Raw genomic sequence first — 51727 nt, 5'->3', positions numbered from 1 at the left:
TTTTGATGGTAATTTGCCTGCATATATCAATATCACCAACGGTAAAACAGCTGATAATAAGGGAGCTTACGAAATTCCCCTTTTAAAGGGCAGTGTGATTGTTGCAGACCGATTTTATAATGACTTTTCCCTTTTGAATATTTGGGACAGCAACGAGGTGTTTTTTGTAATTAGACATAAAGAGAATTTACAATTTACTACAGTGAAAGAAAATGAATTACCTGAAAATCGTCACGAGCACATCATGAAAGACGAATTGATTGAATTGAAAAATGAGCCTTCAAAAAATAAATATCCAAAGAAATTAAGACGGGTAGCGGTGTGGGATGAAGAAAATGGACAAGTTATTGAACTTATTACAAACCAGTTTTATTGGTCTCCCAACACTATTGGGGAATTATATAAAAGCAGATGGCAGGTAGAAATCTTTTTCAGAGATATAAAGCAGCTACTTCATATAAAATCGTTTATAGGAACATCCGAAAATGCTGTTATGATTCAAATTTGGACGGCTTTAATTACCATTCTCATTCTAAAAGCATTAAAAGCACAATCAAAATTTGATTGGTATTTATCCAATTTAGTAGCTTTCATACGATTGAATCTTTTCGTTAAAATTGACTTGCAAAAATGGTTAGATAAGCCATTTGAAGAACACATAGAGCCTCCTCCAGAAAACATACAGGGGGTTCTGTTTTAAAAAATGACCATTTCTAAGGTGTAAACTCAATGAAATGGGCGGATTTTATATGATGTAATTTTATTTAGGACAGGATTGATTCAAAACCAACTATTTTTTAAATCAAATAATAGTTGGTTTTGAATCATTGCTGCGGATAAAATTATTAAAAATTACTCTTTATTTAATCGAATCATTACTATCATTTTAATTCTAAAAAAGGGCGTGTTGATGAAAGTGAAAAATCTCCTGAATCTATTTTAAAAAATTTCTCAAATCCTCATATGTTTTAATTTTAACACTCACTTTTTCTTTACCTAAAACATTTTCTATCTGGATTGGTATGGGTAATTTAATGTTTAATATAGGTTCAACAGTATCCAAAAACTTAATTGGATGTGCAGTTTCTAAGAAAACACCTATTGCATTTGGATAATTTTCTAATTCTTTTTTTAAACCAAGATAGCCCACAGCTCCATGAGGTTCTGCAATATAACCGTTGGTGTCATGAATGGTTTTCATGGCTGTTAAAGTTTCAGCATCAGAGAATGTAAACGAAGAAAAGTCTTTTTTAAATTCCTCCAAATCATTTTGGTACATTTCCTGAATTCGAATAAAATTACTTGGATTCCCGACATCCATTGCATTCGAAATTGTAGCTTTGGAAGGTTTTGGATCGTAAATTCCATTTTCTAAAAATCTCGGAACTGTATCGTTTACATTCGTTGAAGCTACAAAATGTTCAATGGGTAATCCCATTTTTTTAGCAATAATCCCTGCGCAAATATTCCCAAAATTCCCACTTGGACAAGAGAAGACAAGTGGTTTGTTCTGTTTTTTTAATTCCTTGTACGCAAAGAAGAAATAAAACATTTGCGGCAACCAGCGCGCAATATTGATGGAATTTGCTGATGTTAAGTTTTTATGTTGTAGACTTTCGTCCAAAAACGCTTTTTTTACCATATCCTGACAATCATCAAAAACGCCATCCACTTCTAGCGCTTTTATATTTTGTCCCAAAGTTGTCAATTGTCTTTCTTGAATATCACTTACTTTACCCGATGGATATAGTATAATGACTTCAACGCCTTTTACCCCAAGGAAACCACTGGCTACAGCACCGCCTGTATCGCCAGAGGTGGCAACTAAAACCGTATTTTTACTATCGGACTTATCTTTATTGAAATACCCCAAACAACGAGACATGAATCGCGCGCCTACGTCTTTGAAAGCCATTGTTGGGCCATGAAACAATTCAAGAGAGTAAATGTTTTTTTCAACTTCAACAATAGGAAAATCAAAGCATAATGTTTCGGTGATGATTTGTTTTAAAGTAGTTTTTGGAATTTCATCACCTACAAATTGTTGAATCGCTTCAAAAGCTATTTCTTCGTTGCTTAAATTTTCGATGGTTTCAAAAAAAGTAGTTGTTAACGGGTTAATGGTTTCTGGAAAATACAATCCTTTATCAGATGCTAATCCTTGTATTACAGCTTCTTTGAAAGAAACTTTGGGTGCGTTATGGTTTAAACTGTAGTATTTCATTTTTATTTGCTTTACGCAGTATGCTTTATGCATTAAGCTTTTTGCCTAATGCCTAATGCTTAATGCTTATAAAATTATTTTCATTCCCTCATCATTTACTTTTGAAACATGAATTTCATATGGTAAATTCATTTCGTTGTATACGGCGCTCATGGCTTTTGCGATTTTATCAGCGGTTTCCTTTCCTTTGCTTAAAGCAAAAATAGAAGGACCAGAACCTGATATTCCTGAACCTAATGCGCCATGCTCGTAGGCTGTTTTTTTGATTAAATCAAAGCCGGGAATCAACACACTGCGCAAGGGTTCAATGATTTCGTCATGCAAGGACCTACCTATTAAATCATAATCTTGTGTGTATAAACCAGCAATCAACCCGCCTACATTTCCCCATTGAATGATGGCACTTTTTAAGGAAACGGTTTGTTTTAATACGGAACGAGCATCTGATGTTTTCAACTCAATTTGAGGATGGACCACGGTGGCGAACAATTCAGATGGACTTTCTATTTTTATAATATCCAGCGGATTTGAACTTCTTACCAATGTAAAACCTCCTAAAAGGGCAGGAGCAACGTTATCTGCATGTGCATTTCCACTGGCTAATTTTTCGCCTTGCATCGCAAATAAAACCAATTCTTTTCGAGTAAATGGACGTCCCAATAATTCATTAATTCCAAAAACAGCACCCGCTGCACTCGCGGCACTGCTCCCAATTCCGCTTCCAGCTTTGATGTTTTTGTAAATTTCGATTTCAAAACCAAATTCGGTTTCAACCGCTTCCAGCATTGCCAAAGCGGATACTCCGGCAACATTTTTTTCTGTTTCCAATGGTAAATTAGCACCTACAATCTTAGTAATGCGAATCCCTTTGATATTTGATTTTCTGATAACCATTTCGTCACCAGCTGTATCAAGACACAATCCTAACACATCAAAACCACAGGATAGATTAGCAATTGTAGCTGGGCAAAATATTTTTATTTCATTCATATTATTTTTGTTTCAGGTTTCAGGTTCTAAGTTTAAAGTTCGCTCGAAACTTGAAACTTTAAACCTGAAACTAAATTTTTAAATATTTCCAATTCTAATTACATCTGCAAAAATCCCCGAAGCGGTAACAGCAGCTCCCGCGCCAGCGCCTTTGATTAATAAGGGTTGGTCTACGTAACGGTCTGTAAAGAACAATACAATATTGTCTTTTCCTTCCAAGTTGTAAAAAGGATGGTCTTTAGGGATGAATCGCAATCCTACATTTGCTTTTCCGTCTTCAAATTGCGCTACATATTTTAATCGTGATTCTTTGCTTAACGCTTCTTTGTAAATGGATTCAAAATGTGCCGCATGTGTTTGTAAGGATTTGAAAAAAGCTTCATTATTAGTTGTCTCCAAACATTCAGCAGGCATGAACGATTCGTTTACAATTTCGTCAATTTCCATTTTATAACCGCTTTCACGAATTAAGATTAATATTTTTCTAGCTACGTCAATTCCGCTCAAATCTATCTTAGGATCTGGCTCTGTAAATCCTTGGACGCCAGCTTCTTTAACTACATCATAAAAAGTGTTATTTTCATCGAAATTATTAAAAATAAAGTTCAAACTTCCTGATAAAACGGCTTGAATTTTATTTACTTTATCGCCAGATGCAACTAGATTTTTTACCGTATCTATAATTGGTAATCCAGCGCCAACATTGGTTTCAAAAAGAAAAGGCGCATTGTATTGCCTTGATAATTTTTTTAATTTTTTGTAGTTTTCGTATTCTGATGCGCAAGCAATTTTGTTGCAGGTTACAACAGCAATATTGTTTTTTAAATAGTGTTCGTAGGTTTTAGAAACACTTTCATTTGCTGTGATATCTACAAAAATACTGTTGCGTAAATTGCGTTCTTTAACTTGTATAAAAAACTCCTCTTGGTTTGCCGGCTCGCCTGTTTCTAGAGCAAATTGCCAATCTTTTAACGAGATTCCATCTTCATCAAAATACATTTTTCGGGAATTAGACAGGGCTATAACACGCAGGTTTATTTTTAATTTTTCTTTAAGGAATTTCTTTTGTTGGTGAATTTGTTCTATGAATTTTTCTCCTACATTGCCCACGCCCATTACGAACAAGTTCAGCTGCTTGGTGTTTTCTTCAAAAAAGTTTTCGTGTAAAACATTTAATGCTTTTTTTACATCTCTTTCGTTAATTACAGCCGAAATATTTCTTTCTGAAGCACCTTGGGCAATTGCGCGAATATTGACATTATTTTTACCCAAAGTACTGAACATTCTACCGCTCAAACCTTGATGATTCTTCATGTTCTCGCCTACTAAAGCTATGATGCATAGGTTTTTTTCAACAATACATGGATTAATTTTATTTTGCAGAATTTCAACTTCAAAGGCAGCATTGATAGCTTCTTTGGCCACCACAGCATCTGAGTTTGAAATTCCGATACAAATAGAATGTTCAGATGAAGCTTGAGTAATAAAAATTACGTTTATTTTGTGATGCGATAATACTTCAAAAAGCCTTTTGGAAGAACCAGAAACACCAATCATTCCGGAACCTTCAACTGTAATCAAAGTAATGGCATCAATATGTGTGATTCCTTTTACGGGAGTAGATGACGCTACAATTTGATTCGAAATATACGTTCCTTCGGCTTCTGGTTCAAAAGTATTTTTGATTAAAATAGGAATGTTCTTTTTTAAAACAGGCTGTATTGTTGGCGGATATAAAACTTTAGCTCCAAAATGAGATAATTCCATCGCTTCTTGATAGGAAATGTACGCTATGGGTTTGGCTTGTTTTACAATTCTGGGATTGGCAGTAAACATTCCGTTAACATCAGTCCAAATTTCTAACTCACTGGCATCAATTGCCCCTGCCAGAATAGCGGCAGTGTAATCCGATCCTCCGCGTCCTAAAGTGGTATTGATTCCGTCTAATGAAGCGGCTATAAAACCAGGCATGACTATTACTTGTTTTTCATTAGATTTAAAAAAATCTCTAATTAATGTATTTGATACTTCAAAATTAACGGTTGCTTTACCAAAATCGGTATTGGTTTTTATCAATTCTCGGCTGTCTTTATACCCGCTATTTGGGCTAAGTTGCTGCATTCCTTCGGATATGATAAAAGAGGAAAGCAACTCGCCAAAACTTAGGATAGTATCTGAAGTACGAGCAGATAATTCACCTAAAAGGTAGCATCCATCAAGTAAAGTTTCAAGATGATTAATGATTCTCTTAGTTTGGCTAAGCAAACCGCTTTGTTCTTGTATAGGTATTAGTTCTTTTAAAACTTCAAGATGTTTTTTTTCAATTTCGGCAAGAATAATTTTGTAATTTTCATCTCCTAAAGCTGCTTTTTGGGAAGCAAGTTGTAGCATATCAGTAACTTTTGTAAAAGCGGATACTACTACAATTATTTGTTGGTCTTGGGATTGGTTCATGACAATTGACATTACCAATTTTATATTTTGTGCATTGGCCACAGAAGTGCCTCCAAATTTGAGTACTTTCATTTTTTTGTAGTTTAGTTTTTTTTATTAACGAAGGACCATAGTCGCTAGGTGAATTTATTGTGAATAGAGCATTATTTGAGTTTTACCCAAGTTAAATTAACTTTAAATAAAGTATACGTATAGGATTATATGAAATTGTGCTACCCCTAAGGGGTTGTTGTAGTTGTAAAAGCACCAAAAGTTCCTTCCCATAATAGGGTAGTAGAGGTAGTATTATATGTTGCTTTAATGTGTTTCATTGGTTTACCAAAAATACATTATTTACTTTATAACCAACTTGTTTGAGTCATTTTTATGAAATTTAGATTATCTAAAGTATAAATTAGGGATTGTTAAATTTCAAGTGTAATTAAGTTAGCAAAATCATATAATTCTTAATTTTTACGTTTTTTTAGGGTTAAATCCTATGATAATAGTTTAATATTTGATAATAGTTGTGTGTTAAACAATATAAAAAAAATCAATATCAAAGTTGTAAAATTTAAAAATGAAATTTTAAATCGTTCTAACAAGATTACTCAATTATTTGAAATATCAATAAGTTTAAAAATTAATTTTTGTTTAAGCTGGACATTTAAATAATTATGAATTTATGTTGTGTACTAATTAAGAATTGATCAAATTTACTTTTTAAATATGAGACAAATGAATAATACGCATTATATTAGCAATGAGTTGCTTACGATTGAATCTTTGGCTAAAATTATAAAAGAAAATAAATTTCTAGCTTTATCAGATGAGGCTAAAATTAATATACAGAACTGTAGAGCATATTTAGACAAAAAAATGGAGTCACAAATAGAGCCAATTTATGGTATAAACACCGGATTTGGTTCATTGTGCAATGTGAAAATTTCAAATGAAAACTTGTCTAAACTTCAAGAAAACTTGGTGCAATCACATGCATGTGGAACTGGAGATGAAGTTCCTAAAGAGATTGTTAAGTTGATGCTCTTGTTAAAAATACAATCATTAAGTTATGGTAACTCCGGAATTCAACTGGAAACAGTGGAGAGGTTAGTGTCATTTTATAATAATAATATTTTACCCGTAGTTTATACACAAGGGTCTCTTGGTGCAAGTGGTGATTTAGCACCATTGGCGCATTTATCTTTACCAATCATTGGTCAAGGTGAGGTTTATTACAAAGATCAAAAAGTTCAAGCAGAGTCGGTTTTAAAAGAATTTAACTGGGCTCCAATTGTATTAAAATCAAAAGAAGGATTAGCATTGTTGAATGGTACTCAATTTATGAGTGCTTATGGGGTTTATATATTGCTAAAATCCAGTACATTATCCTACTTTGCAGATTTTATTAGTGCTGTTTCTTTGGAAGGTTTTGATGGAAGAATAGAGCCTTTTAATGAGCTGATTCATTTTATTAGGCCTCACAAAGGACAAATTTTGACAGCAAAAAACATGATTCATTTTCTGTCAGGCAGTGAAATTATAAAACAACCCAAAAACCATGTACAAGATCCGTACTCGTTTAGATGTATTCCTCAAGTTCATGGAGCTTCAAAAGATGTTTTTGAGTATGTAAAAAAAATATTCACCACTGAGATTAATTCGGTTACCGATAATCCCAATATCTTTATTGATGAGGATCAAATCGTTTCTGGGGGGAATTTTCATGGTCAACCCCTAGCTATGGCTCTTGATTTTATAGCAATTGCCCTGTCAGAGTTAGGAAGTATTTCTGAGCGTAGAACCTATCAATTAATATCAGGAAATAGAGGATTACCTGCTTTTTTAGTTGATAATCCGGGACTTAACTCAGGATTGATGATTCCGCAATATGCAGCTGCAAGTATTGCCAGTCAAAATAAGCAATTGGCCACGCCTGCCAGTATTGATAATATTGTTTCGAGTAATGGTCAAGAAGATCACGTGAGTATGGGTGCTAATGCAGCTACAAAAGCCCTTCGTGTTGTTGATAATTTAGAACGTATTTTGGCTATTGAACTCCTCAATGCATCACAAGCAATAGCATACCGAAAACCACTAAAGTCCAGTATTTTAATCGAAAGTTTTATAGAGTCTTATCGCTCTGTAGTGCCTTTGATTACTGAGGATAGGATTCTGCACTACGATATTTTAGAGACAGTGGCTTTCTTAAATACTTATCCAGTTGAAAATAATTTGTTAACAATAGCTTAACGTTAGCAATTAATAATGAAGTAATTTTGCCTGACTAAAATTAAATCAAATGAACATTAATAATTTTTTCCAATTTTTGGTTCCTAAAGACAAAAAGTTCTTTCCACTTTTTGAAGAAGCATCTAGTAATTTAATAGAAATAGCTACAAATTTACATGAAGCTGTAAATTTACCTTTTAAAGAACGTGAGATTCTTTTTCAAAAAATAGATGTTTTAGAACAAAAGGGAGAGGACATTACACGTCAAACAAACCTTGAGTTGAGTAGAAATTTCATCACTCCATTTGATAGAGAAGATATTCACTCTTTAATTACTGCAATTGATAATGTGGCAGATAATCTTCATGGAGCGGCAAGTAGAATGCGCTTGTACCAAGTGGATAAAATCACTAAATCAATTCGTAAATTAACGGAGATTAATCTTGAAGCATGTCAAAATATTGATGTTGCTATAAGAGAATTGAGAGATTTAAAGAAAATGAAAAACATTACTGATGCTTGTGTTCGCATCAATAAATTAGAAAATAAATCGGATAATGTTTACGATAAAGCTGTTTTGGATTTATTCGAAAACGAAACGGATGCTAAAAACATTATCAAATATAAGGAAGTACTTTCTGTGCTAGAAACAGCTACAGATAAGTGTAAAAGTGTAGCAGCAGTATTAGAATCTATTTCTGTAAAACATTCTTAATTAATTTCCTTTTTTTTCTGAAATCATTCTTATGGACTTCACCTTACTTATAGTTATTATTGTTTTGGCTTTGATTTTTGATTACATCAATGGTTTTCATGATGCTGCCAATGCAATAGCTACAGTTGTTGCAACAAAAGTTTTGTCGCCATTTCAAGCAGTAGTTTGGGCTGCGTTTTTTAATTTTTTGGCTTATTGGGTTTTTGGTTTTGGAGTGGCAGATACTGTTGCAAAAACAGCCAATACGCTAGAGATTGATCTTGTTGTAATATTAGCGGGAGTTATAGCGGCAATTATTTGGAATTTATTTACTTGGTGGCAAGGTATTCCATCTAGTTCCTCACATACACTTATTGGAGGTTTTGCTGGTGCAGCTATTGCTCACGCTCTTGCTGTTCATGGATTTTCAGGTTATGCTGTAGGTGCAGGAGCCGATATGCATACCGCGTATTGGTATGACACAGTAAATTGGTATTCGCCAGGTAAAGATGGAGGGTTTCCTTCAGGGGTATTAGTGATTATTGCTTTTATTGTACTAGCACCATTATTAGGAGCATTGATGTCTTATTTAATATCTATTTGGCTTTTAAATGCTTCTAAAAAAAGTATTTACCCAAAGATTTTTACAGTTTGTTTGATGTTATTAACGATTTGGTTCGTAGAGTCTCAAATGGTGTATTATGCTGATATTAAAAAACCGCGTTTTGATTCTCATTTTTGGAGTGTGGTGTTTGAGTCGCACAATATAAAATGGTTTTTAGTTGCTTTTATTATCTTATCAGTAAGTGGGTTTGGATTGCTATTTAGTAGTTTAAACTTACATCAATCTACTGCCTGGTTAAAAAAGATGCAATTGTTGTCATCAGCAGCATTTAGCCTTGGACATGGGGGTAATGATTCTCAGAAAGTTATGGGAATTATTGCAGCAGCAGTTACGGTTTATATACAAACAAGTGGATTGAGTCAAGAAAGTCTTCCAGATTGGTTAGATGTTGTTTTACCAAATGAAGAAGGAGTTTTTAAAATGCCAGAATGGATTCCTCTAGCTTGTTACTCTGCTATAGCGGCTGGAACATTGAGCGGCGGTTGGAAAATTGTAAAAACAATGGGTTCAAAAATCACAAAAGTAACTTCTTTTGAAGGAGTTGCAGCAGAGACTGCAGGCGCGCTTACGTTGTATTTTACCGAGCATTTTAAAGTTCCAGTAAGTACTACTCACACTATTACAGGTTCAATAATAGGTGTTGGATTAACAAAGAGAGTTTCGGCTGTTCGATGGGGTATGACAGTGAGTTTGATTTGGGCTTGGGTATTAACTATTCCTATATCGGCAGTATTAGCGGCGCTAATTTATTATATCCTCTGTATTTTTATATAAATAAGACCCATAAAAAAAACAGTATTGCTTTGAAATATTGTAATCAAATACTTGTTTAGTTTTATTGTTAAGTAATTTGCTCTAGCTACTTTGGCCTTGTAGCTAGAGACTATTTAAAAGACTATTTCAAATCTGTTTTTTGATGAAAATGTTTTTCAATGGCTTTTATCATCTCGCCAGCAATATCTTTGTTTGTAGCGCCCTCTATTCCTTCGAGTCCTGGAGATGAGTTAACTTCTAATAGTAACGGACCTTTTGAAGAACGTATTATATCAACACCTGCTACTTTTAAATCCATTGCTTTTGTTGCCTTAATGGCAATTTTCTTCTCCTCTGGCGTGACTTTAATTACAGAGGCTGTTCCTCCAAGATGTATATTAGCTCTAAATTCTCCTGGCATTGCTTCCCGCTGAATTGCGGCAACCACTTTCCCGTCGATGACAAAGCAACGAATGTCTTTTCCGTTCGCTTCTTTAATGAATTCTTGAACTAATATATTTGCATTCAAACTTTTGAACGCATTGATGACGCTTTCTGCAGCTTTTTTGGTTTCAGCCAATACAACACCTTTGCCTTGTGTTCCTTCAAGTAACTTAACAATTAGCGGTGATCCTCCAACCATTTTAATTAAATCATCCGTGTCTAATGGTGAATTAGCAAATCCTGTAGTGGGAATTTCAACGCCATGATTTAGCAGTAATTGTAGCGAATACAGTTTGTCACGAGATTGCGTAATAGCATTTGATGAATTCAAGCAATATACTTTTAAAGCTTCAAATTGTCGTGTTAAGGCACAACCATAAAATGTAATGCTAGGTCTAATTCTTGGGATAATAGCGTCAAATTGATTTAAAATTTTTCCGCCTCGATAATGAATTTCAGGTGTTTTGGCGTCTAATTTCATATAGCATTCCTTGATATTTAAAAAATGCATTTCATGACCTCGCATTTCACCCGCTTCCATAATACGTTTGTTGCTATATAGTTCTGGGTTGCTTGCTAAAAGACCTATTCGTAATCCTGATGCAGCTTTTTCTGAATTTTTATATAATTCTTTTAGAGTGTCTGTTGTAGGTTGACCTAGTAGGTATTTTTGTTCAGGATCTACGAGTACTCTTCCGCTCATTGCCTCGCGACCAAGAAGCATTCTAAAACCCATTGAGTCTCTGTTAGTCAAGGTCATCTCAATAGGCCATTGTGAGGTTCCTATCTGTAAATTAGTTTGAATCACATAACGTTGTTCTCTAAAACCGCTAGAGCTTTTTACAATACGTTTATCAATCAAGGGAGCTTCACAATGAATGACAGTTTTCAGATTATTCTGTATTGGATTAATGTCGAATTTCACCCAATTACTATCATTTTTTATAAATGGAGCAATGTTTATTGCGTGTAATGCGGAGGTTTTTGCTCCTGAATCTACGCGTGCCTTTATTGTAGGAATTCCTAGTTCAGGAAATGAACACCATTCCTCACTACCTAAAATAACTTTATTATCTGACATACCTGTTTTTTTTAACCTTAATTTAAAGTCCAAATGTAGATATTTGTTTTTAAAAATAAGGATCTTTTGTAGTAAACAATAAACCCGTTATGTTATGAAAACGTAACGGGTTTATGCATAAGAATCTAAAATAATTTATGAGTTTGAAGCTTCGCCAGCTTTGTGAACTTGTACCGTTAATTCTTGAGCTCCCTCTTCAATGTCCATGAAGATTTCGTCACCAACGCTTATTTTTGAAGTAATAATTTCTTCGGCAAGTGTGTCCTCTACATATTTTTGAATGGCTCTTTTTAGCGGTCGAGCACCAAATTGTTTATCAAAACCTTTATCAGCGATAAAAGCTTTTGCTTTATCAGAAAGATTTAATTGGTAACCTAATTCGGCAACACGTGCAAATAATTTTTTCAATTCAATTTCAATAATCAAATCAATATCATGTTTTTCTAGTGCATTAAATACAATTACATCGTCAATTCGATTAAGGAATTCTGGAGCAAAAGTTTTTTTCAATGCATTTTCAATGATACTTTTAGAATTATCATCTGCCTGTGATACTTTAGCAGCGGTTCCAAATCCAACTCCTTGTCCAAAATCTTTCAATTGTCTAGCACCCACATTTGAGGTCATGATGATAATTGTATTTTTGAAATCAATTTTTCGACCAAGACTGTCTGTTAAAAATCCGTCATCAAGAACTTGTAGTAACATGTTGAAAACATCAGGATGTGCTTTTTCAATTTCATCTAACAGTACAACACAATACGGTTTTCTTCTCACTTTTTCAGTAAGCTGACCACCTTCTTCATATCCTACGTATCCCGGAGGTGCGCCAACTAAGCGTGAAATAGCAAATTTCTCCATGTACTCGCTCATGTCTATGCGTATCAAAGCATCTTCTGAGTCGAAAAGTTCTTTGGCAATTACTTTCGCTAATTGTGTTTTTCCAACTCCAGTTTGTCCCAAGAAAATAAAAGAACCAATAGGTCTATTAGGATCTTTTAATCCAGCACGATTTCTTTGAATAGAGCGTGCAATTTTCATTACAGCTTCTTTTTGACCTATAACTTTACCTTCAATAAGTTCTGGTAATTTAGCCAGTTTATTACTTTCGGTTTGGGCAATACGGTTTACGGGAATGCCACTCATCATAGAAACAACATCGGCTACATTGTCCTCTGTAACTTCTATGCGATTGTTTTTAGCATCTTCTTCCCATTGTTCTTGGGCTATTGCTAAATCTTTTTCGATGCGTTTTTCATCATCTCTAAGTTTTGCAGCCTCTTCGTATTTTTGTTTTTTTACAACAACATTTTTTAGTTCTCTAACTTCTTCAAGTTGTCTTTCTAGATCTAAAATTTGTTTAGGAACTTCAATATTTGTAATGTGTACTCTCGATCCAGCTTCGTCTAAAGCATCAATGGCTTTGTCTGGTAAAAAGCGGTCAGACATGTAACGATCTGTAAGTTTAACACAAGCTTCGATTGCTTCCTGAGTGAACGTTACATTGTGGTGGTCTTCATACTTATTCTTGATGTTGTTTAGAATAGTAATTGTTTCAGTTACCGATGTTGGTTCTACAATTATTTTTTGAAAACGTCTTTCTAAAGCACCGTCTTTTTCTATGTACTGGCGGTATTCGTCAAGAGTTGTAGCACCAATACATTGAATTTCTCCTCTAGCTAGTGCTGGCTTGAACATATTTGATGCATCGAGAGAGCCTGTAGCTCCACCTGCGCCTACAATGGTATGAATTTCATCAATGAATAAAATGATGTCATCATTTTTTTCTAGTTCATTCATAACCGCTTTCATGCGTTCCTCAAATTGTCCGCGGTATTTTGTTCCAGCAACAAGACTTGCAAGATCAAGTGTTACTACACGCTTGTTGAATAATGTTCTAGAAACTTTTTTCTGAATGATGCGTAATGCTAAACCTTCAGCAATTGCTGATTTCCCAACTCCAGGTTCTCCTATTAATAAGGGGTTGTTTTTTTTACGACGGCTCAAGATTTGAGAAACACGTTCAATCTCTTTTTCGCGTCCTACTACTGGATCTAGTTTTCCTTCTTCGGCCATTTCTGTTAAATCTCTACCAAAATTATCTAAAACAGGAGTTTTTGACTTCTTGTTAGACTTATTGGCTGGATTGCTGAAAGTTCCTTCTTTAAAACTGTCATCTTGTCCTGAATCGTCATTGTATGATTCATTTCTAGGTAAATTTTCGGTAAAATCGTCTTCGCTTGGAGTCATATTTAAATACTGTTCTTTAGCTATATCGTAATCAATTTTAAGTTTATTCAATAGCTTTGTTGTGGGATCGTTTTCGTTTCTTAGGATGCATAATAAAAGATGTGCAGTACTAATAGATATACTTTGAAAAACCTTGGCTTCTAGAAAAGTAGTTTTTAGAGCACGTTCAGCTTGTCGCGTTAAATGCAAGTTTTTCTTTTCAGTATTTGTATCTATTCCTGGTATTGCTGGGCTTAGTATTTCTACTTTTCGTCGCAAATGGTCTAAGTCTATATCAAGACTGTTTAAAATCTGGATTGCTTTTCCGTTTCCGTCTCTAAGTATGCCTAGCATTAAGTGTTCTGTGCCTATAAAATCGTGACCTAGTCGTAAAGCTTCTTCTTTACTGTAGGTGATAACGTCTTTTACTCTTGGTGAAAAATTATCATCCATAATATATATTTGATATCGTAAATTTAGTGAATTAAGTATTGAAAAACAAAAACCGTTCCTATTCCAATCCTATGTCAGCTAAGTGACAAAATTTATCATGATTTTAAAGTTAAATTTCCCTTAAATTATTAACTAATTCGACTCTAATTATTGTTAATAAATCATATAAATAAGTCCTATAAAACTAGTGAAAAAAAATCAGAAAGCCGTATATTGGCACGTTTTGAATTTAATATAATTATTTAATATAACAACTTATGTCTGAAGGAGAAAAGTTAATTCCTATTAACATAGAAGATGAAATGAAATCAGCTTACATCGATTATTCGATGTCAGTAATTGTATCAAGAGCGCTTCCAGATGTTAGAGATGGTTTAAAGCCTGTACATCGAAGAGTTCTTTATGGAATGTATGATCTAGGAGTTTTTTCAAATAAAGCCCATAAAAAATCCGCAAGAATTGTTGGAGAAGTTTTAGGTAAGTATCACCCGCACGGTGATATATCTGTATATGATGCTATGGTACGTATGGCTCAAGAATGGAGTATGCGTTACTTATTAATTGATGGTCAAGGTAACTTTGGTTCTGTAGATGGTGATAGTCCAGCTGCAATGCGTTATACCGAGGCGAGAATGCGTAAAATTTCGGAAGAAATAATGGCTGATATCGAAAAGGAAACAGTTGATTTTCAATTGAACTTTGATGATACTTTGTATGAACCAAAAGTAATGCCAACCCGTGTACCAACTTTGTTGATAAATGGAGCAACTGGTATTGCTGTAGGTATGGCTACTAATATGCCACCACACAACTTAACCGAAGTGATCAATGGTACACTTGCTTATATTGATAACAATGAAATTGAGATAGATGAGTTGATGAATCATATTAAGGCACCAGATTTTCCTACTGGTGGAATTATATATGGTTATGAAGGGGTTCGTGAAGCTTTTAAAACCGGTAGAGGGCGTATTGTTATGCGTGCCAAAGTAGGTTTTGAAGAAGTAGACGGAAGAGAATCTATTATTGTTACCGAAATTCCGTATCAAGTTAACAAAGCAGACATGATCAAGCGTACTGCTGACTTAGTAAATGATAAAAAAATAGAGGGAATTGCAAATATTCGTGACGAATCGGATAGAAATGGGATGCGAATTGTGTATATATTAAAGAGAGATGCTACTCCAAATGTAGTTTTGAATACTTTATATAAGTACACACAATTGCAATCTTCTTTCAGTGTAAATAATATTGCATTGGTTAAAGGGCGTCCGCAAATGTTGAATCTAAAAGACATGATTCACTATTTTGTAGAACACCGTCATGATGTAGTTATTCGTAGAACGCAATTTGATTTAAGAAAAGCCGAAGAAAGAGCTCATATTTTAGAAGGTTTGATCATTGCTTCGGATAATATTGACGAGGTAATTGCCTTAATTAAAGCCTCTAAAAATACAGAAGAAGCTAGAACTAAATTAATTGAAAGATTTAATTTATCAGATATTCAATCTAGAGCAATTGTAGAAATGCGTTTGCGTCAATTAACAGGTCTTGAGCAAGACAAGTTAAGAGCAGAATATGAAGAAATCATGAAATTGATTGATCACTTGAGAGCCTTACTTGCAGATGTTAATTTAAGGACAGCATTAATCAAAGAAGAGTTAGAAGAGATTCGTGATAAGTATGGTGACGAACGTCGTTCTACTATCCAATATTCAGGTGGTGATGTAAGTATTGAAGATTTAATTGCCGACGAAAATGTGGTAATTACCATTTCTCATGCTGGTTATATTAAGCGCACCAACTTAACAGAGTATAAAACGCAAAATAGAGGAGGAGTAGGTCAAAAAAGTGCGGGTACAAGAGATCAAGATTTCTTAGAACACATGTTTGTGGCTACTAATCACCAGTATATGATGTTCTTTACTCAAAAAGGAAAGTGTTTCTGGATGCGTGTTTATGAAATTCCAGAAGGAAGTAAAACGGCAAAAGGTAGAGCAATTCAAAACTTGGTCAACATTGAAAGTGATGATAAAGTTAAAGCCTTCATTTGTACTCAAGATTTAAAAGACAAAGACTATATCAATAGTCATAATCTTGTTATGGTTACTAAGCAAGGACAGGTAAAGAAAACATCTTTAGAGAAGTATTCTAAGCCTAGAGTCAATGGTGTTGCTGCTATTACTATTAAAGAAGGTGATGAATTACTTGAAGCTAAATTGACAAATGGGGAAAGCCAAATTATATTAGCTGTTAAATCGGGTAAATTAGTTCGTTTTGAGGAAACTAAAACTAGGCCAATGGGTAGAACCGCTTCTGGAGTGCGTGGAATTACTTTAAAAGATGAAACGGATGAAGTAATTGGCATGGTTACTGTTGATAAAAATGACATAAACGATTCTCAAATTCTTGTAGTTACTGAAAATGGTTATGGTAAACGTACAAAACTTGTTGATGATGATGGAGAAGATGTGTATAGAATTACAAATCGTGGTGGAAAAGGAGTTAAAACTTTAAACATCACTGAAAAAACAGGCCAACTGATTTCTATTAACGCTGTGACAGATGCTGATGATTTAATGATTATCAACAAATCTGGCTTAACGATCAGAATGGCAATTGAAGATTTAAGAGTAATGGGACGAGCAACACAAGGTGTTCGACTTATAAATCTTAAAGGTAAAGATTCTATTGCGGCTGTTACCAAAGTGATGAAAGATGATGTCAATGAAGTTATTGTTGATGAAGATGGTAATGTAATTGAATCAGCTACTATAGAGCGCGTAAAACCTGATCTTGAAATTCTTGAAGATGAAGGAGTTGTTGAGGATGATGAAGACGATGACGAAGTAGTTGAAGACGAAGACGATGTTAACGAGGAAGCTGATGAAGACGAATCAGAAGAATAAAAATAGAAACTCAATTAAGATTAATTATTAAACAAACAATGAATATTATGAATAGTAAATATGTAATACTAGCATCAACTTTATTGGTATCAGTAGCTACTTTTGCTCAAAAAGATCAAATTAAAGCAGCCGAAAAGGCATTAAAAAGCGGAAAAAGTCAAGAGGCTGTTACTTTGCTTGCTGAAGCCGAATCGTTAATAACTAGTGCTCCAGATGGTGAAAAAGCGCAGTTTTATTTTGTAAAAGGAAATACATTATTAGACTTAGCAAATAAAAGTATAGATACTGATAAAAATTTATCTCAAGCAGCGGTTGCTTACCAAGATTTAATTGCTGTTGAAAAAGCATCAGGTAAAATTAAATTTACTACACAAGCAGCAACTTCTATTACGGATATAAAATACAAATTGATTAATAATGCTATTGCTGATTCAAAGGTTGAAAAATTCTCTGATAGCGCAAGAAAATTGTATGACGCTTATCAGTTAGATAAAAAAGATACGATTAACTTGTATTATGCTGCATCAACTTATGTAAATGCGAAAGACTACGATAAGGCATTAGAGTTGTATAGCAACTTAAAGACTTTAAATTATTCCGGTAAAGGAACTAGTTATTATGCAGTAAATAAATTAACTACTCAGGAAGATTTTTTTACTTCTCTTCAAGAAAGAGATAAAATGGTAAAAATGGGGACTCACGAAAAGCCAAGAACAGAAGTGATTGCATCAAAAAGAGGTGAGATTTATAAAAATATGGCCTTGATTCTAGTTGAGAAAGGTAAAATTGAAGAGGCTAAAAAAGCAATTGCTGAGGCAAGAGTTGCAAATCCTGAAGATGGATCACTTTTATTGACTGAGGCTAACTTATATCTTGAAACAAAGGATTTTGATACGTATAAAAAATTAATAGCTGAGGTTTTAGAAAAAAATCCTAACGATGCAGATTTAATTTTTAACCTAGGGGTTCTTAGTGCAAATGCTAAAAATTTCGCAGATGCTGAAAAGTATTATAAGAGAGTAATTGAGATTAATCCTAAATATCTTAATGCTTATATTAATCTTGCAGCAATGAAATTAGATAATGAGAAAGAAATCATTGATGCGATGAATAAGCTAGGAACTACAGAAAAAGATCAAAAGCGTTATGATGAATTAAAAAAGAAAAGAGAAGATATTTTTCGTTCTGCAATTCCATTCTTAGAAAAAGGAGTAGAGTTAGATTCTAAAAACACTGACGTTTCTAAAACTTTATTAGGAGTTTATAATGCTCTTGAAATGACTGCTGAAGCTAAAGCATTAAAAGCTAAAATGTAGTATTATGTGCTTGTGTAAAAGAACCTGTCTAGTAATAGACAGGTTTTTTTATACAATTTTTTTGATAACTCTTAATTTGTGAGTGTGTTTATTGGTTTCGGTATTAAATATGCCTAAGTGGTCAATTCTGTCTATACGTACTTTACCACTAGCATGAATAATATAATTATCATCCATGATAATACCTACATGAATAATAGCTCCTTCGTCATTGTCAAAAAATGCTAAGTCCCCAGGCTCGCTCTCTTCAATAAAACTTAACGCCTGACCTTGAGTAGCTTGTTGTGATGCATCACGTAATAAATGATATCCGTTAAGTTTATAAACCATTTGAGTAAACCCCGAACAATCAATGCCAAAAGGTGTTTTTCCGCCCCATAAATAAGGAGCATTCAGGTACATGAAGGAAGTTTTGATAAGGTTGTCTTTGTTTTTTTTACCGCTCGTTTTAGTGCCTTCAAATTCATAATTATCTTTGTTGATGTCATGATGATTTAAAAAAGATAATGAGGCGCCAAGTGGTATCGGAAGCATCAAGTTGTTTGTTCCGGTTATGTATTCAAGTAAATCAGCGTTTAAAATTATAGTATCATCAGTAAGATTTTGATAGCTACTTTCGGATATTAGTTGCATTTGTTTGCTATCAATCCAGCCCTCGTAATTATCGTACTGCAATTTTATTTTATACCATTGATTGTGTTTTTCTAAAATTTCAAAATGTTCTCCAAATAAAACTTGAGAAACTATTTCGCTTTTATCACTTGCCTCATGACGAAGCGGAATGACCGCAAGATTACAAATTCCGAACATTTATGATTTTTTAAAAGGTTAAATGGAGCAAATCAAAACCTTTAATTTGCTCCATTTTTATTAAGTATTACATTCTTTCTACAACAATTGCAGATGCGCCACCACCGCCATTGCAAATAGCAGCAGCGCCTATTTTTGCGTTATTTTGTTCCAGTACATTTAATAAAGTAACAATAATACGCACCCCAGAACATCCTAGCGGGTGTCCAAGTGATACAGCGCCACCGTTTACGTTAACTTTTGAATTGTCTAGTCCTAGTATTTTAGAATTGGCTAATCCTACTACAGAGAAGGCTTCGTTAAATTCAAAGTACTCAACAGCATCAAGTGCTATTCCGGCTTTGTCTAGTGCTTTTGGTAAAGCCTTAGCAGGACTAGTAGTAAACCACTTTGGCTCTTGAGCAGCATCGGCATAACCTTTTATGTACGCTAATGGTTTTAAGCCTAATGTAAGTGCTTTTTCTTCACTCATCATGATTACTGCAGCAGCACCGTCATTAATGGTTGATGCGTTGGCAGCTGTAACTGTTCCGTCTTTGGTAAAAACAGGACTTAACGAAGGGATTTTATCAAGTTTTACATTCGTGTATTCTTCGTCTTTGGTTACCATGATCGGGTCACCTTTACGTTGTGGTACAGCAACAGGTACTACTTCATTGTCAAATTTTCCAGTATTCCAGGCGGCAGCACTTCTTTCGTAAGATTGAATAGCATACGCATCTTGATCTTCACGAGAAAAATTATATTCTGTCGCGCATAAATCAGCACAAACTCCCATTGCACTGTTGTCATAAGCGTCTGTAAGGCCATCTTTTTGCATTCCGTCAAGCATTGTTGATGGACCAAATTTTGTTCCGTTTCTCAGGTTCATGTAATGCGGAATCAAACTCATGTTCTCCATACCACCTGCTACTACAATCTCAGCGTCTCCGCACTGAATTGCTTGAGCAGCCATCATTACTGCCTTCATTCCTGAGGCGCATACTTTGTTTATAGTAGTACAAGCTACTGTTGTAGGTAATCCTGCAAACAAAGCCGCTTGTCTAGCAGGAGCTTGACCTACGCCTGCTTGAACTACGTTACCCATGTAAACTTCGTCAATTAAGTTTGGGTCTAAATTTATTTTGTCTAAAGCACCTTTTATAGCAGCAGCTCCTAATTTTGGTGCAGTTACTGTAGATAATGCTCCCATAAAACTTCCGATAGGTGTTCTTACGGCAGAAACGATAACAACTCTTTTGTTCATGTCTTTCATAATGTTAGTTTATGAAGCAAATTTAATCTTTTTTAAGTAAATTTATATTTCGAATAGAATTTAATAATTCCGATAAATTTTTACACTTCTATGTATTTGACTGTGAACTGTTTTTAATTTTTTTTGAAAAAAATATAAAAAAAACATCAAAAAAAGTTGTGAGAAGTCTAAAGAAGTAGTAAGTTTGCAACCGCAAAACAGAACACGTTTCTTGAGCTTGGAGGGGTGCCAGAGTGGTAATGGAGCAGTTTGCTAAACTGTCATCGAGTAATCGGTGCCAGGGTTCGAGTCCCTGTCCCTCCGCTTTAAGTTTTTTGTTTTTCGGGGTGTAGCGTAGCTCGGTTATCGCGCCTGCTTTGGGAGCAGGAGGCCGCAGGTTCGAATCCTGCCACCCCGACTAGAGTTTTTTTACACGAGCAATGGAGGCATAGCTCAGCTGGATAGAGCACCTGCCTTCTAAGCAGGCGGTCGAAGGTTCGAATCCTTCTGCCTTCACAAAACCCACCAATTTGGTGGGTTTTTTGTTTTTAATCCAATTCATTTAGGATGATTTTAAAAAAATATAAAATTTAAATAGTCTTAATCTCAAAATGACTAGTTGAAGAAATAGAGCATCCCGATTTTTAATCGGGACGGTCGAAGGTTCGAATCCTTCTGCCTTCACAAGACCCACCTATTTGGTGGGTTTTTTGTTTTTAATACATTTAAATAAGGATGGTTTTAAAAGCTTTAAAAAGGAAAAAAGACTTTGTTCCAAAATAAATTAGTAAAAGAAATAGAGCATCCCGATTTTTAATAGGGACGGTCGAAGGTTCGAATCCTTCTGCCTTCACAAAACCCGCCAATTCGATGAGTTTTTTGTTTTTAATACATTTAAATAAGGATGGTTTTAAAAGCTTTAAAAAGGAAAAAAGACTTTGTTCCAAAATAAATTAGTAAAAGAAATAGAGCATCCCGATTTTTAATCGGGACGGTCGAAGGTTCGAATCCTTCTGCCTTCACAAAACCCACCAAATTGGTGTTTTTTGTGTTTTATTATTTCCTACATTTACCACCACAAGACACCACTTTTTACAACATTTTCACGAACAAATCACGAACATGAAAATAGAAATTAGACTTATTGCTTAATTTAAAGAGTGTAAAGAGTAATTCATGATATTCAACAATAATTTCCTATTTTCTAATATAAGTATTGGCTATCAAAAGCTCTTTTGAAATCAAATATTGTATTGTTATATATTCTTTACCCTTTTCTTAATTAAGAGTATGCGTTAACTGTGCTTGTAATCCTCTTTTTTTAAACTCATTTTTTTTAGAGTCATTTATTATTAATAGAATGTACAAATTACATAGGGTTATGTCAAGAGTATAATTTATTAAGAAAAAAATATCAGGTTAGAATTTTTAAAAACCTTTTTTTTTATTTCCTAAATACAATTAGTTTTTTTAAAAAAAACAACAACATTAATTTTATTTATGCTTATTATATAAAATATAAATAAAAATTTATGAATTAAAAAATTCAATTTTGTATCGTTAAATTTTAAAACTCAAAAAATGATACAACAAGTAATCAAAACTGCAGCATTTGTGATTTTACTACAAACAATAGCAAGTTGCAATTCAAGTTCTAAAAACGAAAGTTCTCAAACAAGTCAGGATTTGAAAAAGAAGGATTCAGTTCTAGATCATGTTTTAACAAAAACAGAACGCGATGCACTTAATCCAGAGCAGGTTTTAAAAGAGTTTATTGCTGGAAACGATCGTTTTAATTCAGGGAATATTACCCAACGTAAACATTCGGAAGAAATTAGGAAAGCTGCAACTGATGGTCAATATCCAAAAGCAATGGTTTTAAGTTGTTTAGATAGTAGAGTGCCAGTAGAAGATGTTTTTGATCAAGGTATAGGAGATGTATTTGTAGGCAGAGTAGCTGGAAATTTTGTAAATACTGATTTATTAGGAAGTATGGAGTTTGCCTGCAAAGTTGCCGGTGCTAAATTGATTGTTGTTATGGGGCATCAACATTGTGGAGCTATTAAGGGTGCTATAGATAATGTGCAATTAGGAAATATAACTTCAATGCTCACTAATATTAAACCTGCTGTACAAATGAGCGATGATTTTAAAGGAGAAAAGTCTTCTAATAATGAAGTGTTTGTTAAATTTGTTGCTAAGAATAATATAAGAAATACAATTTCTCAAATTAGGTCAAAAAGTGAAATTTTGAAAAAGATGGAAAGCAATGGCGAAATTAAAATTGTAGGGGTGTTTTATACATTACGAACAGGAAAATTAGAATTTGTTGACTGATTACTGATGATAATTTATTAACTTTTATCAGCCAAAAATTTAAGTTTAATTATCAATAATCTATCCACAGAACTTTATAATCTCTTAGGGTTTATTTATAAATACAACACAAAAAAAATAAACGAAATCAAAATGAAATTGTTTTTTCTCTCTGTGATGTTCCTGATTTTAAATAGTGCTTTACCACATCCCGATTTTTAATTGGGACGGTCGAAGGTTCGAATCCTTCTGCCTTCACTTAAAAACTCACCATATTGGTGGGTTTTTTTGTTTTTAGTATATTTTGCTCCCCGTTTTTTGCGCATCAATCCTTAAAAGCATCAACCATCACAGTCTCATTCGTATAATCAAAATAGTTTTACGCAGACTTCTTTACCATTTACCGTACATTTTTTCCTTATTTTTTAATATCTTAGCCAAGTAAATTTCTTGCATTTTTATAGTGCAACAAAGTTTTTAAGCCGCATCTGGCTTACCAAAAGCACATTAAACGCAAGCAATTACAGTAGCTCAAGCACTATTAATTGCTTACCTATCATTTACAATCAATACATTTCATGGCAGCCGAACAAAAACAAAAATTAGAACAACAACTCTGGAACATCGCAAATACCCTTCGTGGCAAAATGGATGCCGATGATTTTAGAGATTACATATTAGGTTTCATTTTCTATAAGTACCTGAGTACTAAAATGGATTTGTACGCCAATACCATCTTACAACCCGACGGTTTGACTTTTCAAGAAGTAGTAGGACATCCTGACGAAGCCCTTTTGATGCAAGAAATAAAACAATTGGCTATTGACAAATTAGGCTTTTTCTTGGAGCCTGCTGATTTATTCTCAGAACTAGCACGCAGAGGTAACGCTGGCGGAAAAAACAATTTCATCCTGGGCGATCTAGCCAAAGTACTCACGCACATTGAGCAAAGTACCATGGGGTCAGAAAGCGAAGAAGATTTTGGCAACCTCTTTTCGGATTTAGATTTAACCTCTCACAAACTAGGAAAATCCGAAGCGGATAAAAACGAATTGATCGTAAAAGTCTTGATTCATCTGGACGAAATTGATTTTGATTTAGAAAATACCGACAGTGATGTTCTAGGCGATGCCTACGAATATTTAATTGGTCAGTTTGCTAGTGGCGCAGGCAAAAAAGCGGGTGAATTTTACACACCACAACAAGTCAGTAGCATCTTGGCACAACTAGTAACCGTAGGCAAGGACAAACTCAAAAGCGTTTACGACCCAACTTGTGGATCAGGTTCCTTGCTGTTGCGCGTAGCCAAAGAAGTAAAAGACGTCAGCGCTTTTTACGGTCAGGAAATGAATCCTACCACTTACAACTTGTGCCGCATGAACATGATCATGCACGATGTACACTACAAACGTTTTGATATTAAAAACGAAGATACCCTAGAACGCCCACAACATTACGATTTGCGTTTTGAAGCCATCGTAGCCAATCCGCCATTCTCGGCCAATTGGTCTGCGAGTCCGCTGCACATGATCGATGAGCGTTTCTCGGCCTATGGCAAACTCGCCCCAAGCTCAAAAGCTGATTTTGCTTTTGTACAACACATGGTGCACCAGCTTGACGATAACGGAACCATGGCTATAGTTTTGCCACACGGCGTTTTGTTTCGTGGTGGAGCCGAAGGACACATTCGCCAGTATTTGATCCAAGAGAAAAACTACCTCGATACCGTAATAGGATTACCCGCCAATATTTTTTACGGAACCAGCATCCCAACCTGTATTTTGGTCCTAAAGAAAAAACGCGACAATCCAGATAACATCTTGTTTATAGATGCCAGCCAACATTTTGAGAAAGTAAAAACCCAAAACGTGCTGCGCAAAGAAGACATCGACAAAATAATCGATACCTATAAAAATCGCACCGAGGAAGAAAAATATTCCCAAATTGCCGCAATTTCCCGCAATCGTACAGACGCGATTAATCGCGTCTCTACCATCGCCGAAAATGATTATAATTTAAACATCCCGCGCTACGTAGACACCTTTGAGGAGGAAGATGCCATAGACCTACAAGCCATAACCCAAGAATTACGCGCCTTAGCCCATGAAAGCAAAACCACCGATGCTACCATTGCCAGTTTTTGTAGGGAGCTAGGAATTGAAACCCCATTTTAATCATGAATAACACTTTATACACACACGATTATTGGGGCGTTCCCCGCCAGAAAAAGGCAGGTCGGGCTATCCACTCTATCTTTTGTTCCGCTGCGCTCCACAAAAGGATGCCGTTCCTATCCCTAACGCAAAAAATTACCCGTCATGAATAGCCTAAACGTACCAAAATTGCGCTTTCCCGGGTTTGATGGGGAGTGGGAGAAAAATACTTTAGGAGAAGCTTTTACAATTTTTAATGGTTATGCTTTTTCAAGTACTTCCTCTGTTGATGAAGGAGTTTTATGGGTTAAAATTGCTGATGTTGGTATTCAAGAAATGAAAAAAAATAATCTTTCATATTTACCTGCTTCATTAAAAGAAAAGCACAAGAAATTTATTATATCGAAAGGAGATTTTGTTGTTGCTTTAACAAGACCGATTTTGAATGGGAAATTAAAGATAGCTCAAATAAATAGCTTCTTTGATGGTGCTTTATTAAATCAACGAGTTGGTAAAATAGTTTCTAATAATTCACATTATTTCATTTATTCTTTACTTCAAAAAGATGAATTAATTAAATTCATTGAGAATAATATTGCAGGTTCAGACCCGCCAAATTTATCTCCAAATGAAATAAATTCAATTGAAATTTCATATCCACCACTCCCAGAACAACAAAAAATAGCTTCTTTTTTAAGCTCGGTAGATGAAAAAATACATCAATTGTCCCGCAAAGTAGCACTCTTAGAGCAATACAAAAAAGGGGTAATGCAACAATTATTTTCAGGAAAATTGCGCTTCAAAGATGAGAATGGAAAGGAGTATCCGGATTGGGAAGAGAAAAAGTTGGGGGATGTTGCTACTAAAAAATCATCTAATATTTCTGCAAATAAAATTGAAGATAATTTTGGGGAATTTATCATTTACGGAGCATCAGGAATATTGAAAAAAGTTGATTTTTATAAAGAGGAAAGCGATTATATAAGCATTGTAAAAGATGGTGCGGGTGTTGGAAGACTATTGTATTGCAAAGGAAAATCATCCGTTTTGGGAACGATGGAAATAATAAGTCCAAAACAAAATATTGACACCTACTTTTTATATTGTTTACTTTCAAATATTGATTTTGTAAAATATGTAACTGGGAGCACGATTCCGCACATTTATTTCAAAGATTATTCAAATGAAATCTGTGGTATTCCATCAATAAAAGAACAGCAAAAAATCGCCAATTTTTTATCGGGCATCGATGGTAAAATAGAAAAGGTCAATGGGGAATTGGTAAAAACGCAAGAATTTAAAAAAGGATTGTTGCAGCAAATGTTTGTGTAGAGACGCGATTCATCGCGTCTATTTGTGCGTTATAAAATTGTCAGCGATGGTAGAGACGCGATTTATCGCGTCTATATTGATAAAATCGAATTGTGGGGAATGAAAGAGACGCGATAAATCGCGTCTGTACGTGCGGATAGCATGGCGTCTATATTTGCGTTATAAAATTGTTTGGGATGGTAGAGAAGCGATTTATCGCGTCTAAATTTGTGAAATCAAATGATGGGGAATGAAAGAGACGCGATAAATCGCGTCTGTACCAGAAAGCATGGCGTCTATTTGTGCGTTATAAAATTGTTGGCGATGGTAGAGAAGCGATTTATCGCGTCTATATTTGCGAAATCGAATTGTGGGGAATTAAAGAGACGCGATAAATCGCGTCTGTACCGGGTAGCATGGCGTCTATTTGTGCGTTATAAAATTGTTTGGGATGGTAGAGAAGCGATTTATCGCGTCTATATTTGCGAAATCGAATGATGGGTAATGAAAGAGACGCGATAAATCGCGTCTGTACCGGGTAGCATGGCGTCTATTTGTGCGTTATAAAAATTTTTTGGGATGGTAGAGAAGCGATTTATCGCGTCTATATTGATAAAATCGAATTGTGGGTAATGAAAGAGACGCGATAAATGGCGTCTGTACCGTACCGGATAGCATATAGCAAAATGAATCATTTTATAAAAAATGATGATATTCAATAATAATGAAATATGAAAAAATTTCAAAATAAATATCGCATTCCATCCGCCCGATTGCAAAATTGGGATTATGGCGAAAATGGAGCGTATTTCATCACAATATGCATTGATAAAATGGAATGTTTATTTGGGGATGTTGTTTCCAAATTGGATGTTTCCAATGCGAACGTAGAGACGCTATTAATCGCGTCTCTACAGGATACGATTGATGAAAAATGCGAAATGCAATTGAATGAATTGGGAAAAATTGCCCATGATATTTGGGATGAAATTCCGAATAAATTTCCTTTTGTAGAATTGGGTAATTTTGTAATTATGCCCAATCATATGCATGGAATTTTGATTATCAATAAATTAGTAAAGACGCGATTAATCGCGTTTGAAAATGAAAATGTTGAAAATGCCAATGGAAATGCACACGTAGAGACGCGATTAATCGCGTCTAAAAATGAAAATGTGGAAAATGCCAATAGAAATGAACGCGTTGAGACGCGATTAATCGCGTCTAAAAATGAAAATGTGGAAAATGTCAATAGAAATGAACGCGTTGAGACGCGATTAATCGCGTCTGAACATGAAGAGGATGATAAAAAAGGCGGTTTTTCCGGAAATAATAATCCGATGTTTCATGAAAATATATCCCGAATCATTCGTTGGTATAAAGGCAGGTGTAGTTTTGAAATGCGTAAAATTCATGCCGATTTTAATTGGCAATCCCGATTTTACGATCATGTTATCCGTGATTCAAGAGCATTCGATACCATTCAAAATTATATAGAAGATAATCCTTCAAAATGGAAAAAAGATAAATTTCATAATTAAAAATATGAGCCACCAATCCGAAGCTACACTAGAAAACAACTTAATCAAGCAATTGATTGGCTTGAAATATACGTCTGTCAAAATTCAAGAAGGAGACGCTTTATTTTCTAACCTTAAAAGTCAGTTAGAAGTTTTTAACGAAACCACTTTTACAGTCAAAGAGTTTGATGCTGTTTTGAATCATTTGTCCAAAGGCAATGTTTTTGAAAAAGCCAAAACACTACGGGATCGCTTTCAATTAACTAAGGAAGATGGGACTTCGTTCTATGTTCGGTTTTTTAATGCGGAGGATAACAGCAAGAATTTATATCAAGTTACCAATCAAATATCATTAGAAGGAAGCTATAAGAACCGTTTTGATGTCACACTTTTGGTCAACGGCTTGCCATTGGTACAAATAGAATTGAAACGTTCGGGCATCGAAATCAAAGAAGCCTTCAACCAAATCAATCGCTATCAAATGCACTCGTTTTGGAGCAACCATGGTTTGTTTCAATACGTGCAATTGTTTGTCATTAGCAATGGCGTTAATACTAAATATTTGGCCAACAATAAATTGCAATCGGTCAAACAAACCTTCTTTTGGGCTGATGCCAATAATAAAAACATCACCGAGTTACCTGAGTTTACAGCTGTTTTCTTAAACCCAAACCAATTGGGTAAAATGATAGCACATTACATCGTGATCAACGAAACACATAAGGTAATGATGGTGTTGCGTCCGTATCAATTTTTTGCTACCGAAGCCATTATTCACCAAGTTAAAAACTCGAATGACAACGCTTACATTTGGCACACCACAGGATCGGGTAAAACCTTAACTTCCTTTAAGGCCAGTCAAATTTTAATGGAATTGCCCGAAGTCTATAAAGTAGTTTTTGTTGTAGACAGGAAAGATTTGGATTACCAAACCATGAATGAGTTCAACGCTTTCAAAAAAGACAGTGTTGATGTTACTGATAATACCCAATCGTTAGTCAGACAATTGACTGATAATACCAAGCTAGTCTTGACCACCATTCAAAAATTAAACAATGCCATTTCGGAACGGTTTTCTGGCAAAATAGAAGCTTTACGACACAAGAAAATCGTTTTTATATTTGATGAATGTCACCGTTCGCAATTTGGAGAAACACACGACCGCATAACTAAATTCTTTGAGAAAAGTCAGCTAATAGGTTTTACAGGAACACCTATTTTTGCCGAAAATGCTTCAAAGAATGATTTAGGAAAACGTACCACCAAAGATTTGTTTGGCAACTGCTTACACAAATACGTCATTACCGATGCGATTCGGGATCAAAACGTTTTGCGTTTTGGGATTGAATATGTGGGGAAATATAAGAACAAGAGCAATGCTTTTATTGACATAGAAGTAGAAGATATTGACAAGCAAGAAGTGCTGGATTCCGAAAAGAGAATCAACAAAATTGTAGATTACATCATTGCGTATCACGATCAAAAAACGTTCAATAAAGACTATTCGGCACTGTTAGCAGTAAGTAGCATTGATAATGTGATTAAGTATTACGACCTTTTTCAACAAAAGAAAGAAGCTGGAGCACACGATTTGCGCATTGCAACTATTTTTACGTATGGTACCAATGAAGATTCAGCAGAAGCACAAGATTTCTTGCCTGGTGATGATGATTTTGATATGGCAGCAGAACCAAAAGCCAGTTATCAATCCAAACACACCAGAGATAAGCTAGAAAAGTACATTGGAGATTACAACAAAATGTACAATACCAGTTTTTCGACCAAGGATAGCCAACAGTTTGAGAATTATTTCAAAAACATTAGCCAAAGATTAAAAGATCGAGAAAAAGAAAACTTCGACCACGAGAAAGACCGTTTGGATATTGTGATTGTCGTGAATATGATGCTGACGGGTTTTGATGCTAAAAAAGTAAATACGCTATATGTAGATAAAAACTTGAAGCAACACGGCTTGATTCAGGCGTATTCCAGAACCAACAGGATTCTGGGAGAACAGAAGTCGCAAGGAAACATTTTGGCTTTTAGAAATCTTAAAAAAGCGACTGACGATGCCATTACTTTGTTTTCGAACAAAGAGGCTATTGAGGTCGTTACCATGCCCGATTACGATGCCATTGCTGAGAAGTTTGACGAAGCCTTGAAACTTTTAAGAGAAATTGCGCCTACGTATCAAAGCGTAAATGATTTAAAAAACGAAGAAGAAGATGCGCAGTTTGTGCAAGCGTTCAGAAAATTGATGCGAGCCATGAATGTATTGCAATCCTACACTGATTTTGACTGGGAGGATTTAGGTATTGATGAACAAGAATACGAAGACTACAAAGCCAAGTATCTAGACATCTACCAAAAGGTGAAACAGGATAATGAAAAGAAAAAGACATCGATTCTGGATGACATTGATTTTGAATTAGAATTAATCCATACCGACCAAATCAACGTCGCGTACATCCTAAAATTGTTAGCGCAACTAAAAGGCGAAAAAACACCAACAGCAGCGGCAGCGCAAAAGAAAGCTATCATTGATTTATTGGGTGGAGACATTCAGTTGCGAAGCAAAAGAGATTTAATCCAAAAATTCATAGATGAGAACATGCCCAACATCAAAGACGGTGATTCTATTGAAGACGAATTTGAAAAATACTGGAAAGATCAAAAAGTCTTGGCATTAGGCAAACTATGCGACGAAGAGCACTTGGACAAAGCACAATTCAAATCCTTAATCGATGCCTACATATACAGCGGTCGAGAACCCATAAAAGACGAGGTTTTTCAATGCTTAGACAATAGACCCAGCATCCTGCAAGCCCGAACTATTGGTGACCGAATTATAGCAAAAATGAAGGAGTTTGTGGAGGTTTTTGTAAAGGGGATGATGGCGTAATTGGTAAACTATAAAATTAAATTAATCACCGAATTTTTGCGGTGTAAAAATAGTTTGCACCGCAAAATTACTTTTACACAAGTGAATTCAAAAGTAAATTTTGGTGTTTCAACTTACGTGATACATCACATGAAGTGAGTAAATAATGAGATTCCTCTTTCGTTAAAAAGAAAAAACCAAGCTGCTGTGTTCTTAACGAAATTAAATTGCTAAGGCTTATTCGACATTTTGTCAAAAGTTAGAATCCTTTATTTGTTTTAATACAGCAATCCAATTTTTTGTATAATTTTACAAAATACCACTCTTAATTAATACTGTAATTGTATCAAAAATGAAATTTTTTTTCCTCTCTGCGATGTTCCTGTTTTTAAATAGTGCTTTAGCACAATCTTCTTTGCCTAATTCACTTATTGAAAAAAATGACAAAGTAAATGACACGACTTTTGTGAATTTAAAAACGTATAGTGATGCTTTTGTCTATGATATGAAGTACGCTACTGATGATAATTTTTTAAAAGCTAAAGTGTATGATTGCTCAGAGTGTTTTTTACGATTAAAAACGGTTAAAGCTTTGATTAAAGCCAATACCAAATTGGCTCAAAAAGGATGTAAAATAAAAATTTATGACTGCTACAGACCTTTGGATATCCAAAAAAAAATGTGGGAAATAGTTCCTAATCCTAAGTATGTGGCAAACCCTAAAACGGGTTCTATTCACAATAGGGGTGGAGCCGTAGATATTTCCCTTGTAACGCTTCAAGGAGAAGCAGTGGATATGGGTACTGATTTTGATTTTTTTGGCGAGAAAGCAAGTCATTTATATCAGGATTTACCTAAAAATGTATTGCAAAACCGAAAACTATTAAAATCAGTAATGATTAGTGCTGGTTTTAATTCATTTGATTCAGAATGGTGGCATTACAATTTGAAAGCGGGCTTGAAAAACCCCGTTTCTAATATAAAATGGGAATGTGAATAATACCTATTCTACACATTTTAAATAATTGATAAAATAGTTTTCAGGATTGTAGGTTTCGTTATTGAGTTCAGAAAGAAATTCTTTTTTAATAACATGATCCTCAGTATCTGTTAGGTATTTTATTCGCATTAAAGTGATAGGGACTGTTTTAAGATCTTCAAAATTTTCTTTGGCAAACATAAAAATGCCTGAGTTAATTCTGTTGTCAAATTGATTGTCATCTCTTAAAATGGTGCCACAATTCTCTTGATCAACATGAACTAAGGTTACAATTTTACCGTTGTTTAACTGCAGGTAAATCTTTGAGTTTTTATCGAAACAATTTGCTCTAATAAAGTCTTTGCTTTTTTGAATGGTTTGGACATTTAAAGTAGGTAAGCCATCAGTCATAGCTAGGGAGAAAAAGATGTAACTTTTATTTGTTCCAAAATTTTTCTCACTAATCATGTATTCTTTTGTTATTTTATAGGAACCTATGGAATCTGTAATATTTTCACTGTATTCACAAGGTTTTTGGCTAAATACAGCAGTATAAATTAGTACAAAAAAGAGTAGTGTTATGTATTTCATTTCAATTATATTTTGTCGCAAAGTAAAACAATTTTGTCATTATTTTCATCAATTGTAAAAAAAAAATAGGTGTCCCCACCATCTTTAATTTTCCATTTTTTTCTGATTTTTTCTACTGTATCTGGAAAGTTTCGAATTGTTATGTTGGCTTTTTTATTTTCGAGTTGTATTTTCATTTCGTTTTTTGAGTATGGAAATGACTTTCGAATTTGAAACGTTCTCCCTGGAAAAGGAATTTGTTCATTTGATGTGTATAAATGGGAATGTTTATGCAGTTTGTTCACTTTGTAATAAGCACTAACAGCATCAAACCCTCCAGATTTCATTATGGCACTATTTGCTTCGTAAAGGTATTTTTGAGGTTCACTGTAAGTTGCAATTTGGCTATTATCGTTCCAAACAAAATCAAAGTTTTCGATTTCATTTTTGGTTAAGTTGACTGATTTTATGGTGGTGTTTCCTGAGTATTCTTTATGTAATTCCCATAAAAGTTCTTTTACTTCATTTTCTAAAGCAATGATATGAATGTTTTTAACGCATTTAAGTTCTGAAAGTCCAGCGGTAATATCCAATAAAGGTGCTGTTTTTATCAAAATTGAATTTGATTTTTGAAAGTAAAAATCTAAGTTTTCAGGAACATTTGGCAAACAATCCTTTAGCATAAAAACTTTGCCTTTAGCATCATTTCTTCTGGAGGGGTCAATGTATATCCAGTCCCAATTTTTGTTTATGTTTTTAAGCGTTTCATTACTATCTCCAGAGTAGCAGGTTATGGAATTACAATTGAGTTGATTGAAATTGTGTTTTGCTATTTGAGATAATTCGGTATTAATTTCACAATGAGCTACATCTTTAAAGATTTTTGAGAAATAATAGTCATCAACACCAAAACCGCCTGTGAGATCAATAAGTGATGTTCCATGGATTAGCGATGCTTTGTAGGCTGCCGTTTTTTCTGAAGATGTTTGTTCTACAGAAATTTTACTTGGGTAATACATTAAAGCGGTAGTGAACCAAGTAGGAAGTTTATCCTTGGCTTTAGCCTTAGCCTCGATTTGGTTAATAATTTGAATCCAATCTACTGAATCAAACGGATTTTTTTGCAAGGCAAGCTGTGCTATATTTTTATCCAAATTATTGTTTATAAACAATTGGATATCAGAATCTAATATTTTTGAGTTCAACGTTAAATATCTTTTGTTAAAAGCATAATTATTTTATTTTCTGGAAAAAACTCTTTTCCTATGACTTTGATGATCGTGTAAATGGGCACAGCGATGACCATTCCTAAAATTCCAGAAAGGAATCCGGCAATAAGGATAACTAGAAAAATTTCAAGGGGATGTGAGCTTACACTTTTTGAAAAAATTAGCGGTTGTGATACATTGTTGTCTATTACTTGTACGATCCAAAAACCTATGAGTACATATATTGTTACTGGTAATATTTCAGTTTGAAAATTACTTCCTAAATTGCTTAACATGGTTAATATTGCTGCTAAAACAGATGCAATTAAAGGGCCAACATACGGAATGATATTAAGCACTGCACACAAGAAAGCAATAACAACGGCATTAGGAACACCAAAAATTAATAGAACAATTACGTACAATAAAAAGACAATAAATAGCTGTAATAGTAGCCCTATAAAATATCTTGATAGTAATCCATTTATTTTATCAAATGAATTTAACACTTGTTCTTCATGGCTGATAGGAATTATTTTTTTTACTCCAATGATGAACATCAAACGGTCTTTTAAAAAGAAAAAAGTGATGAATAATACCGATCCTAATCCTACTCCAAAACTACTGATGGTATTTAAAATTGAATTAAGAAAATTAGGAATGAAAGTGAAATTAAGTTTAGAAGTGATATTTGATTCCTTTAGTAATTTAGCAGAGTCGATATTATGATCGTTTAAAAAAACACTAATTTGATCTATTAAAATAATAATATCTTTTTCAATTTGGACAGTATTTAATAATGAAAGGTTTGCGCCTTGAGAAAGAATCAAAGGAATAAACATCATAATTAAGCCAGATAAAATTCCGATAAATAAAAGTAAAGTTACTATTGTTGCAACTAGATGATTGAACTTTAGTTTATGTTTGAAAAAATTTAAAATAGGATTACCAATCAGGGTTAATATCAAGGAAATAATGATATATATTAGTATGGACTGAATTTGGTAAACAAAAAAGAGGATCAAACCACAGCAGATTACAGTAAAAAGGGCTCTTAAAATACCGTTTGAAATAATTTTTGAGGTAATCATAATTTACATTTAGTTTGTAAATATAAAAAAACTCGCTAACAAGTAGCGAGTTTTCTATATTAATAACGACTGGAATTATATTCCAAAACTTGCTCTTGCTCCACCTGAAACAAAAACTGCAGCCATTCTAGATTTTTGACCGTTAGAGAACATGTACATTCCTCTATCGTCAGTATAATCCATGTAGTTCATTGTCATTTCTACTGGAGTACCAGTACAAGTGCTGTAGTGCGGATATGCAGGAACTCCAGAGTTTGCTGCATTGTGTGTAGGTGTATCAGAGACTAAATCACTTCCACAATTTGCATCACCCCAAATGTGACGTAAGTTCATCCAGTGTCCAACTTCATGTGTCGCTGTTCTTCCTAAGTTGAAAGGGTATACAGCTGTACCCGTATTTCCTAAATATTTAGAATCGATTACAACACCATCAGTAGAAGAAGATCCACCAGGAAATTGAGCATAACCTAAAATTCCACCACCAATAGTACAAGCCCATAGGTTCATTTTTGTAGTTGGAGATGTTGGAGCAATTCCACCTTGTGAAGCAATTTTCATAGCGTTGTCAGTACCCCAAGATGTTTTTGTAGTAGATTTTCTATATACAGCATCAAGAACGAAAGAAATACCAACATTAGCTTTAACTCCTGCAAATAAAGTAGGAACTTGATTAAAGTCAGAATTCAAAGCGTTGAAATCTTTGTTTAGAATATCAATTTGAGATTGTATTTGTGCTAGAGATATATTTTCTGCGGTAGTTCTGTACAGAACATTTACTACAACAGGAATTTGAACTTTACCATTTACTAATCTTCCATTAGCCATGGCATTTTTGGTGAATTCCTCAATTTTGTTCATTCTTAATGCAAGTGATGGATCCGCTTTCATTTGAGCATCAAGAACTTCTTGTGAAGCACAACCCCTTTTAAGTGCTGCAGAAGCTTCTGGAGCATTTGTTTCTGTGGTATCATTTTGACAAGAAAAAAGCATCATAAATGCTAGAACGGGTAACATAATTTTTTTCATAATTTGTTTGTTAAATATTAATAGTTTTGGTTAATTACTTTTGAAAATTTTGTTTGAATCAAATTATATATCAAACGAATTTAATTTTAGTAGGTTGAGAATGGGATATTTTGGTACAATTGACCTTTTAAAAAAATAAAGAGACGACTAAGCTAGTAGTCTCTTTAAAATTATTTATAAAGTATGTTATATACCGAAACTTGCTCTTGCTCCACCTGCAACAAAAATTGCAGCCATTCTAGATTTTTGACCGTTAGAGAACATATACATTCCTCTATCATCTGTGTAATCCATGTAGTTCATTGTCATTTCTACTGGAGTACCTGTACAAGTACTGTAATGAGGATATGCAGGAACACCATAATTTGCATCATTGTGAGTAGGTGTATCAGAAACTAAGTCGCTTCCACAAGTTGCATCACCCCAAATATGACGTAAGTTCATCCAGTGACCTACCTCATGAGTAGCAGTTCTGCCTAAGTTATAAGGATAAGCACCTGAACCAGATAAGCCAAAATATTTAGTATCCATTACTACACCATCAGTTGCTGAAGCTCCACCAGGAAATTGTGCATAGCCTAATATTCCTCCACCAATTGTACAAGCCCACATATTAAGTTTCGTTGTAGGTGAAGTAGGATCTAGACCTCCTTGTTTTGTTTTTTTCATTGCATCTCTAGTTCCCCAAGATGTTTTTGTAGTAGATTTTCTGTTTACTGTTTCTAAAACGAAACTAATGCCAACATTAGCAGCAACTCCAGAAAATAGGGCAGGTGTGCTACTGAAATCTGAATTAGTTGCATTAAAATCGGCGTTTAATACATCAATTTGAGATTGAATTTGTGCCAATGAAATATTTTCTGCTGCAGTTCTATATAAAACGTTTACAACAACAGGAATTTCAATTTTACCATTTACTAATCTTCCGTTTGTCATGGCTTTTTTAGTAAATTCTTCAATTTTGTTCATTCTTAATGCAAGAGTAGGATCGGCCTTCATTTGTGCATCAAGAACTTCTTGTGATGCACAACCTCTTTTAAGAGATGCCGTAGTTTCTGGAGATGATGTTTCTGTAGTGTCATTTTGACAAGAAAATAGCATCATAAATGCTAAAGCTGATAACATAATTTTTTTCATAGCAGGTTTGTTAAATATTGATAGTTTTGGTTAATTATTTAACAATTTTATAACAATATTTTTGAAAAAAAAATTTTTTTGATTTTTTTTTGGGATAAAAATCTCAAGCCTTCGTTTTATAAGGGCTGCTAAAAATCTGTTATTTTTAAACACACGAATTTTCTGATATGACCACATTGTAAAATCATGAAACATGCTTATTTGTTAATGATGGCAAAATAAATTTAGAATTAATGCAAGATATTGATTGATATTGTGCTAATTTAATAAGAAATGTCTAATATTGTAAAGGTAGTGGATTTGAGAGGTGAATTAGTTTTATACAGTAATAATTTAAAAGTTATAGTGCTGTAAATCAAATGAAAGGGTTTTGTGGTTCAATGCAGATCGCTACTCAAGAGGTGGTTTTGAATTTTTTTTAGTTGGGATGTTCGAGTGGTTTAAAGATGTGTTCTTTTAGGTTGTTTAGTTATTGAAAATATAATAAATGATATTAGCGCCCATTTTTAGTGCTTTCTCGCGTACTTCCTTTGGATCGTTGTTTACCTCAGGATCTTCCCAACCGTCACCCAGGTCACTTTCATAGGTGTATAATAAAACGAGTTTATTTTCGATAAATATTCCAAAAGCTTGGGGTCTTTTGCCGTCATGCTCATGAATTTTGGGTAATCCATTTGGGAAAGCAAATGGTTTTTGAAAAATGGGATGTGTGGCAGGAATTTCTACCAAGTTTGTATTTGGAAAAATTTTCTTTATTTCTTTTTTAATGTATTGATCCATGCCATAATTGTCATCAATATGCAAAAAACCACCTGCTAATAAATAATCTTTAAGATTACTGACTTCAGTATCATTAAAAACTACATTGCCATGCCCAGTTAGATGAATATATGGATACGACAGTAAATCAGTGCTTGACGTTTCAACAGTAGCTGGTTTTTGTTTAATGCGGGTATTGATATTGCTGTTGCAAAATTTAATTAAATTAGGCAATGAAGTTGGATTTGCATACCAATCTCCACCGCCACTGTATTTTACTAATGCAATTTCCTGCGCAAATAAGCTGGAGCTAAAAAGGATTATGAAATAAAAAAAATGTTTCATAGAATTGATTTTAGTTTTCGTTTGTGAAAATAACACTGTGACAGGCAACAATGGCAGCAGTCTCAGTTCTCAATCGTGTTTCGCCTAGCATCACAGGAGCGTATTCGTTTTCGATTGCTAGTTGTATTTCTTTTTCTGAAAAATCTCCTTCTGGACCTATCAAAATGGTATAGTCTACGTTTTTTTGTAGAATACTTTTCAATGATTTTTTTTCGGTTTCCTCGCAATGTGCTATGATTTTTACACCTGAAGGATTAAGTTTTATAAAATCTTTGAAAGATATAGCATCGTTTATTTTTGGTAAAAAAACGGCGTTTGATTGTTTCATAGCGGTTAACACTATTTTTTCAAAACGTTCTTTATTAATGTTTTTTCGTTCTGATCGATCACAAAACACGGGTGTGATTTCATGAACTCCAATTTCGGTTGCTTTTTCAAGGAACCATTCGTAACGATCATTCATTTTGGTTGGAGCTACTGCAAGATGCAGTTTGAAAGTTGAAGCTGCTATTTCTATGAACGAAATAATGTCAACAGTACATTTATTGTCTGACGCTAATGTTATTTGGGTTGTGAATAACAATCCATTTCCATTGGTAACATGAAGAATGTCGGCATCTTTCTTGCGTAAAACTTTTATTATGTGTTTGCTTTCTTCTTTGTCAAATGAAAAATTTTGAGTATTTTCATTTATTGCGGGGTTGTAAAATAATTGCATAGTGATTTAAAATTGTATTCTAGCTTTTGAAACTACATTAGAGTTTTCAAATGTTTGTGTTAAATATTTTTGATATCCTACAATTCCTATCATTGCAGCGTTATCGGTTGTGTATTCAAATTTTGGGATATAGGTTTTCCATCCGTATTTTTTTTCAGTTTCTTTTAAAGTTGCTCTTATTCCTGAGTTAGCAGATACACCACCGCCAATTGCAATTTGTTTAATACCTGTTTCTTTTACAGCAAGTTTTATTTTATCCATTAAAATTTCAATAATGGTATGTTGTATCGAGGCGCAAATATCGTTTAAGTTTTCAGTTACAAAATTTGGATTTTCGGCAGTTTTCTTTTGAATAAAATAAAGGATTGCGGTTTTTAAACCCGAAAAACTAAAATCTAGTCCAGCTACCTTAGGTTTAGTAAATGGAAATGCTTTTGGATTTCCTATTTGAGCATATTTGTCTATTAAAGGTCCGCCGGGATAGGGCAGTCCAAGGATTTTTGCACTTTTATCAAATGCCTCGCCTACAGCATCATCTGTGGTTTCGCCAATTATGGTCATGTTAAAATAATCTTCAACCTTTATGATTTGGGTATGACCTCCACTAATAGTCAACGCTAAAAAGGGAAAGCTTGGTTTTTCAAAGCCTTCTTCATCGATAAAATGAGCTAAAACATGGGCTTGCATGTGATTTATAGCTATAAGCGGAACGTTTAGAGCAAGAGCCAATGATTTTGCAAAAGAGCTTCCTACCAGTAAGGATCCCATAAGTCCGGGACCTTGTGTAAATGCAATTGCAGATAGCTGTTCTTTTTGTATATTTGCCTTTTTAAGTGCAGCATCAATTACTGGAACAATGTTTTGTTGATGAGCTCTAGAGGCTAGTTCAGGAACAACACCTCCGTATTGATTGTGAATAAGTTGGTTTGCTACAACATTTGATAGTACTTTGTCGTTTTTTAAAACTGCAGCGGCGGTATCATCGCAGGAACTTTCTATTGCAAGTATAAAAACCTCAGGATTTTGCATAAATGGGTATAAATTTTGAGTTACAATTTGTACGTGTGGTACGGATAGCATTTGTAATTTTCAAAATTAGAGAATTTTTAGCAAAGGAGGTTGTGTTTGTAAAAGCAAAATTGAATTTTAAATGAATTAACATAATTAAGTATCAAAAAAGTAATTAAAATAGTTTTTCGGGTTTTGATTGGGCTTCTAGTTCTGCTACTTGTTGCGGGTATTGTACTAACTATGCCAGCCGTGCAAACGCGTATAGCACGTTATTTTACAGATACTGTGAATAAAGATTATGGTACTAATATAAATGTTGAAGGTGTTTCAATTTCAGTTTTTGGAGGCGTTAAGTTTAAAAATGTTTTAATTAGAGATCACCGAAAGGATACTTTGATTTATTCAGAGCGCATTGCTACTACTATTCTTGAAGGTAAAAAAATGCTAAATGGAGATCTTATTTTTGATAATCTTGACGTATATGGGCTACTTTTTAACCTAAAAACATATAAGGGAGAAAAAGAGACTAACATAGATAAATTTATTAATTCATTTGAGACTGGAAAACCTTCCACTCAAAAATTTTTAATGAAAGCCAATGCCTTGCAAATTTATGACGGAAGATTTATATTAACTGATGAAAACAGAGAGATCCCAAAAGATGTAGATTTTACTAAATTGAATGCATCGGTTACTGATTTTTTAATTTTTGGACCAGAAGTTTCTACCAGTATTAATAAGATGTCCTTTCTAGATTTTAGAGGATTGTATGTTAAAAATTTGAAATCGAAATTTTCATATTCCAAAAAAAATATCAAACTTAAAGAACTTGATTTGCAAACCAAGGAATCTTCGCTCAAAGGAGAAGTTATTCTTAAATATAAAATTGAAGATTTTTCTAATTTTAATGACAAAGTAGTTTTTGATATTCAGTTAGATGCAGCCTCAATTGCATCAAATGATATTCGATATTTTTACAAAGAATTAGGTAGGAACCAGCGCTTTACTTTAAAATCAAAGATCAAGGGAACACTGAATAACTTACAGTTTTCTAAGTTAAACCTGGTAGATCAGCGTAAAACGCAGTTAATAGGAGCTGTTAGTTTTAAAAATTTATTTGCTAAAAAAGGACAACAATTTTCGATGTTTTCTAAATTTGAAAAATTAACATCCACTTATGATGATTTAATTGTTATTTTACCCAATATCTTAGGTAATAAACTGCCTTCTTCTTTACAAAAATTAGGACGTTTTACCACTGAAGGCACAGCGGCTGTTACTACTACAACCGTTGAAGCTGATTTTTCTATGATAACAGCATTAGGAAAAGTAAATTCAAATTTATACATTAATAATATCGATGAAATTGACAGAGCCTCTTACATTGGTACTGTAATCTTAGATGATTTTGATCTAGGTACCATGATTGATCAAAAAGATTTAGGAAAAGTTTCTCTTGATATTGATGTAGATGGTCAAGGATTTAATCAAAAATATTTGAACACAGCAGTGAATGGTCAAGTAAGTCAAATTGAGTTCAAAGGTTATAATTATACAAACATTACATTACATGGTAATCTAGCCAGTCCTAATTACATTGGAGATATCCAGATTGATGATCCTAATTTGAAAATGACTTTTGATGGCGCTTTAGATTTAAGTAAAAAAGATAGTAAATATGATTTTCAAATTAATGTTCTCAATGCCGATTTGAAAAAATTGAAGTTGATGAATGATCCTGTATCTATTTTTAAAGGAGACGTAGAGGTGCAGGCATCTGGGAATTCAATAGAAAATTTTGAAGGAACCGTTTTTATCAATAAAACATCTTATAAAAACGCTAAGGACACTTATTTCTTTAATGATTTTACTATAAACTCAATCTTTGATACAAATAGAGTAAGAACCATAACGGTAAATTCTCCGGATATTGTTCAAGGTGAGATTGTAGGAAGGTATGAATTCAATCAATTGCAAAATTTGGTAAAGAATTCTTTAGGAAGTTTATACACTAATTTTAAACCCTTAAAAGTTAAAAAAGGGCAGTTCTTGAATTTTAGTTTTTCTATCTACAATAAAATAATTGAGATTTTTTATCCAGATATTGCCATAGGAGCGAATACAATTGTTAAGGGGAATATCAGTTCAGATGATCATGAATTTAAACTGGATTTCAATTCCCCGCAAATAACCGCTTCAAACATCACTTTTGATAATATAAAAGTAGCTGTTGATAATAAAAATCCGCTTTATAATGCATATGTAGAACTTGATAGTATAAAAAGCAAGTATTATAAAATAAGAGATTTTAGTCTTATTAATGTGACACATAAAGATACTTTGTTTTTTAGATCCGAGTTTAAAGGAGGTCCAAAAGCCGAGGATTATTATAATCTCAACTTGTATCATACTATCAACAAGGACAATAATAATGTTGTAGGAGTCAGTAAATCAGAAGTGAAGTTTAAAGATTATTTGTGGTTTTTAAATGAAAATGAAACTCCGGATAATCAAATCGTTTTTGACAAATCTCTCGAGAATTTTGACATAGACAGGCTGGTGCTTTCTCATGAAAATCAATCTATAGCGTTGGATGGGAATCTAAAAGGAAGTGATTTTAAGGATCTGAAATTAAGTTTTAAAGATGTTAACTTAAACCAAATTACCCCCACAAACAACAAACTGGTTGTACAAGGAAATATTAATGGAGAGATAGATTTTAAGCAAAATAGAAATATTTACCAACCAACGGCCGAAATAGTTATTGATAAATTAAATGTAAACAAAACAGATTTGGGTGTTTTGAAATTTGATATTGAAGGTGACGAAACTTTCAAAAAATTTACGATAAACTCAAACTTAGAAAACGATAACTTAGAATCATTTAATGCCAATGGGAATTTTGAAATTATCAATAAAGAAACAATCTTAGACCTGAAATTAAAGTTTGATAAGTTTAATATTGGAACGCTTAATTCCCTTGGGGGTGATGTTTTATCCAAAATAAGAGGTTTTGTAGGAGGTAATGCGACCATTGAGGGCAACTTACAAAATCCGACCATTAACGGTAGATTATTTTTGGACAAAGCAGGTTTGACAATTCCATACCTAAACGTGGACTATGGTTTGAGTGACAATACTATAATAGATTTGACAAATGAGAAGTTTTTATTTAGGAATAATATCTTAACAGATACTAAATATGGCACCATAGGATATTTAAACGGGTATGTCGGACACAATAATTTCTCGGATTGGAAATTAGATTTAGCCATAAATTCAAAAAGATTAGTAGCATTAGATACAAAAGATAGTGAAGATGCAGCTTATTACGGAACGGCTTTTATTGATGGTATCGCAACAATTAAGGGTCCTACCAATAGTTTATTTATAAAAGTTGATGCCAAATCAGAAAAAGGTACAGCTATTAAAATTCCAATTAATAATGCCGAAAGCGTAAGTGATAATGTTTTTATTCATTTTGTTACAGAAAAAGAAAAATACAACATTAAGAACGGGATTGTTGAAAACATACGTAATTACAACGGTTTAGAACTTGAATTTGATTTTGACATTACTCCAGATGCTGAGGTTGAAGTTATTTTGGATCGAAATACAGGTCATGGTATGAAAGGTAAAGGTTTTGGGTCTTTGCTATTTAAAATAAATACCCTTGGTAAATTTAATATGTGGGGAGATTTCCAGGCATATGCAGGAACTTATAATTTTAAATATGGAGGATTTATTGATAAAAAGTTTGCTGTAAAAAAAGGAGGATCAATAACATGGGAAGGTAATCCTATGAAAGCACAACTGAATCTTGAAGCAATTTACAGAACAACCGCAAATCCAGCAGTTTTATTAGATAATGCTTCATTTAATTCTAAAGTTCCAGTAGAAGTTGTTATAGGTGTACGAGGAGATTTAACAAGTCCAGAACCTGATTTTGATATTGAATTCCCTACGGTGAGTAATGTTTTAAAATCGGAGATTCAGTATAAATTAAATGATAAGGATGTAAGGCAAACACAAGCTTTGTACTTATTGTCATCGGGTGGTTTTTTAAGCCCAGAAGGTGTAAATCAATCTGATTTTTCAGGGAGTTTGTTTGAAACAGCTTCGAGTATTTTGGGTGGAATTATTCGCTCAGATGATGAGAAATTTAAAGTAGGGCTTAATTTTATTGGAGCTGATAGGCGATTAGGAAAAGAAACTGATGGAAGATTTGTTGCTACTATTACATCTAAAATAAACGAACGTATTACAATAAATGGCAAGTTAGGGGTTCCGGTTGGCGGAATTAATGAGTCTGCAATTGTAGGTGATGTGGAAGTGCTGTATCGTGTTAACGAAGATGGTACTCTTAATTTAAGGCTTTTTAATAAAGAAAACGACATCAATTACGTAGGACAAGGTATAGGTTATACTCAAGGTTTAGGGGTGTCTTATGAAGTAGATTTTGACACTTTTAAAGAGTTGGTAAATAAAATCTTTAAAAATCTTAAAATAGAAAAAGTGCGAACATCGTTATCTGAGGACCAAGATTCTGAAATGGCTCCAGATTATATTGATTTTTCTAAATCCAAGAAAAAAACTCCAGAACCTATTAAGAAAAATCAAGAAGGACTTCTGCCAGAAGAGTATTAAACAAGAATATTGCTTGTAAATTATTCTTTTCTACAACGGCTTGTTATTTATTAGCAAGTCTAAATTATTTGGATTTTCTTTGAAATTTCCAAAACAAAATCCTTTATTTTATTTAGCATTAAAACGTTAATATTTTACTAAAAGTGAATAAATTTTAACTTTTAGTAATTAATAGCGTAATTTAATCGTGCTTAAAAAAAACTTATCAACGAAAACGTTTGAATTTAAGTCAGCCTTTTAATTATTAAAAAACACTGTCTCATAAGTGGTTAATGTTTGTTAGTTTTACACTTTAATATTATAAAAATGCCAAAAACAATAAAAAAAGTAGGTGTTCTTACCTCTGGTGGAGACTCTCCAGGAATGAATGCAGCAATTCGATCTGTAGTTAGAACTTGCGCTTACCATAACATAGAATGTATCGGGATTTATAGAGGGTACCAAGGTATGATTGAAGGCGACTTTAAAGATATGGGACCTCGTAGTGTAAACAATATTGTAAATAAAGGAGGAACCATATTAAAATCTGCACGTTCTTTAGAATTTAAAACTCCAGAAGGTAGAAAAAAGGCACATGAAAATTTGACCAAAGCAGGTATAGATGCTCTGGTTGTAATAGGAGGTGACGGAACTTTTACGGGTGGATTACTATTTAATTCAGAATTTAATTTTCCTGTAATGGGAATTCCAGGAACTATAGATAACGACATATTTGGTACCAGCCATACTTTAGGTTATGATACTGCACTTAATACAGTTGTTGACGTTATTGATAAAATACGAGATACAGCAAGTTCACACAACCGCTTATTTTTTGTTGAGGTGATGGGTAGAGATGCGGGACATATTGCCTTGAATGCTGGTATAGGCGCTGGAGCAGAAGAGATATTGATTCCTGAAGAAGATTTAGGCTTAGATAGATTGCTTGAATCTTTACAAAAAAGTAAGGCTTCTGGAAAATCATCAAGTATAGTAGTCATTGCCGAAGGAGATAAAATTGGTAAAAATGTATTTGAGCTTAAGGATTACGTAGAGGCTAATTTACCAGAATATGATGTTAGGGTTTCGGTTTTGGGGCATATGCAGCGTGGAGGATCTCCTTCTTGTTTTGATAGAGTTCTAGCAAGTAGGTTAGGTGTTAAAGCAGTTGAATCGTTACTTGAAGGTAAATCAAGCTATATGGTTGGGTTACAAAATGATCAAGTAACATTGACACCTTTGGAACAAGCTATTAAAGGAGAATCCATGATTGATAGAGAATTATTAAGAGTATCAGACATCATGTCGACATAGTTAATTAAAGTTTATTGTGAGGAAATTAGACTTTAGGTAGAAAAGAAAAATAAACAAAAAAAATTAAATTAAAATGTCAAAAGTAAAATTAGGAATCAACGGATTTGGTAGAATTGGAAGAATCGTTTTTAGAGAAACTTTTAATAGAGATAATGTAGAGGTAGTAGCAATAAACGATTTATTAGATGTAGATCACCTAGCTTATTTGTTAAAATATGATTCAGTTCACGGTCGTTTTGACGGTACTGTTGAAGTCAAAGAAGGAAAATTATATGTAAATGGAAGAAACATCCGTATCACTGCCGAAAGAAATCCAGCTGATTTAAAATGGAATGAAGTAGATGTTGATGTAGTTGCTGAATGTACAGGTATCTTTACAACAATTGAAACAGCTAGTGAGCATATTAAAGGTGGTGCAAAAAAAGTTATTATTTCTGCTCCATCTGCAGATGCACCAATGTTTGTAATGGGAGTAAATCATGAAACTGCAAAAGCAACTGATTTAGTGGTTTCTAATGCGTCTTGTACTACCAATTGCCTAGCTCCATTAGCTAAAGTTATTCATGATAATTTTGGAATTGTAGAGGCGTTAATGACTACTGTTCATGCGACCACTTCAACTCAAATGACAGCAGATGGTCCATCAAGAAAAGACTGGAGAGGCGGACGTGCTGCAAGCGTTAATATTATTCCGTCTTCTACAGGGGCCGCAAAAGCAGTAGGTAAGGTTATTCCTGAATTGAATGGAAAATTAACTGGTATGGCTTTTCGTGTTCCTACCGTTGATGTATCTGCGGTAGATTTAACGGTCAAAGTGGCTAAAGAAACTTCATACGAAGAGATAATGGCAGTTTTAAAAAATGCTTCTGAGACAACAATGAAAGGAATATTAGGCTATACAGAAGATGCAGTAGTATCACAAGATTTCATCTCTGATAAAAGAACTTCAATCGTAGATGCCACTGCAGGAATTGGATTGAATTCTACTTTTTTCAAATTAGTTTCTTGGTATGACAATGAGTATGGTTATTCAAGTAAATTAATTGATTTATCTGTGCACATAGCAGGGTTAAAATAATTCTTTATATATTTACAAATCCCGTTATCATGCTGTAACGGGATTTTATTTTTTGTTGCTTAGGGATACAGATTAGATAGTTATAACTTTGTAATAACCGGCAACACACACCAATAAACTAAAAAAAAAATGAAACTAATAGTTGATAGCGGATCTACAAAAGCCGATTGGATTGCGATAGATGACGATGGTAAAATTTTATTTACAACACAAACACTTGGGTTAAACCCCGAAGTGCTGGAAACGGATAAAATTATTGAAAGATTGAACGATCGTTTTGATATTTTACACAATAAGCAAAATGCTACTCATTTATTCTTTTATGGTGCTGGTTGTGGTACTGAAAGGATGAAAGTAGCACTTTCTCAAGTTTTTCAAAACTATTTCAGTAATGCAATCATTGATGTTAGAGAAGATACATATGCAGCTGTATATGCTACAACTCCTAAGGGGGAAAAAGCAATAGTTTCTATACTGGGAACAGGTTCAAATTGCAGTTACTTTGATGGTAAGGAATTGCATCAAAAAGTGCAATCTCTGGGTTATATTGCTATGGATGATTGCAGTGGAAATGTTTTTGGGAAAGAATTAATTAGAAAGTATTACTTTAATAAAATGCCAAAAAATTTGGCTGTTGAATTTGAAAAAGAGTATGACTTGGATCCAGATGCTATTAAAAGCAAGTTGTATAAAGAACCTAATCCGAACGCTTATCTGGCTACCTTTGCTAAGTTTTTAATTCAACATAAAGAAACAGAGTTTTGCAGGAAAATAATCTTCAAGGGAATGAAGTCCTTTGTTAAAAATTATATCAAACAATTTGACAACTGTAAAGAAGTAAAAGTTCATTTTGTAGGTTCAATTGCTTTTTACTTAAAAGAGGAATTACAGGAAACTTTTGATAAATATGAACTACAATTGGGGAATGTTTTAAGAAGACCTATTGATGGTTTGATAGCTTACCATAATTTAAATAAATAGAATTAAATTATAAAAGTCCTTACTAATTTTAATCAAGCGATGCTTTTTTAAGAATTAGTAAGGACTTTTTTTATGGCCAATTTGTCGTTTTAAACACTATAGATTTATTTTACAAAATAGCAATCATTGAAATTTCTACATTAACATTTTTTGGCAAACAAGCTACTTGAACCGTTTCGCGAGCAGGAGCTGTTTTTTCGTCAAAATAGGAACCATAGACTGTATTTATTGGAGCAAAATCATTCATGTCCATGATGAAGATAGTTGTTTTAACAACATTTTCAAATGTCATATTTGCTGCTTCAAGAACAGCTTTCATGTTTTGCATTACTTGCTCCGTTTCGGCCTCAATAGAGGATGTTATTAGTGCTCCAGTTGACGGATCTAATGCAATTTGACCAGAAGTGTAAAGTGTATCTCCTTTTAGTACCGCTTGACTATAAGGACCTATTGGAGCAGGAGCTTTTTCAGTAAAAATTATTTTTTTCATGTAGCATTTAATTTGAATTAGTTTTAAAAAGTTACCTGTTTATGGTACTTCGCTTATCCCATTTGATATCACTTAATACGCCAGATTTTATCCCGATAAAGAAACCCCAGTTTGCATTTGTTCCAAAAGGGGACCAGTTAAAATCCATTCGCCAGCTTAACAAATCACGTTCAAAACGCAATTGAGTAAACGTAACTCCTTTTTGAACAAAGTCATATCCTGTTGATACACCAGCTTTCCATTTTGGTGTTATGTCAGCATTGGCAGATATCATAATTGAGTTTCCAATGATTTTATTTTCTCGATTATTGTTTCCATAAGTTAGGGAATAAGCAAATGTCATGTCCCAAGGTAATTTGGAATGAAAAAACTCAGAGTCTTTATTTTCTTCTTCACTTTCTTCATCCTTATCAAATAAACTTCGACGGCTATCGCCAAGATCAACATTGGTTCCAAATAAATCGTCTTCTCGACCACCATTTCGTTTGCTTAATGAATTTTTATCTTTCTCATTTTTATCTTTTCCTTTGCTTGAAATGGCGTAATTTAAAGTCATGTTTGAGCTAGTCATTCTAAAAAGACTTCCACCGTTATTAATGTTAAACACATTTATGCGGTTACCTGAATTATCAATAGCGTAAGGGTCAAGAGTGGCTCCAAAATTGACATTCATTTTGTTATCTAGTAAATTTGTACCCCCACTTACTCGCACTGGTGCAAATGCTAACGTAGTTTTACCATCGGCATTCATGTTGTATGATGTAGAAAAGTTGAGGTTGTTAAGAAGCATTATTTTTTTGGATTCTACTTTAGTGCTGTCTCTATCTGTTACCTTTGCTTCCAGCGTATTACTTAAATCAAAACCTAAAATGTTCGAATTGGTTAATCCTGGTGCACCATAAATTCCGTTTTCAAATCGGGTATATTGACGCATTGTTCCAGAGCCATCGGCAGCATAAGTATCGTAATATTTTTCAAAACTTGGCGTGTACCCATAAGAAATGGAGGGTCTCATTACATGACGTATTGCTTTTATTTTTTTGTTTTCGCCAAAATTAAAAGTTCCATATATTGTTGTTCCTACACTTGATGAAAAAGAATAGGTTCTAAAAGCGTCAAAACCATTAACTGTTCTATCAATTACTCGGTTTTGTTCTATGTCAAAGCTTTTGTTAATGGTTTTGGTATACCAAATTTCTTCATAATTCAATGATGTTGTGGCGCTAAAATATTTGAATATTTTAAAATTGGTACTCAACGGGATGCTGTGTTGAAAACCTACTTTGGCATCACGAAACATCTCAGGTTTAAAAAACAAAGAGTCATTAGTAACGATATTGTTTCTACCGTTTAGGTTGTATTGTAAATTGATGTTCTTAAAAAAACCTTTTCTCACGCCGTCTTTACCCACAAAAGGATACATTCTATCTACACTTAATTGTAGTGTAGGTAAGGTCATGTTGATTTCTTCGGTTTGTGTGTTTTGAGAATGGGTAGCCGTCAATGACATTCTCACTTGTGGAACTGAAGTGAATGTTTTAGAATATGATATGGAAGAGCTAAGTGTGTTGTTTAGGTTTGAGCCGATATTTACTTGATTAATGGACTGCTGGAAATACTTGCTGCTTCCTAAATTCACAGAAGCTGAAAAAGTAGAATTTGGACTGGATTTTGTATCCTTCGAGTGGGACCATTGGATGTTGTAAATGTTTTGTTTGGAATAGTCAGGATAGCCTCTTTCGCTATTAATTAAATTTTCAAAACGCACATTAATGTTACCACGATAATTGTATCTTTTGGCATAGCTTGACTCAAAACGCATTCCATAGCTACCATTGGTATAATAATCTCCTAATACGGTTAAATCATAATTATCGCTCAAGGCAAAATAGTAACCTAAGTTTTGCAAAGAAAAACCACGGTTGTTGGAGTCATTATAACTAGGTAATATTAAACCCGAAATGCTGGTTTCCTTGCTCATAGGGAAAAAAGCAAATGGAAGTGCTATAGGGGTAGGTACATTTGCAATAACCATATTAGTTAATCCAGTAACTACTTTTTTTCCAGGAATAAATTTTACTTTATTAGTTTGGAAATAATATTCAGGATTATCTACATCTTTTGAAGTGGTGAAACGGGCTCCTTTTAAAAAATAAACCGAATCATTTTCTTTTTTAGTTACAGCAGCTTTTATTTTGAACTCCCCTTGATCTGATCTTGAATTCCAAATTAACGCTTTTTTTGTTTTGAAATTAAACCGAATAGAATCCGGTTCTACCACATTTGTACCTTGCTTGAAATTTGGATACTGAATGTAAGCACCTGCAGAGTCTTTTAATCGTCCAGCATAGACTTCATTTTTTTCATAATCAAGTACTATTATGCCAGATTTAAGTTCGACATCTTCATAATATAATTCTGCTTGATCGTTTAATGTGATTAATTTTCTCTTTTGATCAATTTTGACATACTTACTGGCTTTATAACGTACTTTGCCGTTCAAAAATACTTTTTTGTTTTTTAAAGTGTCAATCTTAATAGTGTCTGCTTTTTTTACATCAAGAGTAGCATCCGTTTTATTTGTAGATGATATTTTTGGTTTGGATTCAATTTTATTTTGAGCTTTTATATTCGGCTTTTTTTTATTGATATCTTGGGCGTATGCTGTACCTGAACCTATTGATAAGAGAATAGATATTAAAACGATATTAAATAAGTTTGTATTCAAAGGTTTAAATGCTATTTTTGTAAAATGATGGCCTATTTTTTGAGGAGTCAAACTTACAGATTATTTTTGGTCAAAAATAGTCAAATTAATAATTTTATAGAGTTACTTACTTAAAAAACACTTATATTTATAGTAAATACAAGGATATGGAAAGTATATTTCAGGGGGAGAATATTTTAGAGTTCATAAAGACATTCCCAGACGACCAAAGTTGCCGTGAATTTATAGCCAATGAGAAGTGGAAAGACGGCTATAGATGTAAACGTTGCGAGAATACGAAGTATGTTTATTTTGAAAAACACAATAAAAGAGAGTGTACCAAATGTAGATATAAAGAGAGTGCAACGGCAGGAACTCTTTTTCATAGAGTTAAATTTGGAATTCAAAAAGCATTTTGTATTGCCTTTGAAATGACTTGTACAACCAAATCAATATCCTCAACTCAAGCGGCAAAACGCTATGGAATAACTCAAAAGACTTCTTGGTTGTTTATGCAAAAAGTAAGACTTGCGATGAAGTCCTCAAAACAGTATCCAATGACAGGAAATGTACAAGTTGATGAATTTGTAGTTGGCGGAAAAGAAACAGGAAAACAAGGTAGAAGTTACGATAGCAAAAAGGCAAAAGTTGCTTGTGCTGTTGAGCTGACAGATGAAGGAAAGATAAAAAGAGGTTATGCAAATGTTATTGATGATTATTCTGCAAAGTCAATAAAACCATTATTTGACGAGCATATAAGTAAAGATGCGAATATTAAAACAGACCAATGGACAGCTTACAAAATAATAGCAAAGAGCTATAACATCGTCCAAGAAAAAAGCGTTCCTGGGAAAAACTTCAAAGAAATGCACACTATTATTCATCAGGTAAAAACTGCAATAAGAACGATTCAATCACACGTCAAAAAGGAACATCTCCAAAAATATTTAGATGAATATTTTTATCGACTGAACAGGTCAATTTACAAAGATTCTATTTTTGATAATATATTCAAACGATTAGTCTCACATCCGCATCAGGGTTGGAAGCAAATCGTAGTCATTAAGTAAGTAACTCGA

At 33.7% G+C, this 51727-nt stretch carries 34 protein-coding genes and 3 tRNA genes; 20 read left to right on the top strand and 17 right to left on the bottom strand.

The window, feature by feature from the left end; all coding sequences use genetic code 11:
- A partial coding sequence (locus FJV36_RS07175; RefSeq protein ID WP_158728099.1) for an IS4 family transposase occupies positions 1 to 700 on the top strand: 700 nt, incomplete at its 5' end.
- Between the two features lie 234 nt (positions 701 to 934).
- Here the strand turns inward: FJV36_RS07175 and thrC are convergent.
- The 3 genes from thrC to thrA all read right to left on the bottom strand — a co-directional run bounded on the left by thrC (position 935) and on the right by thrA (position 5740).
- A complete protein-coding gene (thrC, locus tag FJV36_RS07170) occupies positions 935 to 2224 on the bottom strand; it encodes a threonine synthase (RefSeq protein WP_158730542.1) in 1290 nt (429 codons plus the stop codon).
- 66 nt (positions 2225 to 2290) lie between these two features.
- The gene (locus FJV36_RS07165) at positions 2291 to 3214 is read right to left on the bottom strand and encodes a homoserine kinase (protein WP_158730541.1); all 924 of its coding nucleotides are present in this window, start codon (positions 3212 to 3214) and stop codon (positions 2291 to 2293) included.
- A gap of 78 nt (positions 3215 to 3292) precedes the next feature.
- The gene (thrA, locus tag FJV36_RS07160) at positions 3293 to 5740 is read right to left on the bottom strand and encodes a bifunctional aspartate kinase/homoserine dehydrogenase I (protein WP_158730540.1); all 2448 of its coding nucleotides are present in this window, start codon (positions 5738 to 5740) and stop codon (positions 3293 to 3295) included.
- A gap of 645 nt (positions 5741 to 6385) precedes the next feature.
- On the opposite strand from thrA, the gene hutH reads away from it, so the two are divergent.
- From hutH to FJV36_RS07145, 3 genes are read left to right on the top strand one after another with little or no spacing between them, the layout of a single operon-like run.
- Positions 6386 to 7900 carry a histidine ammonia-lyase gene (gene hutH, locus FJV36_RS07155; RefSeq protein WP_158730539.1) on the top strand — a complete coding sequence of 505 codons (1515 nt, stop codon included), beginning with the start codon at positions 6386 to 6388 and terminating at the stop codon, positions 7898 to 7900.
- Between the two features lie 49 nt (positions 7901 to 7949).
- Entirely contained in the window at positions 7950 to 8594 is a 645-nt protein-coding gene (locus FJV36_RS07150; protein ID WP_158730538.1) for a DUF47 domain-containing protein, read from the top strand.
- Between the two features lie 31 nt (positions 8595 to 8625).
- On the top strand, positions 8626 to 9972 hold the full coding sequence (locus tag FJV36_RS07145) for an inorganic phosphate transporter (protein ID WP_158730537.1): 1347 nt from the start codon (positions 8626 to 8628) through the stop codon (positions 9970 to 9972).
- A gap of 121 nt (positions 9973 to 10093) precedes the next feature.
- Here the strand turns inward: FJV36_RS07145 and rimK are convergent, their stop codons facing one another.
- Together rimK and FJV36_RS07135 are read right to left on the bottom strand one after the other, a co-directional pair.
- Complete coding sequence (gene rimK / locus FJV36_RS07140) at positions 10094 to 11476, bottom strand: 30S ribosomal protein S6--L-glutamate ligase (RefSeq protein WP_158730536.1); 1383 nt, start codon at positions 11474 to 11476, stop codon at positions 10094 to 10096.
- 135 nt (positions 11477 to 11611) lie between these two features.
- The gene (locus FJV36_RS07135) at positions 11612 to 14158 is read right to left on the bottom strand and encodes an ATP-dependent Clp protease ATP-binding subunit (protein ID WP_158730535.1); all 2547 of its coding nucleotides are present in this window, start codon (positions 14156 to 14158) and stop codon (positions 11612 to 11614) included.
- A gap of 257 nt (positions 14159 to 14415) precedes the next feature.
- Here FJV36_RS07135 and gyrA point away from each other — a divergent pair, with 257 nt between their 5' ends.
- The gene (gene gyrA, locus FJV36_RS07130; RefSeq protein WP_158730534.1) at positions 14416 to 17067 is read left to right on the top strand and encodes a DNA gyrase subunit A; all 2652 of its coding nucleotides are present in this window, start codon (positions 14416 to 14418) and stop codon (positions 17065 to 17067) included.
- A gap of 47 nt (positions 17068 to 17114) precedes the next feature.
- Complete coding sequence (locus FJV36_RS07125) at positions 17115 to 18383, top strand: lipopolysaccharide assembly protein LapB (protein WP_158730533.1); 1269 nt, start codon at positions 17115 to 17117, stop codon at positions 18381 to 18383.
- 48 nt (positions 18384 to 18431) lie between these two features.
- Here FJV36_RS07125 and FJV36_RS07120 read toward each other — a convergent pair whose 3' ends face one another.
- A complete protein-coding gene (locus tag FJV36_RS07120) occupies positions 18432 to 19193 on the bottom strand; it encodes a C40 family peptidase (protein WP_158730532.1) in 762 nt (253 codons plus the stop codon).
- A gap of 67 nt (positions 19194 to 19260) precedes the next feature.
- Positions 19261 to 20439, bottom strand: a complete 1179-nt coding sequence (locus FJV36_RS07115; RefSeq protein WP_158730545.1) for an acetyl-CoA C-acyltransferase — start codon at positions 20437 to 20439, stop codon at positions 19261 to 19263.
- 228 nt (positions 20440 to 20667) lie between these two features.
- Here FJV36_RS07115 and FJV36_RS07110 point away from each other — a divergent pair.
- The 9 genes from FJV36_RS07110 to FJV36_RS07070 all read left to right on the top strand — a co-directional run bounded on the left by FJV36_RS07110 (position 20668) and on the right by FJV36_RS07070 (position 31608).
- A tRNA-Ser gene (locus FJV36_RS07110) sits at positions 20668 to 20751 on the top strand.
- Positions 20752 to 20770: 19 nt separating this feature from the next.
- Positions 20771 to 20845: transfer RNA gene (locus FJV36_RS07105), tRNA-Pro, on the top strand.
- A gap of 24 nt (positions 20846 to 20869) precedes the next feature.
- Positions 20870 to 20943, top strand: a tRNA-Arg gene (locus FJV36_RS07100).
- A 1065-nt stretch (positions 20944 to 22008) separates the two neighbouring features.
- The gene (locus FJV36_RS07095; RefSeq protein WP_158730531.1) at positions 22009 to 22764 is read left to right on the top strand and encodes a carbonic anhydrase family protein; all 756 of its coding nucleotides are present in this window, start codon (positions 22009 to 22011) and stop codon (positions 22762 to 22764) included.
- Between the two features lie 557 nt (positions 22765 to 23321).
- Positions 23322 to 24917, top strand: a complete 1596-nt coding sequence (locus FJV36_RS07090) for a type I restriction-modification system subunit M (protein ID WP_158980958.1) — start codon at positions 23322 to 23324, stop codon at positions 24915 to 24917.
- 144 nt (positions 24918 to 25061) lie between these two features.
- The gene (locus tag FJV36_RS07085) at positions 25062 to 26228 is read left to right on the top strand and encodes a restriction endonuclease subunit S (protein ID WP_158980956.1); all 1167 of its coding nucleotides are present in this window, start codon (positions 25062 to 25064) and stop codon (positions 26226 to 26228) included.
- 710 nt (positions 26229 to 26938) lie between these two features.
- Complete coding sequence (locus FJV36_RS07080) at positions 26939 to 27748, top strand: transposase (protein WP_158730528.1); 810 nt, start codon at positions 26939 to 26941, stop codon at positions 27746 to 27748.
- Positions 27749 to 27752: 4 nt separating this feature from the next.
- Positions 27753 to 30629 carry a type I restriction endonuclease subunit R gene (locus FJV36_RS07075; RefSeq protein ID WP_158730527.1) on the top strand — a complete coding sequence of 959 codons (2877 nt, stop codon included), beginning with the start codon at positions 27753 to 27755 and terminating at the stop codon, positions 30627 to 30629.
- A gap of 331 nt (positions 30630 to 30960) precedes the next feature.
- A complete protein-coding gene (locus FJV36_RS07070; RefSeq protein ID WP_158730526.1) occupies positions 30961 to 31608 on the top strand; it encodes a M15 family metallopeptidase in 648 nt (215 codons plus the stop codon).
- A 3-nt stretch (positions 31609 to 31611) separates the two neighbouring features.
- Here FJV36_RS07070 and FJV36_RS07065 read toward each other — a convergent pair whose 3' ends face one another.
- The 8 genes from FJV36_RS07065 to tsaD all read right to left on the bottom strand — a co-directional run bounded on the left by FJV36_RS07065 (position 31612) and on the right by tsaD (position 39470).
- Entirely contained in the window at positions 31612 to 32178 is a 567-nt protein-coding gene (locus tag FJV36_RS07065) for a hypothetical protein (protein ID WP_158730525.1), read from the bottom strand.
- Between the two features lie 5 nt (positions 32179 to 32183).
- Positions 32184 to 33362: a class I SAM-dependent methyltransferase gene (locus FJV36_RS07060; RefSeq protein ID WP_158730524.1), complete on the bottom strand. Its 1179-nt coding sequence runs from the start codon at positions 33360 to 33362 to the stop codon at positions 32184 to 32186.
- A 2-nt stretch (positions 33363 to 33364) separates the two neighbouring features.
- Positions 33365 to 34456 (bottom strand): AI-2E family transporter, encoded by a 1092-nt coding sequence (locus FJV36_RS07055; protein WP_158730523.1) that lies wholly within the window; start codon positions 34454 to 34456, stop codon positions 33365 to 33367.
- Positions 34457 to 34531: 75 nt separating this feature from the next.
- Positions 34532 to 35482: a zinc metalloprotease gene (locus tag FJV36_RS07050; RefSeq protein ID WP_158730522.1), complete on the bottom strand. Its 951-nt coding sequence runs from the start codon at positions 35480 to 35482 to the stop codon at positions 34532 to 34534.
- 186 nt (positions 35483 to 35668) lie between these two features.
- Positions 35669 to 36619, bottom strand: a complete 951-nt coding sequence (locus FJV36_RS07045) for a zinc metalloprotease (protein WP_158730521.1) — start codon at positions 36617 to 36619, stop codon at positions 35669 to 35671.
- A gap of 465 nt (positions 36620 to 37084) precedes the next feature.
- Positions 37085 to 37723 (bottom strand): DUF4159 domain-containing protein, encoded by a 639-nt coding sequence (locus FJV36_RS07040; RefSeq protein ID WP_158730519.1) that lies wholly within the window; start codon positions 37721 to 37723, stop codon positions 37085 to 37087.
- 10 nt (positions 37724 to 37733) lie between these two features.
- Positions 37734 to 38441 carry a 16S rRNA (uracil(1498)-N(3))-methyltransferase gene (locus FJV36_RS07035; RefSeq protein ID WP_158730518.1) on the bottom strand — a complete coding sequence of 236 codons (708 nt, stop codon included), beginning with the start codon at positions 38439 to 38441 and terminating at the stop codon, positions 37734 to 37736.
- A 6-nt stretch (positions 38442 to 38447) separates the two neighbouring features.
- On the bottom strand, positions 38448 to 39470 hold the full coding sequence (gene tsaD / locus FJV36_RS07030; RefSeq protein ID WP_158730544.1) for a tRNA (adenosine(37)-N6)-threonylcarbamoyltransferase complex transferase subunit TsaD: 1023 nt from the start codon (positions 39468 to 39470) through the stop codon (positions 38448 to 38450).
- Between the two features lie 222 nt (positions 39471 to 39692).
- Here tsaD and FJV36_RS07025 point away from each other — a divergent pair, with 222 nt between their 5' ends.
- The 4 genes from FJV36_RS07025 (at position 39693) to FJV36_RS07010 (ending at position 47451) form a co-directional block, all read left to right on the top strand.
- Positions 39693 to 44099, top strand: a complete 4407-nt coding sequence (locus FJV36_RS07025; protein WP_158730543.1) for a translocation/assembly module TamB domain-containing protein — start codon at positions 39693 to 39695, stop codon at positions 44097 to 44099.
- Between the two features lie 306 nt (positions 44100 to 44405).
- Positions 44406 to 45392, top strand: coding sequence for a 6-phosphofructokinase (pfkA, locus tag FJV36_RS07020; RefSeq protein ID WP_086454612.1), 987 nt, complete (start codon positions 44406 to 44408; stop codon positions 45390 to 45392).
- A gap of 73 nt (positions 45393 to 45465) precedes the next feature.
- Positions 45466 to 46470, top strand: coding sequence for a type I glyceraldehyde-3-phosphate dehydrogenase (gene gap, locus FJV36_RS07015; protein ID WP_158730516.1), 1005 nt, complete (start codon positions 45466 to 45468; stop codon positions 46468 to 46470).
- A gap of 129 nt (positions 46471 to 46599) precedes the next feature.
- Positions 46600 to 47451, top strand: coding sequence for an N-acetylglucosamine kinase (locus FJV36_RS07010; RefSeq protein WP_158730514.1), 852 nt, complete (start codon positions 46600 to 46602; stop codon positions 47449 to 47451).
- A 109-nt stretch (positions 47452 to 47560) separates the two neighbouring features.
- Here FJV36_RS07010 and FJV36_RS07005 read toward each other — a convergent pair whose 3' ends face one another.
- A complete protein-coding gene (locus FJV36_RS07005) occupies positions 47561 to 47941 on the bottom strand; it encodes a RidA family protein (RefSeq protein ID WP_158730512.1) in 381 nt (126 codons plus the stop codon).
- A 31-nt stretch (positions 47942 to 47972) separates the two neighbouring features.
- Positions 47973 to 50720, bottom strand: a complete 2748-nt coding sequence (locus FJV36_RS07000) for a putative LPS assembly protein LptD (RefSeq protein ID WP_158730510.1) — start codon at positions 50718 to 50720, stop codon at positions 47973 to 47975.
- A 95-nt stretch (positions 50721 to 50815) separates the two neighbouring features.
- On the opposite strand from FJV36_RS07000, the gene FJV36_RS06995 reads away from it, so the two are divergent.
- On the top strand, positions 50816 to 51718 hold the full coding sequence (locus tag FJV36_RS06995) for an IS1595 family transposase (RefSeq protein ID WP_158728025.1): 903 nt from the start codon (positions 50816 to 50818) through the stop codon (positions 51716 to 51718).
- Positions 51719 to 51727: the final 9 nt, after the last annotated feature.

The sequence above is a fragment of the Flavobacterium sp. I-STPP5a genome, assembly GCF_009764685.1.
In the GTDB taxonomy this organism is placed as follows: domain Bacteria; phylum Bacteroidota; class Bacteroidia; order Flavobacteriales; family Flavobacteriaceae; genus Flavobacterium.
This window is presented reverse-complemented; position numbering and strand designations above follow the sequence as displayed.

What these genes read in the sequence shown, in the direction of transcription:
- FJV36_RS07095 (WP_158730531.1), top strand. Translation starts at nt 22,009, where the DNA reads ATGATACAACAAGTAATCAAAACTGCAGCATTTGTGATTTTACTACAA.
- FJV36_RS07120 (WP_158730532.1), bottom strand. Translation starts at nt 19,193, where the DNA reads ATGTTCGGAATTTGTAATCTTGCGGTCATTCCGCTTCGTCATGAGGCA.
- gap (WP_158730516.1), top strand. Translation starts at nt 45,466, where the DNA reads ATGTCAAAAGTAAAATTAGGAATCAACGGATTTGGTAGAATTGGAAGA.
- FJV36_RS07115 (WP_158730545.1), bottom strand. Translation starts at nt 20,439, where the DNA reads ATGAACAAAAGAGTTGTTATCGTTTCTGCCGTAAGAACACCTATCGGA.
- FJV36_RS07085 (WP_158980956.1), top strand. Translation starts at nt 25,062, where the DNA reads ATGAATAGCCTAAACGTACCAAAATTGCGCTTTCCCGGGTTTGATGGG.
- FJV36_RS07165 (WP_158730541.1), bottom strand. Translation starts at nt 3,214, where the DNA reads ATGAATGAAATAAAAATATTTTGCCCAGCTACAATTGCTAATCTATCC.
- FJV36_RS07065 (WP_158730525.1), bottom strand. Translation starts at nt 32,178, where the DNA reads ATGAAATACATAACACTACTCTTTTTTGTACTAATTTATACTGCTGTA.
- FJV36_RS07055 (WP_158730523.1), bottom strand. Translation starts at nt 34,456, where the DNA reads ATGATTACCTCAAAAATTATTTCAAACGGTATTTTAAGAGCCCTTTTT.
- FJV36_RS07080 (WP_158730528.1), top strand. Translation starts at nt 26,939, where the DNA reads ATGAAAAAATTTCAAAATAAATATCGCATTCCATCCGCCCGATTGCAA.
- FJV36_RS07150 (WP_158730538.1), top strand. Translation starts at nt 7,950, where the DNA reads ATGAACATTAATAATTTTTTCCAATTTTTGGTTCCTAAAGACAAAAAG.
- rimK (WP_158730536.1), bottom strand. Translation starts at nt 11,476, where the DNA reads ATGTCAGATAATAAAGTTATTTTAGGTAGTGAGGAATGGTGTTCATTT.
- thrC (WP_158730542.1), bottom strand. Translation starts at nt 2,224, where the DNA reads ATGAAATACTACAGTTTAAACCATAACGCACCCAAAGTTTCTTTCAAA.
- FJV36_RS06995 (WP_158728025.1), top strand. Translation starts at nt 50,816, where the DNA reads ATGGAAAGTATATTTCAGGGGGAGAATATTTTAGAGTTCATAAAGACA.
- FJV36_RS07050 (WP_158730522.1), bottom strand. Translation starts at nt 35,482, where the DNA reads ATGAAAAAAATTATGTTACCCGTTCTAGCATTTATGATGCTTTTTTCT.
- FJV36_RS07025 (WP_158730543.1), top strand. Translation starts at nt 39,693, where the DNA reads ATGCCAGCCGTGCAAACGCGTATAGCACGTTATTTTACAGATACTGTG.
- tsaD (WP_158730544.1), bottom strand. Translation starts at nt 39,470, where the DNA reads ATGCAAAATCCTGAGGTTTTTATACTTGCAATAGAAAGTTCCTGCGAT.
- FJV36_RS07045 (WP_158730521.1), bottom strand. Translation starts at nt 36,619, where the DNA reads ATGAAAAAAATTATGTTATCAGCTTTAGCATTTATGATGCTATTTTCT.
- hutH (WP_158730539.1), top strand. Translation starts at nt 6,386, where the DNA reads ATGAATAATACGCATTATATTAGCAATGAGTTGCTTACGATTGAATCT.
- thrA (WP_158730540.1), bottom strand. Translation starts at nt 5,740, where the DNA reads ATGAAAGTACTCAAATTTGGAGGCACTTCTGTGGCCAATGCACAAAAT.
- FJV36_RS07040 (WP_158730519.1), bottom strand. Translation starts at nt 37,723, where the DNA reads ATGAAACATTTTTTTTATTTCATAATCCTTTTTAGCTCCAGCTTATTT.
- FJV36_RS07010 (WP_158730514.1), top strand. Translation starts at nt 46,600, where the DNA reads ATGAAACTAATAGTTGATAGCGGATCTACAAAAGCCGATTGGATTGCG.
- pfkA (WP_086454612.1), top strand. Translation starts at nt 44,406, where the DNA reads ATGCCAAAAACAATAAAAAAAGTAGGTGTTCTTACCTCTGGTGGAGAC.
- FJV36_RS07070 (WP_158730526.1), top strand. Translation starts at nt 30,961, where the DNA reads ATGAAATTTTTTTTCCTCTCTGCGATGTTCCTGTTTTTAAATAGTGCT.
- FJV36_RS07035 (WP_158730518.1), bottom strand. Translation starts at nt 38,441, where the DNA reads ATGCAATTATTTTACAACCCCGCAATAAATGAAAATACTCAAAATTTT.
- FJV36_RS07145 (WP_158730537.1), top strand. Translation starts at nt 8,626, where the DNA reads ATGGACTTCACCTTACTTATAGTTATTATTGTTTTGGCTTTGATTTTT.
- gyrA (WP_158730534.1), top strand. Translation starts at nt 14,416, where the DNA reads ATGTCTGAAGGAGAAAAGTTAATTCCTATTAACATAGAAGATGAAATG.
- FJV36_RS07125 (WP_158730533.1), top strand. Translation starts at nt 17,115, where the DNA reads ATGAATAGTAAATATGTAATACTAGCATCAACTTTATTGGTATCAGTA.
- FJV36_RS07075 (WP_158730527.1), top strand. Translation starts at nt 27,753, where the DNA reads ATGAGCCACCAATCCGAAGCTACACTAGAAAACAACTTAATCAAGCAA.
- FJV36_RS07135 (WP_158730535.1), bottom strand. Translation starts at nt 14,158, where the DNA reads ATGGATGATAATTTTTCACCAAGAGTAAAAGACGTTATCACCTACAGT.
- FJV36_RS07090 (WP_158980958.1), top strand. Translation starts at nt 23,322, where the DNA reads ATGGCAGCCGAACAAAAACAAAAATTAGAACAACAACTCTGGAACATC.
- FJV36_RS07005 (WP_158730512.1), bottom strand. Translation starts at nt 47,941, where the DNA reads ATGAAAAAAATAATTTTTACTGAAAAAGCTCCTGCTCCAATAGGTCCT.